The sequence below is a fragment of the Colwellia sp. M166 genome, from assembly GCF_024585285.1.
Classification (GTDB): domain Bacteria; phylum Pseudomonadota; class Gammaproteobacteria; order Enterobacterales; family Alteromonadaceae; genus Cognaticolwellia.
The window spans coordinates 4,152,345-4,210,015 of the sequence record NZ_CP040755.1 but is presented as its reverse complement, the minus strand read 5'-3'; the positions used below and the strand labels follow the sequence as shown (position 1 = coordinate 4,210,015).

41 protein-coding genes and 5 tRNA genes (2 of these 46 cut by a window edge) are annotated in these 57,671 nt (G+C 38.7%); 14 read left to right on the top strand and 32 right to left on the bottom strand.

The features are described from left to right. From FGD67_RS19000 to FGD67_RS18950, 11 genes are all read right to left on the bottom strand, one after another. A protein-coding gene (locus tag FGD67_RS19000) for an efflux RND transporter permease subunit (protein WP_257172608.1) crosses the window boundary here: on the bottom strand, positions 1–297 show its beginning. Its footprint begins 2,865 nt before the window's first position; 297 of the gene's 3,162 nt are visible here — the first part of the coding sequence; it begins with the start codon at positions 295–297; its stop codon lies off the left edge, out of view. Positions 298–316: 19 nt separating this feature from the next. Continuing rightward, on the bottom strand, positions 317–1,552 hold the full coding sequence (locus FGD67_RS18995; protein WP_257172607.1) for an efflux RND transporter periplasmic adaptor subunit: 1,236 nt from the start codon (positions 1,550–1,552) through the stop codon (positions 317–319). Positions 1,553–1,554: 2 nt separating this feature from the next. Beyond that, complete coding sequence (locus FGD67_RS18990; protein WP_257172606.1) at positions 1,555–2,937, bottom strand: TolC family protein; 1,383 nt, start codon at positions 2,935–2,937, stop codon at positions 1,555–1,557. Between the two features lie 36 nt (positions 2,938–2,973). Beyond that, the gene (locus tag FGD67_RS18985; protein ID WP_257172605.1) at positions 2,974–3,942 is read right to left on the bottom strand and encodes a M56 family metallopeptidase; all 969 of its coding nucleotides are present in this window, start codon (positions 3,940–3,942) and stop codon (positions 2,974–2,976) included. After that, complete coding sequence (locus FGD67_RS18980) at positions 3,939–4,328, bottom strand: BlaI/MecI/CopY family transcriptional regulator (RefSeq protein ID WP_257172604.1); 390 nt, start codon at positions 4,326–4,328, stop codon at positions 3,939–3,941. Before FGD67_RS18980 ends, FGD67_RS18985 begins: the two co-directional genes overlap by 4 nt. Positions 4,329–4,416: 88 nt before the next feature. Then, positions 4,417–4,635 (bottom strand): hypothetical protein, encoded by a 219-nt coding sequence (locus FGD67_RS18975; RefSeq protein ID WP_257172603.1) that lies wholly within the window; start codon positions 4,633–4,635, stop codon positions 4,417–4,419. A gap of 30 nt (positions 4,636–4,665) precedes the next feature. After that, a tRNA-Glu gene (locus tag FGD67_RS18970) sits at positions 4,666–4,741 on the bottom strand. 92 nt (positions 4,742–4,833) lie between these two features. After that, positions 4,834–4,909 (bottom strand) — tRNA-Glu (locus FGD67_RS18965). A gap of 135 nt (positions 4,910–5,044) precedes the next feature. Continuing rightward, a tRNA-Glu gene (locus FGD67_RS18960) sits at positions 5,045–5,120 on the bottom strand. A gap of 142 nt (positions 5,121–5,262) precedes the next feature. After that, positions 5,263–5,338: transfer RNA gene (locus FGD67_RS18955), tRNA-Glu, on the bottom strand. Positions 5,339–5,458: 120 nt separating this feature from the next. After that, a tRNA-Ala gene (locus FGD67_RS18950) sits at positions 5,459–5,534 on the bottom strand. A gap of 394 nt (positions 5,535–5,928) precedes the next feature. Between FGD67_RS18950 and yvcK the strand changes: the two genes are divergently transcribed. Further along, entirely contained in the window at positions 5,929–6,858 is a 930-nt protein-coding gene (yvcK, locus tag FGD67_RS18945) for a uridine diphosphate-N-acetylglucosamine-binding protein YvcK (RefSeq protein ID WP_257172602.1), read from the top strand. Positions 6,859–7,000: 142 nt separating this feature from the next. Here yvcK and dcd read toward each other — a convergent pair whose 3' ends face one another. Both dcd and apbC read right to left on the bottom strand, forming a co-directional pair. Beyond that, positions 7,001–7,594: a dCTP deaminase gene (gene dcd / locus FGD67_RS18940; protein WP_257172601.1), complete on the bottom strand. Its 594-nt coding sequence runs from the start codon at positions 7,592–7,594 to the stop codon at positions 7,001–7,003. A gap of 117 nt (positions 7,595–7,711) precedes the next feature. Then, the gene (apbC, locus tag FGD67_RS18935; protein ID WP_257172600.1) at positions 7,712–8,818 is read right to left on the bottom strand and encodes an iron-sulfur cluster carrier protein ApbC; all 1,107 of its coding nucleotides are present in this window, start codon (positions 8,816–8,818) and stop codon (positions 7,712–7,714) included. A gap of 119 nt (positions 8,819–8,937) precedes the next feature. On the opposite strand from apbC, the gene metG reads away from it, so the two are divergent. The 5 genes from metG to FGD67_RS18910 all read left to right on the top strand — a co-directional run bounded on the left by metG (position 8,938) and on the right by FGD67_RS18910 (position 15,684). Continuing rightward, on the top strand, positions 8,938–11,061 hold the full coding sequence (metG, locus tag FGD67_RS18930; RefSeq protein ID WP_257172599.1) for a methionine--tRNA ligase: 2,124 nt from the start codon (positions 8,938–8,940) through the stop codon (positions 11,059–11,061). 240 nt (positions 11,062–11,301) lie between these two features. Beyond that, entirely contained in the window at positions 11,302–13,416 is a 2,115-nt protein-coding gene (locus tag FGD67_RS18925; RefSeq protein ID WP_257172598.1) for a cation:dicarboxylate symporter family transporter, read from the top strand. A gap of 68 nt (positions 13,417–13,484) precedes the next feature. After that, entirely contained in the window at positions 13,485–13,913 is a 429-nt protein-coding gene (gene rcsF, locus FGD67_RS18920) for an Rcs stress response system protein RcsF (protein WP_257172597.1), read from the top strand. After that, the gene (gene tsaA, locus FGD67_RS18915; protein WP_257172596.1) at positions 13,910–14,650 is read left to right on the top strand and encodes a tRNA (N6-threonylcarbamoyladenosine(37)-N6)-methyltransferase TrmO; all 741 of its coding nucleotides are present in this window, start codon (positions 13,910–13,912) and stop codon (positions 14,648–14,650) included. Before rcsF ends, tsaA begins: the two co-directional genes overlap by 4 nt. Positions 14,651–14,760: 110 nt before the next feature. Then, positions 14,761–15,684 carry a DMT family transporter gene (locus FGD67_RS18910; protein WP_257172595.1) on the top strand — a complete coding sequence of 308 codons (924 nt, stop codon included), beginning with the start codon at positions 14,761–14,763 and terminating at the stop codon, positions 15,682–15,684. Between the two features lie 109 nt (positions 15,685–15,793). Here the strand turns inward: FGD67_RS18910 and FGD67_RS18905 are convergent, their stop codons facing one another. Both FGD67_RS18905 and FGD67_RS18900 read right to left on the bottom strand, forming a co-directional pair. Then, the gene (locus FGD67_RS18905; RefSeq protein ID WP_257172594.1) at positions 15,794–17,101 is read right to left on the bottom strand and encodes an amidohydrolase family protein; all 1,308 of its coding nucleotides are present in this window, start codon (positions 17,099–17,101) and stop codon (positions 15,794–15,796) included. 219 nt (positions 17,102–17,320) lie between these two features. Next, on the bottom strand, positions 17,321–17,815 hold the full coding sequence (locus FGD67_RS18900; RefSeq protein WP_257172593.1) for a peptidylprolyl isomerase: 495 nt from the start codon (positions 17,813–17,815) through the stop codon (positions 17,321–17,323). A 436-nt stretch (positions 17,816–18,251) separates the two neighbouring features. Between FGD67_RS18900 and FGD67_RS18895 the strand changes: the two genes are divergently transcribed. After that, positions 18,252–18,560, top strand: coding sequence for a hypothetical protein (locus FGD67_RS18895; protein ID WP_126668386.1), 309 nt, complete (start codon positions 18,252–18,254; stop codon positions 18,558–18,560). Between the two features lie 751 nt (positions 18,561–19,311). On the opposite strand, the gene FGD67_RS18890 is transcribed toward FGD67_RS18895, so the two are convergent. After that, on the bottom strand, positions 19,312–19,815 hold the full coding sequence (locus FGD67_RS18890) for an Lrp/AsnC family transcriptional regulator (protein WP_257172592.1): 504 nt from the start codon (positions 19,813–19,815) through the stop codon (positions 19,312–19,314). Between the two features lie 141 nt (positions 19,816–19,956). Between FGD67_RS18890 and FGD67_RS18885 the strand changes: the two genes are divergently transcribed. Beyond that, positions 19,957–20,484 carry a peptidylprolyl isomerase gene (locus tag FGD67_RS18885; protein ID WP_257172591.1) on the top strand — a complete coding sequence of 176 codons (528 nt, stop codon included), beginning with the start codon at positions 19,957–19,959 and terminating at the stop codon, positions 20,482–20,484. A 44-nt stretch (positions 20,485–20,528) separates the two neighbouring features. On the opposite strand, the gene FGD67_RS18880 is transcribed toward FGD67_RS18885, so the two are convergent. From FGD67_RS18880 to FGD67_RS18860, 5 genes are all read right to left on the bottom strand, one after another. Further along, positions 20,529–21,737, bottom strand: coding sequence for an MFS transporter (locus FGD67_RS18880; protein ID WP_373567800.1), 1,209 nt, complete (start codon positions 21,735–21,737; stop codon positions 20,529–20,531). Continuing rightward, positions 21,734–23,407, bottom strand: coding sequence for a hydantoinase B/oxoprolinase family protein (locus FGD67_RS18875; RefSeq protein WP_257172588.1), 1,674 nt, complete (start codon positions 23,405–23,407; stop codon positions 21,734–21,736). Before FGD67_RS18875 ends, FGD67_RS18880 begins: the two co-directional genes overlap by 4 nt. Positions 23,408–23,463: 56 nt before the next feature. After that, complete coding sequence (locus FGD67_RS18870) at positions 23,464–25,521, bottom strand: hydantoinase/oxoprolinase family protein (protein WP_257172587.1); 2,058 nt, start codon at positions 25,519–25,521, stop codon at positions 23,464–23,466. A gap of 193 nt (positions 25,522–25,714) precedes the next feature. Next, positions 25,715–27,889 carry a TonB-dependent receptor gene (locus FGD67_RS18865; protein WP_257172586.1) on the bottom strand — a complete coding sequence of 725 codons (2,175 nt, stop codon included), beginning with the start codon at positions 27,887–27,889 and terminating at the stop codon, positions 25,715–25,717. 1,229 nt (positions 27,890–29,118) lie between these two features. Further along, a complete protein-coding gene (locus FGD67_RS18860) occupies positions 29,119–30,006 on the bottom strand; it encodes a DMT family transporter (protein WP_257172585.1) in 888 nt (295 codons plus the stop codon). Between the two features lie 267 nt (positions 30,007–30,273). Between FGD67_RS18860 and FGD67_RS18855 the strand changes: the two genes are divergently transcribed. Beyond that, positions 30,274–31,026 carry an MBL fold metallo-hydrolase gene (locus tag FGD67_RS18855; RefSeq protein ID WP_257172584.1) on the top strand — a complete coding sequence of 251 codons (753 nt, stop codon included), beginning with the start codon at positions 30,274–30,276 and terminating at the stop codon, positions 31,024–31,026. A 611-nt stretch (positions 31,027–31,637) separates the two neighbouring features. On the opposite strand, the gene FGD67_RS18850 is transcribed toward FGD67_RS18855, so the two are convergent. After that, positions 31,638–32,084 carry a hypothetical protein gene (locus tag FGD67_RS18850; protein WP_257172583.1) on the bottom strand — a complete coding sequence of 149 codons (447 nt, stop codon included), beginning with the start codon at positions 32,082–32,084 and terminating at the stop codon, positions 31,638–31,640. A gap of 645 nt (positions 32,085–32,729) precedes the next feature. On the opposite strand from FGD67_RS18850, the gene FGD67_RS18845 reads away from it, so the two are divergent. Then, positions 32,730–34,130: a methyl-accepting chemotaxis protein gene (locus FGD67_RS18845; RefSeq protein WP_257172582.1), complete on the top strand. Its 1,401-nt coding sequence runs from the start codon at positions 32,730–32,732 to the stop codon at positions 34,128–34,130. Positions 34,131–34,379: 249 nt separating this feature from the next. On the opposite strand, the gene FGD67_RS18840 is transcribed toward FGD67_RS18845, so the two are convergent. Together FGD67_RS18840 and sbcD are read right to left on the bottom strand one after the other, a co-directional pair. Continuing rightward, positions 34,380–38,324 (bottom strand): AAA family ATPase, encoded by a 3,945-nt coding sequence (locus FGD67_RS18840; protein WP_257172581.1) that lies wholly within the window; start codon positions 38,322–38,324, stop codon positions 34,380–34,382. After that, positions 38,324–39,637, bottom strand: coding sequence for an exonuclease subunit SbcD (sbcD, locus tag FGD67_RS18835; protein WP_257172580.1), 1,314 nt, complete (start codon positions 39,635–39,637; stop codon positions 38,324–38,326). The genes FGD67_RS18840 and sbcD overlap by 1 nt, the downstream gene beginning before the upstream one ends. A 239-nt stretch (positions 39,638–39,876) precedes the next feature. Here sbcD and FGD67_RS18830 point away from each other — a divergent pair, with 239 nt between their 5' ends. From FGD67_RS18830 to FGD67_RS18815, 4 genes are all read left to right on the top strand, one after another. Continuing rightward, positions 39,877–40,245 carry a VOC family protein gene (locus FGD67_RS18830; protein ID WP_257172579.1) on the top strand — a complete coding sequence of 123 codons (369 nt, stop codon included), beginning with the start codon at positions 39,877–39,879 and terminating at the stop codon, positions 40,243–40,245. Between the two features lie 215 nt (positions 40,246–40,460). Further along, positions 40,461–41,852 (top strand): hypothetical protein, encoded by a 1,392-nt coding sequence (locus FGD67_RS18825; protein ID WP_257172578.1) that lies wholly within the window; start codon positions 40,461–40,463, stop codon positions 41,850–41,852. Positions 41,853–41,940: 88 nt separating this feature from the next. Then, the gene (locus tag FGD67_RS18820) at positions 41,941–43,095 is read left to right on the top strand and encodes an imelysin family protein (protein ID WP_257172577.1); all 1,155 of its coding nucleotides are present in this window, start codon (positions 41,941–41,943) and stop codon (positions 43,093–43,095) included. A 127-nt stretch (positions 43,096–43,222) separates the two neighbouring features. Beyond that, positions 43,223–44,866, top strand: coding sequence for a di-heme oxidoredictase family protein (locus tag FGD67_RS18815; protein ID WP_257172576.1), 1,644 nt, complete (start codon positions 43,223–43,225; stop codon positions 44,864–44,866). A gap of 369 nt (positions 44,867–45,235) precedes the next feature. Here FGD67_RS18815 and FGD67_RS18810 read toward each other — a convergent pair whose 3' ends face one another. From FGD67_RS18810 to FGD67_RS18775, 8 genes are all read right to left on the bottom strand, one after another. Then, positions 45,236–45,775 (bottom strand): isochorismatase family protein, encoded by a 540-nt coding sequence (locus FGD67_RS18810; RefSeq protein WP_257172575.1) that lies wholly within the window; start codon positions 45,773–45,775, stop codon positions 45,236–45,238. Between the two features lie 545 nt (positions 45,776–46,320). Next, positions 46,321–46,806, bottom strand: coding sequence for a hypothetical protein (locus FGD67_RS18805; RefSeq protein ID WP_257172574.1), 486 nt, complete (start codon positions 46,804–46,806; stop codon positions 46,321–46,323). A 395-nt stretch (positions 46,807–47,201) separates the two neighbouring features. Continuing rightward, complete coding sequence (locus FGD67_RS18800) at positions 47,202–49,295, bottom strand: hypothetical protein (protein ID WP_257172573.1); 2,094 nt, start codon at positions 49,293–49,295, stop codon at positions 47,202–47,204. Beyond that, positions 49,237–50,562, bottom strand: coding sequence for a hypothetical protein (locus tag FGD67_RS18795; RefSeq protein ID WP_257172571.1), 1,326 nt, complete (start codon positions 50,560–50,562; stop codon positions 49,237–49,239). The genes FGD67_RS18800 and FGD67_RS18795 overlap by 59 nt, the downstream gene beginning before the upstream one ends. A 641-nt stretch (positions 50,563–51,203) precedes the next feature. Continuing rightward, positions 51,204–51,794: a PEP-CTERM sorting domain-containing protein gene (locus FGD67_RS18790; protein ID WP_257172570.1), complete on the bottom strand. Its 591-nt coding sequence runs from the start codon at positions 51,792–51,794 to the stop codon at positions 51,204–51,206. A gap of 406 nt (positions 51,795–52,200) precedes the next feature. Beyond that, on the bottom strand, positions 52,201–54,549 hold the full coding sequence (locus FGD67_RS18785; protein ID WP_257172569.1) for an alkaline phosphatase: 2,349 nt from the start codon (positions 54,547–54,549) through the stop codon (positions 52,201–52,203). 128 nt (positions 54,550–54,677) lie between these two features. Then, positions 54,678–56,294 (bottom strand): FGGY-family carbohydrate kinase, encoded by a 1,617-nt coding sequence (locus FGD67_RS18780; protein WP_257172568.1) that lies wholly within the window; start codon positions 56,292–56,294, stop codon positions 54,678–54,680. Then, on the bottom strand, positions 56,291–57,671 hold the 3' portion of the coding sequence (locus FGD67_RS18775; protein WP_257172567.1) for a glycerol-3-phosphate dehydrogenase/oxidase. It continues 413 nt past the right edge of the window; the window shows 1,381 of its 1,794 coding nt (coding positions 414–1,794); its start codon lies off the right edge, out of view — the gene reads right to left on this strand; the stop codon is at positions 56,291–56,293. The genes FGD67_RS18780 and FGD67_RS18775 overlap by 4 nt, the downstream gene beginning before the upstream one ends.

Here is a 57,671-nt window from a genome sequence, read left to right as displayed (position 1 = left end):
ATCACTAAAAATTGCAGTAACTTGTGATAATCCATAACGCGATATTGATCTCGCACTCACTAAGTTAGGAATGCCAGCTAATGCAGTTTCCAAAGGGTAAGTTACCCGTTGCTCAACTTCAAGAGGTGTATAACCGGGTGCTTCAGTGTTAATCATTACCTGTACGTTAGTAATATCAGGCACTGCATCAATAGGAAGTTTGGTGAAATTCCAAATACCTAATCCTGCTAGCGCTAACACTGCTAACATGATGATTGTGCTTTTTTGAATTGAAAATCTAAGTAAATATTCGAGCATAATTAAACCTTAGTAACCCTTAATGATCGTGTGAAGCGCCAGATTTTTCAATATCGGCTTTGAGGATGTAACTATTTTCTGATACGTATTCTGTGCCTAAAGAAATACCACTTAATACTTCAATTTCTTCACCCACCGCTCGACCTAACTCAAGCATTCTCACTTCATATTCATCACCAACTTTGGCATAAACAACCGTAAAATCACGGAAGCTTTGTAACCCACTGCGCTTAACTGCCATAGCGACATCGTACGAACTAATTTCAATTGCTGCACTGACAAATGAGCCTTCTGAAAATAAAGAATCATGATTATTAACGACTACACGAAACAGCTTAGCCTGATCTTTTCTGACTTTAAGAATGCGACTATCAATTTTGCTGACTTGTTTTTCTTCAACCCCATTTATAGTTAATGTGGTTTTTGCGCCAATACTTACTGTAGACAAGTCCTTAGGGAAAACAGCTAGCTCAGCAATTAATGTTTTATCATTGGTAATTTGCAATAACGAGCGGCCTTTAGATTGTTCTCCTGAGGTCACGTTAACGTTAGTCACTATGCCACTATTAGCCGCATGTATTTTATATGACTGAAGGCTTTCATTGCTTTCTATGGTTAGAAGTAACTGACCTTTTTTGATAGGATCACCCAGTTTTACATATACTTTTTCAACTAGGCCATCAAAGCGAGCATATACATTGCTTGTCGCATCAGCGGGTAGAGTTAACTTGCCATAGACTTCAACAGTTTCATGAAATGTTGACGAACCAACAAAATCAGTAGCAATTTCCATGGCCTTAGCTACGTCATCAGTAATTTTTGTACGGCCTTCAAAATTGTCATATTGCCAGTTAAATGTTTTACCTTGGTATTTGGCTGACAGAGAAACCATAAAAGAATGAGGTTCATAGATGACCATGTCACCACGAAGATATTCGCCTTCTTGATAAAAGTTAATATCATCAATACCATCACCTAATCGAGTAAGCTTTACATTAAGATCTACCTTTGAAGGATCAACAGCTTTACCACCGTCAGTTGCCCAAACGCGAAACTCTGGCGGTACGCCCGTTTCGAAAATAGATAATTCAATAGCAAAATTACCATCACGTAACATCCGGCCTCTATTTGGCCCTTTTTCAGGCTCTGCCTCTGTAACTTTTGGCTCTGATACTGCATAGCTTGGGAAGCTTGTACTTAAACCTACGAAACAGAGTGTGCTCATTAAGGTGATTATTTGAAATATTGTTCTCATGATTATTTCTCGTTACTTTTATTGTTTAAGGAAGCACTAGCGGCTTGATTTATAGCGATAATAGAGGAGCCAGTTAAGCGCTCAATTTCGATGTTATTTAACTGAGCATTTTGATAAGCCGTTATCAAGTCAGACTGTGCATTAAGCAATGCTTGCTGAGTGTTCATCCAGTCGGTGTAACTATACATCCCAATGTTGTAAGCTTTTTCTGCTTCGTTAAATGCTTGCTCTAAAATAGGAATGATATTGTTGGTAACTGCGTAAATGACATGGTGACTGTGCTTCAACTGCTCAATAAGTATATATAACTGACTATTAAGCTTGTGAACTAAAGCAACGGACTCAGTTTCTAATTTATTTTGTGAAGCGGTTAACGCTTTTATTTTCCCTTGATTCTGATTTGTTTCACCAAAGGGGATAGATATCCCAGCTACCAAACCAAAATCATCGGTTGTTTCATATCTACGTAAACCTGCTGAAAATTGCCATAATGGTTTGGTTTCAATTCGGGCAAGCTCTATTTCCGATTGAGCAATGCGCTGCTTAGTGGCAAAAAGACTGACAGAAGGTACTTGTTTAAGTTTATTAAATAGAGCATTAAAATCAGTACTATTACTTAATGGTAAAGACAACAACGAACCAAATACGTCAATACTTTTATGTTGTTGATCATTGGCATTACTGCTGTTTTTTTGCATCCACTGCGCAAATAGTTGGTATTTACTGGCATCGACTTCGTGTGTTAAATCTTCAACCACTAACTCACGTTTAGCTACCTCAGCACTAGCTTTAAGCTTATCGACTATCGACGATTTACCTGCTTTAACTCGCTTGTCGATAGCAGCTAATGATTTATTTGCTTGCGATAAGCTAAATTTTGCTAAGGTCAACCTTTCTTTATTCACCAATACCTGAATAAAATACCGAGCTGTTTGTGCTGCTAAATCTAAAGCTTTCACCTCTTGTTCTATAGCGACAGTAGAGCCATAATTTTTAGCTGTTTGTACTTTTTGCTGCACCAACTCTCCATCTAATAACCAAGATATAGAAAGTGTTGATTGCGTACTTTTAAAACCGCTATGCTCTCCCGTACCTAATGCATCTTCAATAGAAAAACCTACTTGTGGTCTTGATTTAATTCCTGCCTGTTGAGCATAGCCAGAATACATTTGCGTTTGAATAGCAAAAGATTTGAGTTCAGGATGCAGGTTTAATGTTTGCGTAATAGCCTTTCTCAAATCAACAGCACTTAAAGTAGCATCTTGGGCAAATGTCATCGTTGATATAAAGGACACCAGCACTAACAATAGACTTTGACTAGTTACTACAAAAAACCGATTGCCGGTCGGTTTTTTGTAGATGCGTGTATTAAAATAAAGCTTCATTATTGGTACCTTAGAGTAAAATTTTAATTTAGTGTTTTAATGAGTGAACAAAGTTTCAATAGCGTGATGCAGGCTATCTACAGACGTTGTTGAAACTAGAACTAAGAGCAGTATGACGATCGAAACACCTCCTTTAGGAAATGGTTTAAACTTTTTATCATTGAGTAAATGTAGCACTCGCTGTTCAATAGAATGACGGCAAAAATGAACAAATAATTCACTTTTATATTGTGGATGAATGGAATAATTTGCAGCCAACTTAGTAAACTTTATTAGGGTGGTAGCAACATTCTGTGACTGCTGTTGGTTTTTAACAAAGAAAGAATCGGCATCTTGCTCCATAGATAGTGACATCATGGATATTAATAAACTCTTGACATTATTCGTAAAATAAGCAGATAAAAATGAAAACAACCATTTCTTCAATGGATCATAATTACGTACGTGAGCAATTTCATGCTGAATAATTATTTCTAATTCAGCAGCGCTTGTTTTTTCAATAAGGCCCGTAGAAATAAAGCATGATGGATTAAGTAACCCACCAGTGAATGCTGTTGGTATTGGTGATTCAATGATAGTTACTTGTTTGCTCTTTCTTATCCCAAATGCACGTAACACGCTGATTTGGTGGTGATTATGATAAAGAACAACCATTTTTTTTGTAAAGACATATAAACTAAAAGCAACGAAAACAAGCAAACTAAAGCTATGCCAACTAAGGAAATAAAAAATATCAGGGTGGTGCCAATGAGCTAAATCAGTTAGCCAAGAAAGTGCCGAAACATCCTGAAATAATGGGCTAAGAATCAGTGCCGCACTAAAAGCAATAAACCAAGGGGTAAGTACAAACAGCCACAACAATGATTTACGTGTAGATACTGCATAATCCGCTAATTTTCCTTTTATGGACCAAAATACAGTGGAGGAAAATATGCTCGCGACTACAAAGGCTAGTATTCCTATAGTCGATAAGTTATATGTTAATGCCCATTGGTCATAAATCATTTTTCAGAATTCTTCTGTAATTTTTGACGTTGTTGTTCAATCATTAATTCTAACTTATTCAATTGCTGCTCATCTAAATCAGATGAAATTGAAGAAAAAGCGGCAATAACACTATTTTCATCTTCAACAATAAAATCATTCGTTACGTCTTTAATTAACTGGCCTATTAGTTCATGACGTTTAACTTTAGGAAAATACTGAAAGGCATGCCCATTCTTAACTCTGCTGAGTAGATCCTTTTTAAATAAACGATCTAAAGTGCTTTGTATAGTATTTAAAGAGCCACCTCTGTTTTTTTCAAAATGACTATGCACCTGCTTAGCATCAGCAGGCTGGTGTTTCCATAAATATTCTAAAACTTGTTTTTCTAATTCACCGAGTAACATAAATTTCAATCACCATTTTTAAGTGTGCTGATAATGCCACACAAAAAACCGACCATCAATCGGTTTTTAATTGAGATACCTAAAATTTTTATTTTAAATTGCTTTTAAATATTGTGATTACTTGTTCCACTTCATCTTGGCGTTGTTCTGGTAAAATATCTTCAGCGCCTAAATGCCCCCCACTTTGGGGGAGGAAGCGTCTTATACCAAACGGATAAAATATAGGGTCTAATACATTATTATTTTGATAAAATTTAGGCATAAAAAAACCGACATAAGTCGGTTTTTTTATTTCACTTTTAAGCACTGCTTATTTGACTAAAAGTAAAATAATTAGTGGCATCCCTAAGGGGATTCGAACCCCTGTTACCGCCGTGAAAGGGCGGTGTCCTAGGCCTCTAGACGATAGGGACACTAAAACAAAATGATAATAGTTAAATTAACTATCTCATGTTTTGTATCTGATTGTTAAACATTAAAAACATTTATCAATCTAAGTTAATGGTGGCATCCCTAAGGGGATTCGAACCCCTGTTACCGCCGTGAAAGGGCGGTGTCCTAGGCCTCTAGACGATAGGGACACATTAATACCAAATGAAATACTTAATTATAAATTTATCGTAAAAAGCTCTAGCCTAGTGAACTTATGATAATTTCATATATTTCATAGTATGCGTCAAAAACACTTACCATTAACTTGTCTAACTAAAAATGAGTGGCATCCCTAAGGGGATTCGAACCCCTGTTACCGCCGTGAAAGGGCGGTGTCCTAGGCCTCTAGACGATAGGGACACATTATAAACTCGAAACACTTAGTATAATAAAACCGTATAAAGCTCTAGCCTAGTGAACTTATGGTTTAGATATATATTTCTTGTTTGTGTCAAAAACACGAACTCATTTTTTTTACTTCCGTAGAAGTCTTCCGAAGAAGTGGCATCCCTAAGGGGATTCGAACCCCTGTTACCGCCGTGAAAGGGCGGTGTCCTAGGCCTCTAGACGATAGGGACACTAAAACGATAAAACAAAGTATCTAACTTTATTTTTATAATTCGATAACTCAAGAGTTATCCAATTACAATTATCTTTTTATCTATCTTTTAATAATGTTAACACTATTAAATAAATATTGGTGGAGCTATGCGGGATCGAACCGCAGACCTCTTCGCTGCCAGCGAAGCGCTCTCCCAGCTGAGCTATAGCCCCACATAGAAATAAAATAAATGGCCTAATACTTATCTTAATCCTCTTTCTAAAAAGTAATCTAGTTACTCGTTGAAAGCGAGGCGCATTCTAAGCAGCGACCAAGAACCTGTCAACCCTTATTTTTGATAATTGGCTATTTTTTTAAAAGATCTCACTTAACTGATTACTTATAGAACAAGTTGGCTAAATTTTGACTTATCAACTGTTTAGATCATAAAAAAAGTTGATATTGAGCAAATATAAATCTAATGCCAATACCACAGAACTTAATTTAGCAAACATCATTGAATCGCTACTTTATCTAAGCTATTCAATTTAAAACTCTCCCCTACGGCTTTATTTATCGTATAATTAGCGTTATGGTTAAAATTCAATTGAAAAAAATAATTATTATATGCAGCTAAAAAAGCTCAATGTTGTTGCCATTGGTGGTGGGCACGGTCTAGGACGTGTACTTTCTACTCTCTCCTTTTTAGGAAACCAGCTTACCGGCATTGTCACTACTACAGATAACGGTGGCTCAACTGGTCGTTTAAGAAAGCGTAGTAGCTCTATCGCTTGGGGTGACTTACGTAATTGTTTAACTCAATTGGTTGATGAAAAGTCGGTTGGCAGCCAATTATTCGATTTTCGTTTCGATGGTAATGATGAGCTTGGTGGTCATAATCTTGGTAACTTAATTTTATATGGCTTAGGTGAAATACACTCCCGCCCGCTTGATTCTATAAAATTGGTTAGACGCTTATTAAGAGTGAAAACACCGGTACTGCCAATGTCTGAAACACCTACTGATCTGATGGCTTTTTATCCAGAAGGACGTTGTCGAGTCGGTGAGTTATCAGTTGATAAAATGTCGATGATGCCAAAAAGCTTAATGCTAGCGCCATTAGTTAAAGCATTACCTAGCAGTATCGATGCCATTTTAAATGCTGATTTAGTTATTTTAGGTCCGGGTAGCTTTTTAACCAGTGTGATTCCTCCTTTGCTGATACGTGACATTAGTAAAGCCTTAGAGCAAACAAGTGCGCATAGAGTCTTTATTGATAATATTACGGCTGAAAATAGCCCTGCTGCTGATCTGTCATTAGATCAAAAACTTGCTTGGATTGAAGAAAACATCGGTTGCTTGCCGATTGATAGTGCGATATGCCACGATAGCAATGTCACCTCAAAGCGTATCAGTGTTTGTCATCATGAGTTAAGCAGTGATACCGTCAGTCATTATCACAGTCGTGATAAATTAATTTCTGCCTTAAATATCTGTATTTCAAAAGCCAATAATAGCCTCGATGACACGCTTCCAACGGTGGTTAACTCTAACTAAGTTAACTTAGATTGGGTTGAACAAGCGGTAAGCGAAGTTCGAACTTGCATACACGTTAAAAACACAATTTATAAACCACAAAGCCAACATGATTATTGTTGGCTTTGTGGTCATTGACGATCACTAAGTTATTGCTTAAAAATTATTTATGATCTTCATCTTGACTGATACGGCTAGCAACCGCCCCCATCTGACCTTTATACTTAGCATTATCACGCTTGTTGTATGGTCTTACCGCACTTGATGACATAGTTTCAAAGTTAAGCGCCGCAATCGTCATTTTAGGTCTTAATGCTAATGGTAATTTACCGCTATTATAAAACTCTAAAACAATTTGTCCTGACCAGCCTGGATCAATTCTATGGGCAGTAACGTGCACCATTAGTCCTAAACGGGCCAATGATGAGCGACCATCTAACCAACCGACAATATTATCTGGCAAGGTTACAGACTCATAGGTTACAGCTAAAGCTAATTCACCAGGGTGAAGAAAAAACGCTTCGCCATCAGGAATATAAATTTCATCACTCATTACAGAGTTCATGGCTTTTTGCATTTCTTCTTTCGGGCCACTTAAATCAATGTAAGGCGCGGTATGATCTTGAAATACTCTAAATTCATTACCTAGACGGATATCAACACTGACCCCTGAAATCATGCTGCTATCAGGTGTTGGCGAGATTTCAATCTGCCCTTGGCGAATGCTTTCTTCTATATCTTTGTCACACAATCTCATGATTATTCTTCTTAGGCTTAGTTGTTATATCAAACGAATACTTTGATGCTCCGTTTAACATTATCTCGATGAACAGCCTAGTCGTTGCCGTTCATCGGTAAATTATTTGAGGTCTTATCACTCAACCACAATATTTGCTGTGGTTGGGCTACGCATATCTAATTGATAATACAATTGCGCAGCGACTTTGCGCGCTATATTACGATACAGCTGGGCTATTTCTCCAGTGCTATTTTCATTTATTATACAACGACCGGTATCCGCATCTTCTCGTATACGGATATCGAGTGGTAATTGGCCAAGTAACTGGGTATTAGCTTCATGGGCAATACGCTTACCGCCACCATCTCCAAATAAGTGTGAATGATGACCACAATTTTCACACTGGTGATAGCTCATGTTTTCAATAATACCCAGTACCGGTAGTTTTACTTGTTCAAACATCGCCATGCCCTTGATGGCATCGGCTAAAGCAATATCTTGCGGTGTGGTGATCACCAACGCACCGGCAACAGGTACCTGCTGAGCTAAAGTGAGTTGAATATCTCCAGTACCTGGTGGCATATCGACTATCAGATAGTCGAGTTCAGGCCAATCGGTTTCGTTCAGTAATTGTGAAAATGCACGACTCGCCATAGGACCACGCCATACGGTGGCATTAGCATCATCAACTAAAAAGCCAATTGACATCGCACTTAGGTGGTTAACTTCAAGTGGTGTGATCAATTTGCCGTCATTAGATGTTGGCTTTGCGCCTTTCAATCCCAACATAGTGGGGATTGACGGACCATAGATATCAGCATCTAAAATCCCAACATGACAGCCCTCCGCAATAAGACCATAGGCTAAGTTAACGGCAGTTGTTGATTTCCCGACACCGCCCTTACCTGACGATACCGCGATAATATTTTTTATACCCGGTATCTGATGTTGCCTAACGGCTGTAATATGATATTCAGCATCAAGGCTGACCGGTTGTTGCACTAACTCAGTTAATTGTTCAGCAATATCATGCAACTCGCCATCGCAAGGAAAAGGTAACGATAGCTTAATAATAAGGTTTTTTTTCGCCATTTCCATCGTCATAGCTTCGGCAACTACCAACAAGCCTTGGGGAAAAATATCAGAACGATAAGTATCAAGAAAACCTTGGATAGTCTGTTGGTTTTCAACACTCACTTCATTTTTAGAAAATAGTTTTTTAGATAAGAAATTTGATAACATTTTTAAAACGCACTTTTATCCGCTCTTTATGACATAAAGACGATAATTCTTAATGAAAAGTAATGACAAATTCTGTACCATTCCCTGCATAATTACCACCAATAATATGTAAACTTTATATGTCTTTATCAAAGTCATCTGTACCATCTACAGATAAGCGTAAAATTTTAGTTACCTGTGCTCTTCCATATGCCAATGGCTCTATTCATTTAGGCCATTTATTAGAGCATATCCAAACCGATATTTGGGTTCGTTTCCAACGAATGCGTGGTCATGAAACTTATTTTGTTTGTGCTGACGATGCCCACGGCACACCTATCATGCTTAAAGCACAAGAGCTTGGCGTAACACCAGAAGAAATGATCGCGGGTGTGCGTGAAGAGCATATGGCTGATTTTGCTGACTTTCATATAAGCTATGATAATTATCATTCAACGCACAGTGATGAAAATAAAGCTTTTGCTGAAGAAATTTATAATCGTTTACATGCGAAAGGTCACATCAAAACCCGCACAATTTCACAGTTGTACGATCCAGAAAAAGGCATGTTCTTACCTGATCGCTTTGTAAAGGGCACTTGCCCTAAATGTAAAAGCGAAGATCAAAATGGCGATAGCTGTGATAACTGTGGCGAAACCTACTCACCAACTGAAGTGCTAAACCCACGCTCAGTGGTTTCAGGTGCAACCCCCGTTTTACGTGATTCAGAACATTATTTCTTCGATTTGCCCGCTTTTGGCGATATGTTGCAAGAGTGGACACGCAGCGGCTCATTACAAGAAGAAATGGCTAACAAGCTCGCGGAATGGTTCGAGCAAGGTTTAAAACAATGGGATATCAGTCGTGATGCGCCTTATTTTGGTTTTGAAATTCCTAACGCACCCGGCAAATACTTCTACGTTTGGTTAGACGCACCTATCGGTTATATGGGTAGCTTTAAGAATTTATGTGATAGAAAAGGCATTGATTTTGACGCGTTTTGGCAATTAGATTCTAAAGCTGAGCTTTATCACTTTATCGGTAAAGACATTATCTATTTCCATAGTTTATTCTGGCCAGCGATGCTTGAAGGTGCGGGTTATAGAAAACCGACCTCTGTTTATGCTCATGGTTTTGTTACCGTTGATGGCGCTAAAATGTCTAAATCTAAAGGCACCTTTATTAAAGGTCGCACTTATTTAGATCATCTAAATCCAGAATATTTACGTTATTACTATGCAGCAAAACTGACCAATCGTATTGATGATTTAGATTTAAATCTTAAAGATTTTGCTCAACGAGTAAACTCGGATCTTGTTGGTAAAGTAGTGAATATAGCCTCACGTTGTGCAAGCTTTATCACTAAACGTTTTGACGGTATGCTTTCAGCGACCGTTGACAACCAAGCTTTAGCGGATGAAGTAATGGCCGCTGGCGATAGTATCGCAGCACATTACGAGTCGCGTGATTTTGGTCGTGGTATGCGTGAAATAATGGCATTAGCTGACAAAGTTAATGAATACATCGCGATTAAAGAACCTTGGCAGTTAGTTAAAGACGAAACAAAACAACAAGAAGTACAAGATATCTGTTCATTGGGTATTAATATGTTCCGTACCTTGATGATTTATTTAAAACCAGTACTGCCAGTGTTAGCCGATAGCACCGCTGAATTCTTAAATGACCCGTTAATATGGGAAGGCCACAAAACCTTATTAACGGATCATAAAATCAACAAATTTAAAGCCTTATTGCAGCGTGTCGATATGGACAAAGTCAACGCGATGACTGAAGCTTCAAAAGAAAATTTACTGGTTAAAGATGATGACGAAAAACCAACTAAAGCAAAAAAACAGGCTAAGCAGGAAAAAGTTGTTGATAACAGCGCCGCATTAAGTGACCCGTTAGGCAGCGATCCTATCAGCGAAGAAATTCAATTTGATGACTTTGCAAAAATAGATTTGCGTATCGCGAAAATTATCAACGCTGAACATGTTGAAAAAGCAGATAAGTTACTGAAGTTAACCTTAGCACTTGATAGCCAAGAAAATGGTGAAACTCGTCAGGTATTCGCCGGTATCAAGTCAGCTTATCAGCCAGAAGATCTTATTGGTAAAATGACCGTTATGGTCGCAAACTTAGCGCCACGTAAAATGCGCTTTGGTATGTCAGAAGGCATGGTATTAGCTGCAGGCCCAGGTGGTAAAGACTTATGGATACTTAATCCAGATGACGGAGCTCAACCCGGTATGCGCGTTAAATAACAAATACTCAGTTACTTAGTACACTATTAGGCAAACCTTTACATTAAGCAGGGTTTGCCTTTATGTACGGTATGCTGAGATCACATGGATGTGAAAAAGCAGCCATGTACAGGATGTAAGGTATGCTGCGATCACATGGATGTGAAATAGCAGCCATGTACAGGATGTATCTTTTATTCACTTTACTATAATCTGCAAAATAGTAACAACCTAACATTATTCTTATCTGGTATGACAATATTGAAACTTAGCCAAATCCCATTATCGACTCGTATTCTTATTGCTATGGCCATTGGGCTTATCGTTGGTAGTGTTAACGCGCCCTTATATTCGATGGTTAGTCATCTTGCTGATGCCTTTGTTATGCTATTACAAATGACGGCACTGCCTTATATTTCGTTATCGCTTATTGTCGGTATTGGCGGTTTATCTGCCAGTAAGGCAAAATTGGCACTTAAAAGTACCTTAGTGTTGATCATCTTGCTGATGACCTTAATGCTGTGTTTTATATTAATGGCACCGCTGTCCTTTCCCAATTGGCAAACCGCTGAATTTTATAGTGCCAACACCATTAAAGTTAGCCAAGAATTTAACTTAGTTGAATTATTTATTCCGTCAAACCCCTTTAATGCCTTCGCTAACGCCATTATCCCTTCAGTGGTGTTTTTTAGCGTATTTATTGGTATTGGCTTAATGCCAATTAAAAATAAACGTCAATCATTAGCGGTGTTAAATAATTTAAAACAATCCGTTAGCAATATTAGTAGCTTGGTGATGCGTTTTGCCCCTGTCGGTATATTTTGTATCGGTTGGCGAGCCGCATCAACACTTGATGCTTCACAACTTGATGGCTTAATGATCTATGTCGCCAGTTCACTGGTGTTAGTGCTGTTACTTTCTTTTGTTGTCTTTCCTGCCCTGCTAGCTACCATTACCCCTTTTGGTTATCGTGCGATTTTAAAAGCATCGCGCGAAGCGATGATCACCGCATTTGCAACCGGTAGCTTTTTTGTTGTTATTCCGATTATTGTGGAAAAAACTAAGCAACTTATTGCGACACAATATGCGCATATCGACAATGCCGATAAAGTCTCTGAGGTGATTGTACCTATTAGTTACAGCTTACCTGTTGGTGGTAAATTATTATCATTACTCTTTGTTTTATTTGCCGCTTGGTTCTCTGGCGCTTACATCAGTTTTGAAGATTATGTAAAACTTATTGTTATTGGTATTCCACAGTTATTTGGCACCAGTACATTGGCAATGCAAAATCTATTAGAGTTATTTAATGTTTCACACTCTATGTTCGATTTTTTTATTGTTTCTGAAAACTTAGTGGTGGGTCGTTTATCGGCATTGCTCTCGGTGACTTTCGCCAGTTGTTTACCCTTACTGGTTGCCACCAGTATGGCGAAAGCTTTTAGTCTAAAGAAAAAAGCACTGATAAAATATCTCCTGATCATTCCCGCTTTATCCGTATTTGCCTTTATGGCATTAAAGTTTGGTTTTAGTGCTATTAGTTATCAATATCAGGGCTACACTAAATTTATTGAGCGTGACTTTCTCATGGACGAAGTCAAAAGCCATTATTTAGATCAAGCCGCACAAAGTAGTGAAACCACTCAACCCTTTGTAGGTGTACTTACGCGCATTAAGCAACGTGGTTTTATTCGTGTCGGCTATTTTCGTGATGATTTGCCTTACTCATTCCACAACAATGACGGCAAGCTCGTGGGCTTTGATATTGAAATAATGAATCAACTGGCTATTGATTTAAATGTTGATATTGAGTTTGTAAGAATATTTCGTCATCAGGCTAAATCATTATTAGCGTCCGGTTATCTAGACATAACAACGGGTGTGCCGGTTATTCCAGACAATATGGCACAATTCACGCTAACCATGCCATACAGTACGCAAAGTATTGCCATAGTCGTTAAAGATAAACGCCGAGCAGAGTTTACCCAGTGGGATAACATCCTCCAGCGCGACGATCTTATCTTAGGTATCCCTGAAAGCTTTTATTATAAAAAAGCCATTGCTAAAACCTTTACTCATGGCAAGGCTTGGGAAATATCAACACCACGCTTATTTTTTAAAGCAGAGTATGCTCATATTGATGCCATGGTTTTTGGTGCAGCGGCATCATCAGCTTGGACACTACTCAATCCAAGCTATACCGTAGTGGTACCTAAGCCTGAATTAGCGCCGCTTTATATGGCTTTTCCTATTAATAAAAATGATCATGCTTTTGAACTATTTATGCGTAATTGGTTAACAATGAAGCAACAAAGTAAAACGATTGATGAATTATTCGATTATTGGATCAAGGGAAACACCCAACGGATTAACTAATTGTGTAAATTAGCACAGCATTAGTAATGCTTAGAACAAGCTAAACTAACAGTAATGGTAATAAAATAATGCATAAAACTTATAAAAAATCGCTGGTATTAAATAAACGTATAATTCAGCTTACTGTATTGATAACACTGGCAATAACTGGTTGCGCAAAAATAAACCATGTATCAACCAACCTAGACCGTGATAATTTCAAACATTACTTTTCGCCGACAAAAGTAAAAATGGTTGAAAAAGAGCAAGATCTAGCTGGAAAATATAAATTTCTTGGTTTAGTTGAGGGCGAGTCTTGCCAAGAAAAAGCTTATCATGCTGCACCTAATGAAATTGACGCCCGCACAGAAGCAAGACGCAAAGCTTATCAACTTGGTGCAAACGCTATTATTTTTAGCCAATGCGTGATGATAACAGACGATAAGGCTGCAAAATATTGTCTAGCATCAACCGTATGCTATGGCCGCGCATTTAAGGTTGAGCAAGAGAACAAATGATCGACAGTATTAAGGTAAATGTCATTGGCACTGTCGACTCGCCTTATAAAGAAAAGTTCGCTATTCCCCGCCAACCCGGCATTGTCACCGCAGCACAAGGGCAAATACGCCTAACAGGAACGGCCAATAATGCTGAATTGGTCAGAGGTTTAGCGCAGTTTAGCCATATTTGGCTAATATTTGTTTTTCATGGCACCCAAGCACAAGGTTGGAAACCCTTAGTACGCCCACCACGCTTAGGCGGTAATAAAAAGCTCGGCGTATTGGCAACACGCTCAACGTTTAGACCCAATCCTATTGGCATGTCGGTGGTAAAGCTCGACGAAATAGAGCTACAAGCCGAGCATCAAGGCTCGCAGGTTATTTTGCATATAAGTGAATTTGATTTACTTGATGGCACCCCGATAGTCGATATTAAGCCTTATGTTCCCTATGCCGATATTATTGCTGATGCCCAAGGCGGATATGCCCATCAGCAACCAACGAATGACCTTAGCATCATATTTACTGCAGCTGCAGTAACAGTTATTGATGAATATTCATCATCATACCCAAAACTACGTCAACTCATTGAGCAGGTACTAAGCCAAGACCCTCGCCCGGCTTATAAACAAAAACATGCTGACAATAAAATCTACGGTATGAGCTTGTATGAATTTAATATTCAGTGGCAATTCGATGGTAGCCATACCATTAGGGTCATCTCTGTTGAAATAAACAAGCCTTCACCTGTTTGATCTCCGCTGAGATTATTTATATCAATCGTCCGATTATCGCGAGTACAGATAACGTTAAACGCTAAACTGCTAGCAAAGCTCATCAATATCAGCATTCACAAGAGAAGCGATTGAATACCTTTAACCTTAAAAACTATAAAGCCACGATAGAATTACTACTGTTAGCGAGCATTTGGGGTGCTTCATTCATGTTTATGCGCATTGGCGCACCTGAATTTGGTCCGATATTGTTCACTACATTGCGTGCTAGCATTGGCGCTATATTCTTGTTTAGCTGCTTAGTTTTATTTAAACAAACCAAAGCACTCAATGGACGTTGGCGAAGGATATTTGTTGTCGGGGCATTAAATACCGCAATACCTTTTGCTCTTTTTGGTTATGCCACACTAACGTTAACCGCAGGAACAACTTCAGTATTGAACGCAACAACACCTATGTTTGGTGCTATCGTGGCATATTTCTGGTTAAAAGATAAATTAACACCAAGCGCGACATTAGGACTCTTTATTGGTTTTTTAGGGGTATATTTACTGGTATCTGAAAATGGGCACTTTGACAGTAATAACAGTGCATTTTTTAATGATAAGGATGTGGTATTGCCAACGTTAGCGGCAATGTTAGCTGCACTTTGTTACGGTATTTCAGCAAATTATACCAAAAAATATTTAACCGATATCAAGCCATTAGCTTTAGCTGCCGGCAGTCAAATTACGGCTAGTGCCATACTGTTACCAATGAGCTTATTTTTTATCCCTGAAACATTACCCAGTGCAAAAGCCATTGGCTCGGTGATACTTATTGGCGTTATTTGTACCGGTGTTGCCTATATTATATTTTTTCGTCTTATCGCTGAATTAGGCCCCGCAAAAGCTATATCTGTTACCTATTTAATTCCAGTTTTTGGCATTTTATGGGGAACATTATTTTTAGATGAAACAATCAGTTTAATGATGCTGTGCGGCGGTGCTGTGATCTTACTCGGAGTGGCATTAGCCACAGGTGTATTAGGCAGAAAATCAACGCCATTAAAGTAAATCCCCATATTCTGTACTTGAGTAAAAGCTAAAGAGTACGGGGAAATAATTTAAGGCTATTATCAACAGCCTTAAATTACACTTATCAAAAAAACTTTACTTATTTTAGCTATTTTTGCTTAACAACTTCCCCTGATTTCATCACAAAATCAACATCAAGTAGTTCATCAATATCGTTTAACGGGCTACCGTGCATAGCAATAACATCAGCTACTTTACCCACCTCTAGAGTGCCGACACTTTTTGTTCGGCCAATTAAGTCAGCGCCATTGATAGTAGCCGAGACTAAAATATCTTGTGGCGACATACCAGCAGCTAACATTAATTGTGCTTCTCTAGCATTATAACCATGCTTTGAAACACCGCTGTCGGTTCCGTAGGCTATTTTGACCCCTGCTTTATAGGCACGTTTAAAGCTTTCGATCATATCGCCCCCCACACGAATAGCTTTAGCGCTAATTGCAGGTGACATAAAATCAGAGGTTTTTGCCATATTAACCACGGTATCACCCGCCATTAAGGTGGGTACTAAATAAGCACCGCTTTTTTTGAATAATTTAATGCTTTCTTTATCGGCATAGCTACCATGCTCAATGCTATCAACTCCGGCGCGCAATGCGGCATTAATACCCGCTGCGGCATGGGCATGGCTCGCTACTTTACGACCAAGTGCATGGGCAGTATCAACAACTTCTTTAATTTCATCATCAGCCATTTGCTGACCAGTACCTGTATCAGTATCTGATAATACGCCACCGGTAGAGGTAATTTTGATCACATCAGCACCAAACTTAATAGCGTGTCGTGTTGCTCGTCGACAGTCATACGGTCCATCACAAACGGTTTTTGCGGTATGCAGTTCCATTAGGTCAGGCGCCATACCATCAACATCACCATGTCCGCCAGTAACCGCGACACTTGAACCGGCAGCAATAATCGTTGGTCCAGTTACCCAACCCCGTTTAACACCATCACGTAGGGCGAACACTTGCTCTGCACTACTGCCTAAATCGCGTACTGTGGTAAAACCCGCCATTAAGGTTTTTTTAGCAAAATAAGCGCTTTTCATTAACGTATCGGCATCAGATAAATTAACCATTTCACTATCATTATTTGGCCCTAATTCACCTTGCAAATGCACATGCATATCCATCAGCCCTGACATCACAAAACTCGATGACAAATCAATAAGTTTAGCGTCATCAGCAAATGTATTAGCGGCAATAAAGCCAGATTTAACCGCCGACACTTTACCATCAGTGATCACTAAGGTTTGATTTTTTAACGGCGCTTGACCCGCAATAACCAATAACTCTCCGGCATGAATAACTGAAGTTTCAGCCCATACTGATTGAGACAACACTGAACTTACGACTAACGCTATGGTGGTGACAGTTGACTTTAATGATGTAAACATATTATCGACCTTATTGTTATTTTAATGACCTAAATGTATAACTCACCATAACAGTACGATAAAGGAATAAGAAAGTGAATGCGATAAACAGAAAGTTTATTCAGCTAAACAACCATAAAAACAAATGAACTGAAAAGCATAAATCAACAAAAATCACTATTTTCTGGAGATAAAAAACCGGCATAGCGCCGGTTTAATAGAGAAAGTGCAATGACTTGCTTAGTGGTGATGACCACCAACACCGTGGGCGTGACCATGCTCAACTTCTTCTGCCGTTGCAGCACGTACATCAGTAACTTCGATATCAAAAGTTAAAACTTTACCGGCTAGTGGCGGGTTAATGTCAACGGTGATCATGAATTTACCGGCTTTAACAACAGTCACTTGACGTTGACCACCTTCAGTATTCACGACGGCAGTCATGCCTGCTTTCCATTTTGCGCTTGGTGTTGGCAAACCTTGTAAATGTTTTACTGGCACTCGCTGAATCGCATCTTCTTTGCGCTCACCGTAAGCATCTTCAGGTTGTAACGTCACCGAAAACTTTTCGCCAGTTTCTTTACCCGCTAAAGCGTTTTCTAAACCGACCAGCATATTTTTATAACCATGCAGGTAAGCTAGCGGATCGCCAGCATGTGAGTTTTCAAGCTCAACGCCTGCTTCATCTTTAAGTGTGTAGTGAAACTGAACAACGGTTTTATCGGTAATTTTCATTTTATTTCCATACTGTATTGGGTTACTCACCATAAAATGGCGAATATATTTTTTTGGAGTTTAGCAAAATACTGATACACCTACCACAGACAATTGAGGCCTAGTGCAAGTTCTGTATGAGGTCGTAACGCGAACGCCGCATTTATATCAGTGCTTAGTGCTAAACCTAAACCGGCGACTTGTGCAATATAAAATATTTGTAGTCAAATTAACTGACTAGCAATGATAAGTAAAATGGAGTGAGATCAATAACCCGCGGTTTTTCATCTTGGTAGATTGTTTTATATGCTCCATCTGCAAAGGATAAATAGGCAGCTAATTCCTGAAACACCATGTTAAACATTAACTCCCTTTCAATGTTGTTGCCTGCCTATAAGCTTGCGTATAATGCCCCCTATTCCGGCTGAATTTTTAGCCGCTAACTTGGATTTTAATAATGAAGAAACTCTCCGCTGTACAAATAAAGCAGCAAGCACTTGTACTTAATATTGCCAACAAACTAGAAGAACAAGGCCGCGCTGAACTTTCTGGTATGCTGCAATGCTGGTTTGACGTTGAATATCACTTATTTCCAAGTTCACTACTGCTGTGCTTTCAGTTCGAAAACGAGCAAGCTTTAGAGACTGCAAAACCAGATTTATTAAAATGGCAAAAACGCTTGAGCGGAGCAATGCTTAAAAAAGGCGTTATTTTAAAAAATATGCGCAAACATTTAGTGTTTACATTAGAAGCACCAGACGAATAAAGCATGAGGAGGAATTTCTGTTCTTACTGTGATTAACGTTTAGTACTAACGCTCACGCACCAATTAAGCTATGCACTTACAACCGCATATAGCATAGAAAGAAATGTAGTTTCTCTTCTATCCCCCCTCAACGATGTTCATAGTTTTTGCCTGAGCACTTATCTTCACTACATAAAAAAATACGCCTGATACGGCGTTGAATGCCTTGCTGATAAGGCGTATCTGCTAAACTGATTTATTGCTTTCTGGGTGTTGTCATCGCGTACCTAACATAAAAGAGAAAGGGAGCATTTGAGCTTAGTCCACTGACTAGGCTTGTTCAATTTAGGAAGGTCATGCTAATTTTAAAAGAAATAGGCTTTATGATTATAAAATAAACTTCATCTTTACGATAAACCAGCTCAAAGATAATGTTGTAAAGTTGATGATGAAATTAGCAGATAGTGAATTATATGATGCGATCATAAACAAGATATCAAAGTGTTTAAGTATTATTCGCCCAGACCAAAAGTTTGTGCAAAAAGGCCATAGAAGCGAGCAAAATAAGTATCTATTAAACGATAAACGGCCTTAAATTAATGGCATTGAGCCACTATTGCTGAAATTAATGAATTCCAAATAAGTTGGATTTTGAAATGAAAGAAGATAACGGGAAATAATCAGTAATAAATGAATCGAAAACGTCAATTTTACAGTTTTCCTGAAATATTTTTTACTGGCAAGTTCTTATGCCATTTTTTATAAATGGCATTTAATCTTCTGGTATTTTCCACTCTAAAATATCAAGTGGATAGCCACCAAACCATTTGGCTGTATCTAATACAAAGTGGCTGGTGATTTTTTCAATACCTAAAGTATCTTGCATCATATCATTACAAACGCGATTAAAATCTTCAATCGTAGAGGACATCATAAAAGCAATATAATCAATACCGCCGTTAACTTTCATACAATCAACCACTTCGATATATTTTTTAATACCTTTTTCAAATACGCTACAATGTTGATAAGTATTACTTTTTAACGTGAAATGCGCATAAGCTTTTACATTAACGCATAATTTATCTACATCGGTCACCATGGCATAGCTAATAATAAATCCAGCGTCCTCTAATGATTTCACACGTTGTAAGCAGGCACTGGGGGATAAGCCTATAATTTCAGATAAATCATTATTACTAATACGCGCATTGCTTTGCAGCTCAGTTAAAATACGTCGATTCATTCTGTCTAACTTAATATGCTTTTTTGCCATTTTGTACCAACCTGAGGTTTGTAAAACGATTTAAAATAAATAGAAAATTCTGTTTTAGTATCAGAGTACTAAATTATATTTGTTGTAGATACATCATAATATAACTTGAACTTCATTAAGCCTATTAACATTGGAATTATTATGAAATCTTATCCTAGCGTTTTAATTAAAACCACTTTAGGAAATATTACTGTTAAATTATTTTTAAAAGAAGCACCTATTACAGTGACTAACTTTTTACATTATGTAGATAATAATTTATTTGACGATAGTAGCATTTTCAGAATAGTTAATGATAAAAATGCAAACCAGGCTGAAGATGCTAATGCAGCAATAAACGTTGTTCAAGCAGGTTTACCTCCAGAGCACCTTAACTTGCTACCCGGTGTTGCACATGAAACGACAAAAGATACCGGTATTTTGCATGTAGACGGCACAATATCTATGGCTAGATTTGAACCCGGCAGCGCCGATGGAAGCTTCTTTTTCTGTATCAAGGATCAACCTGAACTCAATTTTGGCGGCAAACGCTATGATGACGGATTAGGCTTTGCTGCTTTTGGTCAAATCATTCAAGGTAGAGATGTACTTGAGCAAATTTTTCAAAAAGCTGAAAAACAAGAATACTTAGAAAACGAAATTTCTATCACGTCTATTACCCGTTGTTAGCAATAAATTATCATATAAAGTTGGTTATCATAGGTAAAGGTTAATCAACTCTTTTTAAAGCGTGCTAGTGGTAATATCACAATAAAGCATAAACTAAACAGCAGCGATCCCATTATAATTACATCAGTGTAGCCTACCCCTTTAACTAACGTTGAAGCTAAAATTGGCCCTAAAATATACCCCACGCCAACCACTGTTTGAGCCGCACTTATATATTTACCTGAATGGTCTACATCTGAAATAACCGCAAATAAGCGGGCACCTGCGATGCTCCAGAAGAAACTAAATATACACATAGCCACAAGGTATCGCATATCCGTTAATCCACTGTTTAATACCCATATTGATAAGGTCATCACGACTATTGAAATAAACAATAAACCAATATTTTTACCGATATCGCCTATTAACGCAAAAAACAACGCGCCTGCAAGCCCAGCGATCATAGCTAAAGACAGTGCTTGAGATACAAAAGATAATGTTAAGCCTGAACTTGTACCCATAATCGATACATAGGTCCATACTCCACCAATGCTCATATAAAAGAACAGTAAACTTAGCAAACCTAAATTGAGTAACTTGTTAGTTTGTTTAGATGGTTTAGATTGATCTGTAACCACACCTTGTGCCGATTTATAATCATCACTTTTACGTGGTAGCAGCTTTATAACGATAAGAGGAAAGATATAAAATACGGCCATAGCAACAAAAACGCCACTCAATGACATCGAGTCATAAATAATGGGGACAAGTACTAAGCCAATGGCCTGCACAACAACAATGGCTGCAGTATAAAAACCAAACCATCGATTAGGGTTACTGGTCATGCCAATAGCACTAATACCCACAGCAACAATTATTCCTTCGCCCAACCCCGTTAAACTTCGAATAATACAAAGTAATAAAAAGTCAGTTACTAAGGCTGAAATTAAATTGCCAAGTACGGTAATGACAACCCCAGCAATTAAGGCTTTTCTAAAGTTAACTCTTTTAATGAAGATAGAAAAAACGAAAGTAGCTATTACCAAACCGATTGAGTCTGTAGAAGCTAACCAACCGATTTGTTGCTCAGTTAACGCTAAACTAATGCCAACAACTTCTAAATACACAGGTAAAAATAATAAAACTAAGTAGCCAATAGGTGCAGTAGCTAAACCGCTGAGACCATATTTTAAATCTGAATTAGACGTTGTATGGTGCATTAAAAATCCTTTATTTTCTAAGTAAGTAGCTGATGATAAAAGTAAAATCAAATACCATATATCGATTGAGCATCGCGCTCAGAAATAAAGCCATTTTTTATATCGGCTAATACTTTCGCTTTAGGTCGCTTGTTTGGATTACCCCAGCCACCACCATTACCAGTAACTAACCTGATTAAATCACCTTTTTTCAAAGGATAACGACTTGTTCTACTAAAGCGAGTTTTTTCATTACCTTGGTCATCAAAAACTTGAACATAATTACATGAACCTTCTTCACCTTCATTAATGCCCCAAGGGTTTGTGATACCTCTACCAAAAAAACTAGAAATATCAGCATCGTCTGAAAGTATTCGATAATCAAGCACGACACCATTACCCCCTCTAAATTCACCCGCTCCGGCTGTATTATTACTAAAAGCATATTGCTCCACCATAACGCCGTATCGTGCCTCTGTAATTTCCACAGGTATATTGCTAGTTTCGCCATTACCAACACAAAATTGACCTGACTCACCATCTTTACCAACAGCCGCCCCCCAGCCACCAACTAATGGCTCAACCAACAAGTAATGCTCGCCTGTTTCAGGTATTTGACCAGATAAATTCATCGTACATACTGAGCCAAACTGCCCTGCAGTAACTACCCCCGGTAAAACAGGTGCTAATGCTTTGCGTACCACATCAGCAGCACAAACCATAGATTCAAAATAAGCAGATACGGGTGCAGGACGCTTTGCTGTTAATAATGTACCTTCGGGGCATATAACTTGTAATCGGCGAAAGCAGCCGTCAGTTGCTGGCGCATCAGGTTGAACAATACCCATAAAAACTTCTCTTGCCGCAGAAATTAATACTCCCATGGTGCAATTAATAGGTCCAGGCGCTTGGTCAGACGAGCCGGTATAATCTAGAACAAAAGCTTGATCGGTAATCGTAACTTTTACTTTGACTTTAAACGGCCCATTGCCCATGCCATCTTCATCAATAATATCTTCGGCTTCAAAAACCCCTTTAGGTAAGGTTTTAAATTTTTCTAACACCATTAAGTCGCCATGTTCGAGTAACTTGTCTATCGCTGTTAAGGTAACGTCTTTGCTGTATTTTTTTATCACAGACAAAAAGCGTTGTTCACCTACTTTTAAAGAAGCTGCACAGGCTTGTAAATCACCTAAAGTCATTTCTGGTAAGCGAACATTCACCTCGATTAAATCTAGTAGCGCTTGGTTCGCAATACCTTTTTCAAATACTTTAATACCAGGGAACTGCAAACCTTCTTGATAAATTTCAGTAGCATCAGCACTGTAACTGCCGGGATCTTTACCGCCAATTTCAGTCCAATGTGCTTTGTTAGCCGTCCAAGCGACAAGTTCTTCTTCAAAAAATACCGGACGGATCATACAAACATCAGACAAATGAGTGCCGCCCCCCGCATAAGGGTCATTTAAAATAAAAACATCATCTGGATAAATATTATCGCGGTCAAATTTAGCAATAATATTTTGCACGCCCGCATCCAATGTGCCAATAAAACCTGGGATGCCATTTCCTTGAGAAATCAGTAAACCCTTAGCATCTGTAACACCGATACCATAATCTAGTGACTCATAAATAATTGGGCTTTTACTGCTTCTTTTTAAAGCTAAAAACATTTCTTCGCCAATGGCTACTAAAGCATTTTTAATAATTTCTATAGTAAATATATCGACTTTTTTATTCATAATTTTTTACTCAACTTATTTAATTCATTCAATTTATTCAGATTAATATCAATTCATTAATCACGAAGATAAATATGAATGCCACCGAAATCATCAATCTCAACTCGATTCTCAGGTAAAACCACAGTAGTTGTAGTGCTCTCTTCAATAATCGCAGGCCCTTTAAATTTCATGCCTGGTTGTAATTTTTCACGATTATAAATAGCAGCAGTTACCAGAGTATCACTATCAAAATCCACAGTGCGCTTGCCGATTAAAGCTTCATCTGCACTCTCCGTTGTACTTGCTGGTAATTTCTCAAGCTTTGCTTTATCTAAAAGCCCAAAAGAAACTAAGTGAATATTAACAATTTCAATTGCGGAGCCGTCTAACCTAAAAGTATATTCTTGGTGATGGGTTTGATGAAAGCGCTCTGAAAGTTCACCAATAAATTCGATTTCTTCAAGCTCAGTACTAGGTACATGAATTTTAACCGTATGTTCTTGTCCGCTATAGCGAGCATCGACATACATCTCATGCTTAACTTTGCTTTGGTCAATACCATCATTTTTATAATCAAGTGCTGCTTTTTCAATAACATGCTCAAAAGCTGAAATTACGGCGTTTTTACTTTTATCCGTTAACGTAAATCTATGGGTTTGAATATAATCTCTGCGTAAGTCGATCATCAACATCCCCCAAGCGGAGAAAACGCCTGCAAATGGAGGAATAATAACTTTACGCGCATTTAACTCTTTACCTAAGGCGGTTGCATGTAGCGCTCCACCTCCGCCAAAGGCCATTAAAGAGAAATCACGCGGGTCGTAACCACGATTTACCGAGATCAATTTAAGTGCATTTACCATATTAGAGTTAGCAATGTTGAGGACACCATGTGCAACATCCATGGCGTTAACATTAAGCTGGTCAGCCAAGGTTTTAAAAGCAGCTTCTACCGCGTTAAGATCGGGTTGAATTTCTCCACCTGCAAAGTTTTCGCTGTTAATTCGACCGGTAATTAAATTAGCATCCGTTGTTGTTGGCGCACTGCCGCCTCGCCCATAAGCAACAGGACCAGGAGTAGAGCCCGCGCTTTGCGGACCAACATGTAAACTATTGGCTGCATCGATCCAAGCGATACTGCCACCACCATTACCAATTTCAACAATATCGATTACGGGTGTTTTTATTGGGTATCCAGCCTTTTTCGCCGTTTTTTCTAATACATATTCTGTGGTGATACGTGTTTCACCATTATGAATTAATGAACATTTAGCGGTTGTACCACCAATATCCAATGCCATAATATTGCCATCGCCAATAACTTCGCCGTAAGCCGCAGCCCCAAGAATACCGCCAACAGGGCCCGACTCAACTAATGTTATTGGGTTGTCACGTGCAGACTTTAAGGTGGCAATGCCGCCATTAGACTGCATAATAAATGGGTCGGTTTTTAAGCCATTCGCCAGTAATTTCTTTTTCAATTTATCTAAATACTGCTGCGCCGGAGGCAAAACATAGGCTGATAATACCGTAGTGCTCGTTCGTTCATATTCGCGCCATTCGGCTGATATTTCATGTGAAGAAATAACATTAATTTCTGGCCATAAATTTTTCAGTGCCGCCACCAGTTTAATTTCATGTTCTGGATTTAAGTAAGCATGCAAAAAACAAACACCAATAGCTTCAACCTGTTGCGATTTAAAGTAGGCGACTAACTCAGGTAAGTGTTCTAAGTTAATAGGTGTAACAACATTACCTTTGTAATCAAGACGTTCTTCTATTTCTAAACGTAAATGGCGCTCAACAAAAGGATTAGGTTTTTGATAAGTATTATTGAAAATATCAGGCGTATTACCTCGGGCAATTTCTAAAACATCACGAAAGCCTTTTGTAGTGATCAAACCCGTTTTAACACCTTTTCGCTCGGTAATAGCGTTGATAACAACAGTCGAGCCATGAGCAAAAAAATCTACATCTGACAAATTAATATCTGCTTTTATAGCTGCATTGACTACGCCCTGTTCAAAATTTGGCGGCGTTGTATCACTTTTAACAGCTTTAACATTACCTTCATCAATATATACAAGGTCGGTGAACGTTCCACCAACATCTGTTGCGACTCTTACTGTCATAATTTGCACCTTACTTAAAAAGGTTAATTGAAAAAAAGTTTAAATTAACCTTATCTAGTTCGATATTCATAACCGAACTAGACATATAAATTTAAAAGAAAAATAGTCAGTACTTGATAATGAAATTACCACCAAGCACCGTTTGAGTAGCTACCTAATATGTAAGCAGCTAAATCTGGAGAGCTTTGCTCTTTTAGAAGTTATAACGCGCCTGCACACCCACTTGTCGTGGCTGATTTCGCATACGAATTAACGGGTTAAATAAGAATACGGTTTCTGGAGAAGCTTCATCAGTTAAGTTAGATGCAAATAATGAAACAGACCACTGTTCATTTTCAACAGCAATATTGGCATTTAAATAGGTATGAGTATCTGATTCACCGGTATCTTCATTGAAAATATCGAATGAACGCGGGCCAAGCGTATTAAATGCAAGACGGGTTTTTAGCATATAATCACCAAATAACTCTCTAGAGTAATCGATAGAGCCATTAAGGTTAAAGTCTGACACATAAGGCATGGTGCCACCTTCGGTCGCCGCTAAATCTCTGCCAGAAAGAATGTCGACACCTCGGTTTTTGGTAATTTCGTTATCAATTAAACCTAGACCAAAATTAATGCTTAAATTGTCTGTAATGGCGGCCGACATTTCTAACTCAAAACCATCAATCGATACTTTATCAATGTTCAAATTTTCAAGCGTGAATGTCTCGGGGTTTAAGCGGGTAAATTGAGCATCTTGTTGTTCAATATGGAACAGCGCCATGTTTAACCAAACTTTGCCGTCAAGCCACGTTGTTTTAATGCCTAGCTCGACAGTGTCTGATACTTCTTGATCATAGTTTCTAATAACAGACGGAGAATACTCATTGAATCCGCCAGATCTAAAACCTTTCGAATACGTTGTATAAAGTAAGTGGTCTTCAGTCATTTGCCAAGCAATTGAAGCTTTAGGTTGTAATTGGCTGAAGGTTTCGTTCGCTTTAGAAGCGTTAGGGGCTCTTTCATCAAATGCATCTCGCTCTTCAGAGTCATAACGTAATGCTAATGTTAGTTCTAAGTCATCTTTAATGTCATAGTTTGTTTGACCGAAAATCGCATACGCAGTGCTTTCTTGAATAGTTTTTTCACCTTCAAAGACTAACGAAGGATCTTGAGCAATATTCTCTTTTACATCTTGGTAAGTTACTCGCTCTGTAGGTGTTAAATCCCATACTTGATCATAAGATACTTCTCTATCTTTGCTTTCATAGTATGCGCCAAGCGCCCAACGAAAACGTTCTTCACCTGAAGATGTAAAGCGAGTTTCAAAACTCGTAGAGTCTTCCTCTATTGGATTTATTTGGGTAATAGGAAAGAAAAAATTGTCTTCACTGGCATCTTGATGAGTAAAGTCACCATCAGAGAAAAACATAATGTCTGAATCATTCGCTGATGCAATAAATACCAAGTCACCATAATCAGTTTCATGCTCAACTTTAGCTGAGACAGACCAAAGTTCAGACTCATCAAGCCCTACAGCATTAGCACCCGGTTTGATTGAAAAATTTTCCAGCTCATCTTTCGTCACAAATGCCATGTAATTACTCCCTTGAGTTTTCTTAGAGTAATTGCCGTGTAAAGTCAGGGTGGTGTAATCAGTTAAATAAAATTCAAGCATGCCTTGTGTGCCAAAAGCATCATCAACATAATCAACTTCTTCATTCAAAAAAGAATTATCAATTAAACCGTCAAAATCTTGATAGTTTGCTGAAAACCTAAAATAGGCTTTATCTTCAACAATTGGTCCACTGACGGCGACATTCACTTTTCTGTCATTACCTTGGGCGATTGATGCTTGTACACTTCCTTCAATTTCATCAGATGCTTGTTTAGTCACAATATTTATTGCACCGCCAATAGCATTTTTACCATACAAGGCACCTTGTGGACCTCTTAGTACTTCAATTCTTTCAATGTCGTGTAAGCCTTGGTTAATGAACTCTAAATTTGGCACCGTAATGCCATCAACCACGTAAGCTATAGGGGCTTCACCAACTTGTGGTGTTATCAGGCCACGCACCGTAACAAAATTGAGGCCTGAGCGGAAATTTGTTGATACATTTAAATTTGGGGTTAGCGCCGAAAAATCTTTAATAGAGGTTATGCGCGCAGCCTTTATATCTTCGTCACTAAAAACGGTAACAGAGTCTGGAATTTGTTGAAGTGTTTCTGTGCGTCCTCGGGCAGTCACAACAATTCTTTCAACGTCTTCTACATTATTATTTGTACTCTGTGCTTCTTCAGCAAATACGCTAGTACTTCCCGATATGGCAATGAATACAGCTAAGGTAACTTTCTTTGGAATAAACTGCTTGAATAGTGACATATAACTTCCCTCAAAATTAAGTGTTGGGCACTTTTTTTATATTTTTATAAGTACCAGTTATGTTTAACACTTTTAATATTACGTAATGACAAAAATAAAATTGACTCTAAAACGCTCAAAAAACGCAATATCTTTTGTATTTACAATCTAAAACTGCATATTTAACACTAAGCATTGTAACTTATTGAAAAAGGCTATTGTCCTTCTGGAAATATGGCTTATGGATGTTAATTCTGATCAATTTCAAAAGTTAAAAATGAATCACAGTGCCTTCGTCGCCACTTCTAGCCAAGCGCTATTGGTAGCATTGTCTAATACAGAAATGTGGCTATAAACCATTTGGTGATAATTATTCGACCAGTCATGTCACAATCAATGAGCATTGCTTTATCAATTAATTTTCGATCGAAAAGAACAAAAATTAACATTTCAAACAGTACAATTTTTAGTGCTGAACAATATACAATGCACACGAAGAAACAACTAAACACACTACATCTATACCTGTATTCAATGAGGGGCTTAATTTATACAAGCATGAGAATAATGATATACCCATGAAAAACATCAGCTTAACCACAGAGTAAAAAATAGTTCTTGAAGCCCTACATGATGCCAGTTGTGATGGTCGTATCGAATTAAGGCGGTATAACTTGCTCCAAAGGCTGGCCAACAGCGATGATTACTCAAGCATGATGATTTCATGAAATGAGTATTGTTTGACATAGTGAAGATTTTGTAACTAAAGATAAGTTAGCCCAGGAAAATGGCGACTCCCGCTCTATTTGAGTCAGATACAACCAGATGAAGTAGTTGCTCATATTATGCTAAACACTTATCGCTATTGTTATGAAGTCATTGAGTACATATAGAAAACACATGAAATTCGTTCTTCTATATCAGGTTTGAATAAATGGCTGCATCAACACCACTTTGGCTACAAGTATCCCAAAGGTGTCCCACATAAGTTCAATGGGTTGTCATCACGTACCTGACCTAAAAGATTTGAGCTTAGCACACAGACTAAGCTTGAGCGGTTTAGAATGGGTGCCCTGTTAATTCACTGTTAATTCACTGTTAATTCACTGTTAATTCATGATGAAATAAAAGTAAATATTAAACCTGAACGGCTTATCCAGCGTTCTAACACTTTAGACCGAAGCTTAAACAGAAATTTAAGCAATAATTAAAAAGATTCAAATCAAGGTGCCACTTTCTCTATAATGTTATCAAGCCCACACTAACAAAATTACGACACTGGCAACGATCAGCGCCATTCCTACATATTCGATAGCTGATATTTTCTCTTTGAAAATACGATAAGTGATAAACAAAGTAATAAAAAACTCTACCTGGCCTAATGCTTTAACATAAGCTGCGTTTTGAAAACTTGCCGCAGTAAACCAACCAATTGAGCCTAAAACACTTGTAACGCCAACAAACAAGCATAAGCGCCATTGTCTCAACATAACTTGTATTTGCTGTTTATCTTGCAAATAAACATAGACAACAGAAAATAGTGTTTGCACAGTGATCATAAAAGTTAACGTAACTGCAGCACTCAATAATAAATCGGTGTTAAGTGCTAAGCTCGACTGACGAATAAGCAATGTTGTTACCGCTAAACCTAAGCCAGCAGCTAAACCAAAACCAGCGCCTGGGTTTTGAAAAACATCTTTATAAGTAAACTTAACTTTAGAAACTAGCAAAACACCGACGACACCAATAACGACTGAAATCCAGCCTAAGGCAGTCAAACTCGCTGAAAAAAGCAAAGCGCCTAATACAGCCACTTGAATCGCTTCTGTTTTAGCTAAGCTGGTCGCCACTGCAAAATTTCGATATTTAAACGCGGCCACTAAACATACGGTACCAATAATTTGCATCACACAGGCAATCATTGCGTATTGTATGAATGTAGTATTAAGAGCCGGCATCGACAGCTGACGGTAATCTAACATCCACCATAAATATAGCCATGCAAAAGGCAGAGCATAAATGTAGCGAACGCCCGTGGTTGCCATGGCATTTAAATGTTGCGTTAGTTGCTTTTGCCCAGCGGTACGAATGGCTTGCATCAAAGCGGCAAGTAATGTGAAATAAATCCAAATTTCCACGTAAGATCCAAGTATCAATACATTTGTGGTCACGATTGTATGGCTTGGCATTTTTAAAAACCATAGATTAAATTATATATCTACTATCAACACTCCTAATGCTCTCTTTCTACCTATCAACTTTACCTCTCCACCTTCGACAGCTTAACCAAACTTTAGTCCAACTGAGAATACATCAAGCTTAAACATTAATAACTGGTCTAATCTGTTGAGCTTTCGGCAAGAACAAGGTAGCTTAAAGATCACATCATTACCTTAGTATTTTTTATGCTCAAATTACATAGCTTGAAAGGTTATATTCAGAACATTTATTTAGCCGAATACAACGATAAGTTTTTATTACTTGATGGCTGTTGCCGCGCTGACATTCCGCTTTTAGAGAACTTTATCGGCAATGAACTAAAACGCTCAATGTCTGAATTAGCCTTAATTGTTGTGACGCATATGCACCCGGATCACGCAGGTGCCGCACAAGCATTACGTAAAAAATATGGCTGTAAAATAGCCGCCGCCAATGTTGCCGGGCAATGGTATTCAGGAATTGACGGTAAGTTAATGCACTTAACCGATATGCTACTGACGTTGTGGGTGGCAAGTCGCAAGAAAAAGCCGAAGAAATTTATCTATTATTCAAGTGTATTAACGCCTGATTATTATCTTACTGATCAGCAGTTTTTACCCGGGTTTGATGATTGGCAGGTGCATTTTTCGCAAGGACATACTGACCGAGATATTTCTTTACATCATCTAGCCAGTGAACAAATTTATGTTGCCGATTTAATGGTAAAAGTCAGGGATGCCTTTATTCCGCCTTACCCCGTTTTTTATCCAAATCGCTATCATCAGTCACTGATAAATATTAAGGCTTTGAATGTAAAGTATATACTTTTAGCACATGGCGCTAAAGTGAAATTAACTGAAGTACAATGGCAACACTTGATAGCACTAGCACCAACCAAACCGGTTACGCATTGGCGTTCAGTAAAAACAAAACTGAAACGAGTGTTATTAAACAAATAATCTAAACTCGGGTTAAATAAGCTTAGGAAGGTAATGCAAGCTGCAAAGCATGCTGGTCATGCTTTGCAGGGGAGCATTTTAGCTCTGATAAATCCAAGCTAAAAATGACTTTGAATCATTTACGTTAATAAATTGGATAAATTTTGTGCCTTGCTGATCGGTCACTGAAACATTGTTTTTGTTAACAGAAATTGATCGAACTGGCGATGCGATCGAATAGATCGTACCTTGGTATGTATATGACATAATAAACTCTTTTAATGTGCGTAAAAACGCATGAACAAAAGCTATATTATTGTGTAGTGGAACTTTTTTATTTGAAAAATAACAACTTTTTACGAGATAACGCTCGAAAAATCAGACAATAATCTAAGCTTAATAAATTAAGTGATGACTAACTGTGAAAGGGAAAGGCAAACACGATTTTATAAATAATCGGCTAAATAAACTAGATGGGAATAATTAACGTCGCCACTATAGGGTTAATTTCATAGGAAGTAAACACTTAAATAGCAATTTAAGTGTTTATATTAATTTAGTTGAGTAAAACTTTTCCTGACAAGCACTCAAATTATGCTGTATTTTCATTATAATAACTTGCTGAGCGGTAACTAAGTTAGCGTTTTTAACCAAGCAATTGCATCGGTTTCATTATCAAATGTCTCACTTTTTTGTTCACCCCTAGAAGGGCTGTACATATTGATAATATCCAAGGTGATCATAGAGTTAATGACCATTGCTTTAGCAAGTAGATTCTGACTGTTTAGCCATTTATTATAATCTTCAAGCTCTTTATATGCTTCTGGAGTTCCACCCATCAACTCCAATAGATTGATTAAAATGGAAAAGTTTTGCCCATCAAGTTGAGTAATAATTTGTTTTATACCGTCGGTATATTCCTGGGCACCATACTCATTAAAAGCACCTTTAAGTTTTGCAATGATAATATTTTCATTCTGCAGGAAGATAGATACTTCCCCATGCGCGATTACCATATCTACTTCTCGTCTGACATCGGTATTTAAATTTAACCTTAGCATATTCCAAATTATTAACATAAAAATTTGATAGCGATAATTTACAGATTAAGCTCTAGGCTTAAATCAAACTATATCGAATAGTTGACGTATTGTTACTGAAAAAACGATATTAGTTACCACCAACGCATAAAGTTCAGGTATCGCGTGCCAAGCGAAGGTTAACATCCCTATAATACTATTACGTATTCTTCCCATTTTTGCTTAAGCTAGCTTCCCTCTTCCTCTTTTTACAGACAATTTTTAATTAGCATTAGCACTAAAGTGTTAATACTTTCTATTTAATACTTATTGTCGATTGTGAAACTTTACTTTATTAGCGATATTAACTACATAGGTCAAAAAACTATCTATAGATACCGATCAAAATAAAGGCGGATATGATTAATTCAGTCGCCTAGCTAAACTTAAAGCTAGCGTTGTTAACCACCATTTGGCTAGCTTGACTTTGCCTTTATTCTACGGCCTTGTGTAAACCATAGCTCTCACTGTCGGGGGTTGCTCATAAAGTGGCAAAATAATTATTATTCATCTTCTTATCAAGTAAATTTTGGAGTATTACTTATTAATATTTTCTCTAATTTTAGTATTAAGTTCCGATTAATCGCTATGTCGACTATTTTAGTCAGTATTGTGCTCATAGCTAAAGGAGCTTATGATTATAAAATGGTAAAGTCGTCCATATTAGCTGAAGCCAATAAAAGCATTTTTTTAGTGTCCGAAAGATTAAAACTGAACTTACCGGCTGCGATATGGATGGACTTATCAGAACAAATAATCAAAATAGGATCTTCTGAATTACAAAGCCCTTATGTTTACGGTATTGAAATTAAAACACTCGATGGTGAAGTTAAATATGCCAAACATACTCAAGGAATAAAGGGCGCAGAGATAAAGCACCCGCTGGTTTATAATGAATACGAAGAAGAAAGTATTGTCGGTGACATTGTCATTAGCATTGACCAACAAGAAATTAATACCAAAATGCAGGCAGCGTTAATACAAATAATTATCGGTGTAGTATTAGTAGACGTTTTACTTGTACTTATCTTGTTCATACTTACCCGTGTCATTGTCACAAATCCATTAAACAAAGTTATTCTCGCAGTAACCGATATTGCCCATGGAGATGGCGATTTAACAAAAAGGTTAGCCATACATACTCATGATGAGATGGGCACGTTAGCGGATCAAATTAATCATTTTTTTGATAAAACACAGGCCATGATTAAAACCATTATCACGACAACAGAAGTCATAAGTGATACTTCAAGTGCGGTAAAGTCAGACGTTAGTAAAGCTAATGCCTTGTTTGAACAGCAATATATTGAAATAGACATGCTGGCAACTGCGATTACTGAAATGGCAGCCAGTACCAAAGACATCTCTTTAACCTCTCAACAATCATCACAATCATCATTTGAGGCAAAAGAGCAGGCTAATGAAGTTGGCCTGGTAGTCAACAAATCGATGTCATCGGTTAATGAGCTTTCTTCTGATTTAGAAAATGCCAGTCAAGTGATCAGTGTGCTAGCTATAACCGTTGATAAAATGGTCAGTGTTATTGATGTTATTAAAGCTATCGCAGAGCAAACAAACTTATTAGCGTTGAATGCTGCTATTGAGGCGGCACGAGCTGGCGAGCAAGGGCGTGGCTTTGCGGTGGTTGCCGATGAAGTTAGAGCACTAGCAAGTCGAACTCAGCAAAGCACTGAAGAAATCAGCCAAATGATCGCTGAATTACAACAAGGCACTATATCGGCAGTACAAGTTGTACAAAACAGTAAAGGTAAAGGCGAAGAAACTACCGCAATGATGCTGCATTCAGTTGAATTTATTGCAAAGATCATTTCCGCAAGTGATGATATTAATAATACATCTTTACAGATTTCTACAAGCGTACAAGAGCAAAGCAATGTTACTGCTTCTTTAGACGTTAATATCAATGGTATTGTTAGTAATGGTCAAGAAAGCAATCAGCTGATAAATCAAATCAAAGTTAAAGCGAGTCAGTTAGATGACCATGTTAATAATCTACAAATGTTAACGAACCAATTTGAAGTGTAAATGCAATTAATTTAAGAAGCAGTGATATGTTTTTTAAAAATATCACTGCTTCTAATAAAGATTCCCCTTTAAACGCAATAAGAATAACTATTGCTTACACGTTAAGGGTTAGGTTAATTTTTTATGCAGAAAATAAGTTCAGCGATGCTATTTTTTATCCGCTCATGAAAAGGCTATACCCGTGAGGCATCAAAATGCAGTTTCATGGGTATATACTGTGAACTAACTCACCAAATACAACCTAGCGAACTATTTAGCATGATAACGATAACAGTCTGCTAATTCACTGACACCAAGACCGCTTTGTTTTTTAACTTCTATTTGTACATCAATACGTTTTTTCAAGGCATCAACATGACTGATCACGCCAATCATTTTGCCGCTAGCATTTAAAGAATCCAGCGCTGATAAGGCGGTTTCTAGGGTGTCGTTATCTAAAGTACCAAAACCTTCATCCAAAAATAGTGAATCGATACTGGTTTTCGCACTGACCAAATCAGATAACGCTAGAGCTAATGCTAAACTGACTAAAAAGCTTTCACCGCCTGATAAAGTTTTAGTATCTCGCACACTATCGGCTTGCCAAGTATCAAGTACTTCTAAGGCTAAATTATCTGACTGTTGACGCTGTAATTGATAGCGGCCATGTAAACGATTAAGTTGTTGGTTGGCCAGATAGACTAAATGTGACAACGTTAAGCCTTGGGCGAAGCGTCTAAACTTAGCTCCATCTTTAGCGCCAATTAAGCCATTAAGATGCGAAAGATCGTCTAGTTCGGCTTGTTGTTTAACAATGTCAGCTAGCACACTTTTTTGCTCTTCACGTTGCTGTTGATCTTGGCTTACTTGCTGACTTAACTGCCCTTGACGAACCTGTAACTGTTTTAATATTTGTGTGCAAATCGCGGCTTTATTATCAAAAGCGGTAATGTCTAGCTGATCATCTATCTCAACACGCTGTGTGAACAATAAATCTTTCAGTATTTCATCATGACTCTCGACGACATTGCTCTCATCACTTTGCAGTCCATCAACCAATTGATTGCTTTGTTCTTGTAACTGCGCTTTATCTTGCCCAAGTTGTAATAATTGTTGCTGCGCTTGCTGCAATTGCGCCTTGGCTTGTTGCACTTGCTGTTCAATCGTTTGTTGTATTTCTTTTAAAGCTTTACGTTGCTCTAAGGTTAATAACGCAGCTTTAAAGTCAGCTTCGGTTGCGAACTCACTGTCAGCGAGTTGCGTTTGCCAAACTTGATTAGCGGACTGTTGTTGTGGCGTTAGACGATTGATCGCATCAACATTGCCATGTAGTTTACCTGCGACATTTTGTTGTAAGCTTTTCTGCTCGTTAAGTACATTTTGATGCCCAAGCAATGTTTGTTCTTGCGCTTGTTGTTGTTGCTTTAATTGTTGACGCACTTGCTGAACATCTTGCTCGGCAAATAAGCTATGGCGTTTAACTTTTTCTTCATTAAGTTGCTGCTCTAACGCGCTCAACTCTGTTTTCAAGTTTTGTTCAGAGGCGTTTAACTGCTCAACTTTGTTATCGATTATTGCCCGTTGTTGCTGTAATTGCTGTAGTTGTTCATTATCAATGCTGACCGCACTTAATGCCGTTTGATAAGCACGACTTTGCTGCTCAAGCTCATTTATCCATGTTTGCTGCAATTCTACTAAAGCATTAAATTGTTCTTGTGCAGCATCAGTTTGTGTTGCATCTACATCGGTTTGATTAAAAACAGTAAAACAATCAGGCAAAGTCAGATGACTCGCTTGCACCAAGGTGCTTAACTTTTGCCATGCTTGCGATATTTGCGTTAATTTAAGTGTCAGACTTTGCTTGTTTTGCTCAGCTTGTTGTTGAAACTGCTTAAGTTGTAGCGTTTGATTTTGGCGCTGATTAGACAACGTTAACAGCTGTTTTTCTTGCCCGGTCAGCAATGTTACCTGCTGTTGCTGAGCCTGCTTTAATTGCTGTAGTTGGCTATTGGCATTATTGAGTTGTTCAAAATGTTGTTGACGAGCCTGAATATGCGCTTCTATTTGCGCAAATTCAGATAGCTCAACATCAAGCGCTAATAACGTGCGTTGTGCAAGCCATTGCTGCGCTAAATATTGTTGTTCTTGTTGTTTTACGGCTTGGTTTTCGCCAACAAAATTAAGCTTTTCTTTTAAGCGGTCTTGCGCAGACGATAAGGTTTTTCCTTGCTGTTCAAGTTGTTCTAAGGCCAAGGTTAATTGTTTTAGTCGACTTTGTTGTTCATTTTCAGCACCGCTGTTAGCACTAAGCACCTGATAATCACCAATAGCAGGATGTTGCTGCGAGCCACATAACGGACAAGCTTGGTCCGTTTTTAAGTTTGCTCTATGTTCACTTAACGACATAATGGTTTTTTGTTGTTCAACAATTAATTGCACATCAGTCAATTGCACTTTTTGCTGTTTATATTGTGCTCTTAATGGCTGTAATTGCTCGACTATGCTGACTAATTGCTGATTATCGTCATTCAGCGTTTTATCAATATCTTGTAATTCTGTAGCTAACGTTTGATAACGTCTGGCATTTTGCATCACTTGCGCTTGTTCGGTAACCATTGACTGCATATTATGCAACTGCTGATTAAGCGCTTGTTCATTTTGACATTGATGTTGTGCTAATAACTGACTTATTGCGTTTTCTTTCGCCGTAAGCAGTACTTGTTGCTGTTTAAATTCAGCGTCAAGCGTGGAAAATTGTTGTTCATCTTCAGCCATGGCATGAGTTAATGCTTCAGCTTGCTTTTGTAGCGTTGCATCTTGCGCCTGTAACTCAAAACTCAATTGTTTCTCATTAACCATTTGCGCGTGCATATTACGCCATAATGGTAAATGCTCAGGCAATGGTGCCAAGTGCTCTTGCTGCCCGATAAATGCTTTGGCTTGGTCAATTTTTTCTTGCTGAATTTGCTGTTGATTCAACAGCTGTTCGGCTTCTTTTTTTGCTTGTTGCGCGACTTCACTCGCGTTTGTTAAGCGACTAATTTGTTGACCTTGTTGTTCGGTGAGTTGAGAAATTTTGCTATCTAGTGGCAACACTTGTTCAACAATTAATTGCTCTGTCGCTTGTTGCTCTTTGACAAGTACATCATGAGTTAATGAAAACTCCGCTAGTGTTTGCTCTGCAACACTAACCTGCTCGGCACTTTGTTTCGCATCTTGCTCAAGAACTTTAGCCTGCTCATTAAGCTCAGTAAGCTGTTGATTCAAATGACTGAGCTGTTGATACTCAGCACGTAAATTCTCAGCAGGCTCTGACAATGCTAAAGCGTGTAATTGAGCCTCATGCTCGCAATGCAGTTGTTGCGCAGTTTGCTCTTGTTGCTCGGCGTGTAATTTTTGCTTATTGGCTTGCTGAACATTCACTAACCAATGTCGAATATGCTGCCAATGCGTTATCTGCGCTTCGAATGGCTGTTGTTGTGCGCTAACTTTTTCTAGTTCGCTATCAATAGCTTGTTGCTGCTCAGGCGTTAGTAACTGCAGGCCTGAGTTTTTCGCTTGTAGTAGCTTTAATTCGTTACTTGCGTCTTTGTGTTGTTCAAATACGGCTTTGGAAATATCACCATAAATTTCACTACCGGTCAGCTCTTCTAATAAATCGGCGCGTTCATTCGCCGGAGCATTTAAAAATGCCGCAAACTCTCCTTGCGATAACATCATCGACTTTCTAAAACGAGAAAAATCTAAGCCAGTGATCCGAGCAATTTCATTTCGAATATCAGAAACTTTAGTGGCAATTACGTCCGCTTCTCCTGCGGATTTTTCATCCATACTCTCAAGGCTAACGTCACCGTTCGCCTTTATTTTCGCTAATTCAGCGGTTGGCTTTTGTAAATTACCGTCAACACTGTTTTTGGCACGACGCTGGCTCCAAAAAGCACGATACGCTTGACCTTTCACCTCAAATTCAACTTCGGCCAAACAGCTCGTAGTATGGCGAGTCATTAACTGATTTTGTTTATCCGAAATCGTTAAACGTGGCGTTTGATGATACAAGGCTAAACACATAGCATCGAGTATGGTCGTTTTACCGGCACCGGTCGGGCCAACAATGGCAAATAACGCACTGGTGTCGAAAGGCGATTGGGTGAAATCTATTTTCCAATGACCTTTTAGGGAATTAATGTTTTCAAAGCGTAATGATAATATTTTCATTATTTCTGCTCCGTTTTGGTATCAGAGCTATTATCTATGATGCTATTTAGTTCTGGAGAATGCGCAGCAGAGCTGGCAAGTTGGGTTTGCTCGGCAATATCGAGATATAAACTATTTAAACGCGTTCTGCGCTGTTGTTGCTCATCACTTTGCCAAGACTCTAGCTCCATGCGAGCATCGAAAACATCTTGTACGCTCAATTCACTTAAGGTGATTTTTTTCTCGTGACTGGGCATTTCTAAACGAGATTTTTTACTGCGTCTGACTAATAAAACCTCTACCGGTAACTCTGCAATTATTTGCTCAATGCGTACACTTAAATCTTGTAAATATTCTGCACTTTCAATTTCTATATCGAGCCAGATATTCTCTTTTCGCTCACTATGGTTGGCTTCGACAACGGCCATAATATTGTCAGTTAATGTTTCTAGTTGAGTTTTAACCATCGCCAAGGCTTGAAAACACGGCACAGGACATAATTCAACATCGCTAAGTTCACCATTTTTAAACTCAGCAATAACAATACTCTTTTCGGTTTTCGCTTCGTCAAAACTTAAAGCAATCGGTGAGCCGCTATAGCGAATATGTTCGCTCTTAGTCACTTTTTGTGGTCGGTGAATATGGCCTAAAGCAATATAGTCGGCTGCTGGAAACTCACTGGCAGGAAAGGCTTCTAAAGTACCAATGTAAATATCACGTACTGACTCGCTAAGCGATGCACCAATGGTGGTTAAATGTCCGGTGGCAATAATCGATAAGCGCGTATCTTCAGCTTGATTTTCAACTGACAAAGTCTGTGCTTGGCTAAATAATGTTTGATAATGGCCGGTGATCGCTTGTTGCAACGAACGTTGTTTTTCACTCGCTGATTGCCCAGCATAACTTTTGACAATATCGCGCGGTCGAATAAAAGGAATCGCGCAGATCACCGCTTGCTGCTCGGTTTTCAGGCTATTTAGCACAAATACTTGCTCGGCCATATTATCACTGACCGCAGAAATAACGCGAGTAGAAAGCTGCTGAAGTAAATTCTGCGACTCTGACAACATAGCAACCGAGTCATGATTACCTGCTAACACCACTAATTGGCAATTGGCCTGATGTAACTTAGCGATGAAATCAAAATACATTTCACGGGCATAACTTGGTGGTGTGCCCGTATCGAAAATATCACCGGCGACAATAATCGCGTCAATCTGCTGACTTTGCGACTGCTCAATAAGCCAATTCAAGAATTGTTGGTGTTCAGGCGCACGACTTTTGCCGTAAAAATGTTGGCCTAAGTGCCAGTCAGAAGTGTGGATAATTCGCATAATGTACGTGCACGCCAAAGTCATAAAAATCAAAGTGATTATTCTACCGACTCTACGGCGAGCTTACTACTAGGCAGCTCAGAAAGCTTAGAAATATAGCTATCTAAAATCATCAACTATACTGCCAATATATAAAAAATATCTTCATGAATGCATATTTATATCAAGTCTATTAAGTTTCACTGAGTGGGAAGAAACTTAGTCGAATGGGTATTAAATTAACAACAGAGGAACCTACTATGGAAAATCAAATTGTTTGGGTGGATATCCCGGTGATAGATTTAACCCGCGCCATTGAGTTTTATGGCGCTTTACTTAACGGTGAAATTAAAAAAGAAGAATTTGAGCATTTTACCTTTGGCATATTACCGCACGCAGAAACCAATGTTTCCGGTTGTTTAGTGCCCTCACCTCCAGAGCAAATATTTACCTCAGGTCCGCTGATTTATTTTAATGTTAATGGTCGACTGGACGATGCGATAAAGCAATCGGAAATGCACGGCGGCCGTTTGGTTGAAGAAAAACTATCTATGGGGGGTCATGGTTTTCGCGCCATAATTCATGACTCTGAAGGTAACCGCATTGCGCTTCATAGCAATACACCTTAACTTAAAATTGATTATTCAAGCTATCAGTAAAAACTCACTTGCAATTTCTGATAGCTGACCACGTCAAACTCACAACTCCCCCAGCTTGTTGTTAAATATTTTTATTAAGACACTTAATTAAATGCAAATGAGTACAATTATCATTTGCATGAGAGAGGAATTCTAATTACACTTAAATACAAAGACAACTCATTATCATTACACTTTAGGTTTTTATGAAAAAATTCACCATGGTAACGCTATTTTTTGTCAGTGCAGTAGCATTAGCAGACGAAAACAAAAGCATCACGCCCAACGCAGAAGATTACTTAGCACAACAACAAAAAATTACTGAAATTGAACAGCAGTTAATGGCTTTAAAAGCACAATCAGCAACAATGCTAGCAGCACAAAAATTAGCTAACACTGAATCAACAACCGAAAAAGTCCTGAAAAATCAGCCATTGCAAGCCAATAAAAACTGGCAAATAAAGTCTTACGGTAGTGTCAGATATAAAAACGAAGAAATATTTAGAAATACCCAAGATTTAGATCCAACCCGACGTGCTAGTACCGATCTTGAGAGAGTCGTGCTTGAATTAAGTTACGATTTTACGCCGCAATGGCAGGTGGAATTAGAGCTTGAATATGAACATGGCGGTACCGGTGTCACGCTCGAATACGATGGCTTCGAAGAGTTTGGCGAATTTGAAAGTGAAATAGAAGCTGGTGGTGAAGTTGTGGTTGAAAAGCTACAAGTTCGTTATCAAGCAAATAAACATCTAGCCGTAAAAATGGGCCGAATTTTTGTCCCTGTCGGCTTAGGCACTGATTTACACCAGCCTCATCAATATATGACTGCTGAACGTCATTGGAGTGAGGCAAGCATAATCCCACAAACGTGGAATGAAACGGGTGTTAACGTTATTGCTAATTGGCAGGACTTTACTGCACAAGCACTATTAACAACCGGATTAAACTCAGAATATTTCAGAACATATCAGTGGGTTGCTACTGGGCATCAAAAACGCTTTGAGCAAGTAAACGCTGATGACTTAGCGTTTACTCTTCGTTTCGATTACGGTGATGTAAAAAAAGATAACGGCGTAGGCGTTAGTTATTACACCAGTAATACAACAGGCAATCGTAATAACCAAAACAATATTACTGGTGACGGAAATTTACAAATCTTTGGCCTACACGGCGCATGGAGCATAGGTAACTGGGTAGCACGAGGACAATATTTATTTGGCCAATTGGACGACAGTGAAGCAATCACCCTTGCCAATAAAACCACACCAGGGTTAAAGCCTGGCAACTTCTCACAAGTAGGCAGTGAATCAGAATCAGCTTTCGTGGAATTAGGCTACAACGCACAAGAATTATTCGGTTTGTCATCGCCGCTGCGTATTTTTGGTGCTTTTGATTACGCTAATCCGATCAAAAAAGTCGCAAATGGCATAGCAACACCTCGCTTTGATAAACAAGAGCTATCGCTAGGTATTAATTACTTCCCTATTCCTGAACTCGTATTGAAAGTGCAAGTTGCCGAACAGCAATATGCCCAAGATAATATTGATAACACTCGTTCGGTGGCACTATCTTTAGGCTATTTCTTTAGTATTTAAGCACGCCTTATAGCTAGAAATTAACATAAAAAATCAAATAAAAACAACAGCAAAAATAATGTATTAAACTTTTAAACAGGACTTAACTATGTATTTAAAAAAATCTCTCTTAGCAGCAACCTTATCGGCAATAATCTTATCAGCTTGTGGTGGTGGTTCATCTTCAAAAGCGGTAATAGAAACGCCAGTCGTTGATACGGGCTTCTCATTTACCGCAACTGAAATGATCACCAATTTAACCAATGACGTGATAGTTAACGGTTACTTATCGTTAAGCACTAAGGCTGACAATTTCCATTTAGCAGCGTTAACTTTAATTAATAACCCTACAGAAGAAAATTTAGCTGCAGCCCAACAAACTTGGCGTGATGTTCGAATTCCTTGGGAGCAAGGTGAAGCACATATATTTGGCCCTGTAGATGCGCTTTCAATTGATCCACATTTAGATACTTGGCCATTAAATACCAGCGATTTACAAGCCTTATTGGCGTCTCAGTCTGGCTTTACTGCTGAGCAAGTTAAGTTATTCAATGATGACGTTCAAGGCTTTCACACCATGGAGTTTTTATTATTTGGTGATGGTGTAGCAGACAATGAAAAAAACATCAGCGAAATGACCGCACTAGAACGTGAATACTTAAGCGCTACCGCAGAAGTATTTACCGAATATGCCAAGTCATTGGCTGATGCTTGGACCGTATCTTATGATCCAAGTGACAGCAATTCACCAGCCTACAAAGATTTACTTTTAACGCCAAACAATGATGTTTATGCATCTGAGCTGGGCGTAGTAGAAGAGTTAATCAATGGCATGATCGGCATAATTGATGAAGTAGGTAATGGTAAAATAGCCGAACCTTTTGGTACTAACTTAACAGCAACAGATACTTCATTAGTCGAGTCACAATATAGCTGGAACTCGTTGGCCGATTTTTCTGACAATATACAAGGCGTACAAAACGTTTATCGTGGCGAATTTGTTAATGGCGCAGATAAACAAGGTCTTATCGACTTTGTTAACGCGGCAGACTCTGAGTTAGCAAGTAAAATTGATGGTCAAATCAATGACGCTATCACAGCGATCAAAGCAATTGCTGGCGATAATAACCTACCCTTTAGACAAGCAATTAATGACGCAGACGCTCGTATTCGAATTCAAAGCGCGATTGACTCGCTATCACTAGTTCAAGCTTCATTTGAAGCTGATGTTTTACCACTGTTGTCACAATGGAAACAAAGCTAAAAAACATTATTCAATAACTGACCATAATTTTTACTGAGGTTTATTCTCTCTATAACTTCAGTAAAGCTTTCAAGTGCATGGACGCACGTATTTATTGGTTTATTGCACTCAATAAAAGTTAATACTAATGACAAAAATTAATCATAAAACAACAACACAACGACCGAGATTGTTACTAAGGCATTTTGCGTTAGTACTGAGCATTTCACTTACGGCTTGTGGCGGCGACAGTGCTAAAAGTACTGAAACACTACCAACAACTCCTGAAACTGTCTACCCTGATTATGCTCTAGCGCTGTTATTAGGGGGTAATGCTACCGCGGAGAATGCCAGTGATTCAGGTCATGGCTTTTCAACACCTATCCCCACTTTGACCGAAGAAGAGTTAACTCGTCACCTTATTGGCGATACCCACTTTGAAACGTCATTTACCACAGCCCCTAATAATGCCCACCCTGAACTCGATGGTTTAGGACCTGTATTCAACAATCAAGATTGTAACTCATGCCATCAACGTGATGGACGTCCGGCCACATTATCAGTGCCAGACCAAGAACAACGACTGCTTTTAGGCGCTAATGCGGGAATATTCTTACGCATTAGCCTTGAAGATGGTCAGTGTGATGCACCTTCAACAGAAAACAGCTATTGTAAAAACACGCCGGTTGATGACTTTGGCACACAATTATTTCACCGTGGCGTACTTAAAGCTCGTGATGATTGGCAAGTAAACCCTTTTGTAGGCCAAGCAAATGTTTTCTTATCATACGACTATCAGATTGAAACTTATGCTGACGGCGAAACAGTCACCTTGAAAAAGCCAATATTTGATATTGAAGCACCTTATGATGTCAGCCTAGAAAATAGCTTAAACAGTATTTTGTTACAAAGTAATGTCCGTTATAGTCCAAGAAACGGTATGCCCATTTTTGGTTTAGGTTTACTAGAGTTAATCGCAGAAGACGATATATTAGCGTTAGTAGATGAAAATGACGCTGATCAAAATGGTATTTCTGGTCGTGCCAACTGGGTTTTTGACGCGGTAAAAGATCAAGCCGGCGAACAACCGCCAGTATCTTTAGGACGATTTGGCTGGAAAGCCAGTACACCTAGCGTTAGAGTTCAGTCGTTAGGGGCATTACGTGGCGATATGGGAATAACTAATCCGTTATTTCCTGAAGAAAGCATTGCCAATACGGCAATGCATGAAAGCTACTTAACACGTACAGGCTTTGTTGATACTGGGGTTGATGAGTCAGGCCAAACCGAAGCTTCGGCAAGCTTTGCTGATGACGTAGTTTTTTACGCAGAAACCTTAGCAGTACCAGCACGACGTAATATTGATAATGAAGACGTACTCAACGGTGCTTTGTTATTTCAACAAGTCAACTGCACCGGCTGTCACACCCCTCAATTTATCACCCAAACCGGTGCTGTTTTTATCGGGGGGCGAGCAGCACCCGAGGCAATAAAAGGACAAACAATTTACCCCTTCACTGATATGTTGCTTCATGACATGGGGGAAGACTTAGCCGATAATCGACGTGACTTTATGGCTACAGGTAATGAGTGGAAAACCCGCCCATTATGGGGTATAGGCTTAACTAAAACAGTGAACCCTGCAGCCGGTTTTCTACACGATGGTAGGGCTGATAATATTGAAGAGGCAATTTTATGGCACGGCGGTGAAGCACAAAGCAGTAAAGCTGATTTTATGGCTTTAACTAAAACAGAACGTGCATCACTGGTGGCTTTTGTTATGTCGCTATAAATTAAGATTATCAACAGAAAAAGCGCTGTTCATTACCATAATCGACAGCGCTAACTTAACAAGCAGATAATACTCGTGCTCTGAGCAATACATTTTACCATTCTAAATATTCTAGGCATTCACCTGTCCTTAATAGTCATTAAAACAATAAATTCCTGCTCATGTTACATGCCCTACCACGTTATAGTTAAATAGCAATCTCATGACAAATCATAAAATAAAAAAAACAAGCTATCTAGAAAAACCAAAGAGCAGTAATTGTTTTTTATCACCGCTAGGGCTCGCGTATTTATGGTAATTAAAGACTTAAAATAGCGCGAAATAATTCAACATCTCGAGCATTTTCAGTTGAGGAGTTAAAAGTGTGAACTAGCGAATTAAGCGCAGTATTGCTTTAAATTCAGCAGATCTACAATCTGCCACTAGCTCATACAGGCACATTTCTAAGCCCGTAATATCAATAGCTTTATTCATCAATCGACTTATACCAAGTTGCTTATTGGCCAAGGTGCGGGAAGATACACAATCACTAACTAACTGTACGTTATAACCACGTTCCGACAAGCCGAGTGCTGTTTGATATGCACAAATATGCGCTTCAATACCACAAACTAGCCATGTATCAACGTTTTCAGCTTTAACCGCAGCAATAAAATTAGCCTCTTCGCAGCCATTAAATGTAAATTTAGTGATTGGGCTAATACTGCTTAACAGCGAGTTTATTTCATTAACAGTGCCACCAAGCTTTTCGGGATTTTGCTCAAGACAAATAATGGGTAACTTTAGTGCTTGCGCTCCCTTGATCAGCTTTTCACAATTCGCAATTAACACCTCGCTATCATAAACTAAGCTAGCGAGCTTTCCCTGAATATCCACCACAATAAGACCCGTATTTTTTTTATTTAACATGCTATAGCTCCTGAAACTGAATTAACGCCCTCTTTAAACTTTTTCCACAAAGACGACCTAATTTAGACGTGAATTTATCTTAATAAATAATCCAACTTGCCACCATAGAAGTCATAGATACTTTAAAATAAAGTATCAGTAAAAACTAACACTTCACTTTATTATCCATTGCTCTACTATGTATAAACAAAATCAGGATAAATTAAGACCATACATTTTCACTTATTATGAAAGGATCTATAATCCATTCGCTCTTATAGTGCAAAACCAATTCGTCACTCACATGACTTTAATCAATTGGTTTTACCTTTACCTGGTGTCATCAATATACGTGTGGGCAGCTTCAATGGTAAGGCTGTGCCTAGTGAATGTGTTGTAGTAAAAGCTAATGAAGAACACTTGTTGCCTCTAAACCTTTTAAATTTCACTGAGTGGGAAGAAACTTAGGAAAATTGGTATAATTCAGCTGTTATTATAGAACAGTGGCCAAATTAACTATGCTACTATGGGGTAACTGAATTTAGATGACTAGGTCATATAGAGGTTTAGCGTATTGTGAATCTGTAATGAACTATTGCTGGTGGATAATCCCTAGCAAACAGGTTGTTTGAAAAATTTCCATGCCGTACGGCAAACACATATGTACCATTACCGCGCACTGTGACTGATTCAGAGGCTTTAACAATCTCCTCATTTACCAAGTAAGCTCCTTTTAGCCCTTTAAGATTAGCTATGTAAATATTTCTTTCGTATTCCTTTAAAGGCGCTATGAAAAAATCTACTGGCTGACCATTCAAAGATACAATATCGACTGAAACCTGTTTACTGCCATTTACATTAAAGGTAATGCGACGATGCTCTTTTTCTCCAACACTCACTTCTTTTTCCGTGGTTTGCCCTACTGGTCGTTGAGAAGAGCCTCCACCACCATTAAGTGGAACATCTTTAAACACAAAAATAAGCAAGCCGGCAATAATCCAAGGCCACCAGCTATTCCAAAAACCAGAGCCAGACTTTTGTGGAGCAGACATAATAATTCCTCCAGTAGGAATATTGGGCTAGTTGACTACAGATGAACATTAATAAAAAATTAACGTAAACTTGTTGTTCAAGTGGCTTATACATCTATGAAGCTAGCCTAGGATCTATTAATTGATTCATGGTTACCTGAATGTTAGCGAAACTCCTTTGATGGATATCTCCGTATTAGGGCCAGCTCTTTTTAGAATAAGTTGAATATAGTAAAGTTCCTTTTATCTTACGATCGAGTAATAACTATAGTTTAGGTAGGTATTTAATCAAATTTAGTTATTATTTGATGCCTCCTTGATAAGCTTTAAAAACGTCCATCCAGTCCTATCGGCAAGCCGCAGTGAGCTGATACCCGATATGAATGGCCTGGTCAAAATCACTCTCTCTAAATACATCAGAACGTCTCTGGTTGTTTCCCATAAATCGCAGCGTAATTTTTAGTCGCTTCATAGTAAGATTTCATTCGAGTTTCCAACTGTAGGACAACGGGATCATTACAAGCATACTTTTTCATTGTTTGATTTAATCCGGCAATGTATTTGGCTGTAACAAAAGCTGTAGTTTTTAAGTTCCCAAGTTTTTCCGAATCTTTAATCACTTTTATATAATTACCTGACATAAAACCAATTTCATTCATTATTGGTATCCATTCCGGATTAACGTAATAGCTGTAATGGTTTGTTCTGGTTTTTTCAGCCCGAAAAACCCATCCTTGTTTTTTTGTTGTCACATCGACTTTGAATTCATACTTTTTTGCTGATGGCTTGACACATTGACGATATATATCCTGATATTGCGTATTATAAAACGAGATCGCATCCCAAATAGCTGAGGCCGTGTTTTGGCGGCTATTAATTTTCATAAAGGACGAATACAAACGATCAATAATAAAGGCTTGTTCAAAGTCATTATAATAAATGGCACTCCAGTATTCACATTGTGACAAACCTTGAAAAGGAGACACTCCTGCTTTTTTGTCACAGTACTTTCTCAGCTCGCCCGAAGGAAACTGATTGGGACGCAAAGACCAGTAATTATAGTACTGCATATCCTCAAACTGAATGACTATTTTTTCATTTACGGTAAGTTCGCCATTAGTTGATTTCGATTTAATCGCTCTTGAACAAGCATTTTCTTTGGATCTTGAGTTGGAAGGATTAATCGATGCCAAAATGCCGTTTGCAGATTTTTGGGACGATTGGTAAACGTAATATATCCTTATTTGTTGATCCGTAGTTAACGAACAATAATCATTTTCACCTAAAAATGTTGCTGCAACAGATTTATAGGCATTTAATAATACTCCGTAAGTAACAGGAGCATAAATCGTCGAACTTAATATTGCACTTCTATCAATATCAGGAAAAGGCAAAGTGGTCTCTACAAACAAGGCGACTTGAGGTTTATATTTCTCTCGATACCACTTCTTTTTGAATGCAAACCAGTCAGGTGACCAATCTTCTTGATACATGAGGAATTGGCCATCTTCGTTTTTAAGTTCAGCAACATGGACACTTTCATACAACTCGATTGCTTGTTCGTTTATAAACACCCCCATTTTAAGTGATTTTTTATCTCTTACAAACTGCTCTTTGGCGCATAATCGTTGTAAGAACTGCACATGGATCAAGTTTTCTAGTGGTGCTGATGCACTCTTACTCTCTTTTACATTGTAATAATGAAAATACTCATATTGATGAGGCCAAAAGCTACTATAAAACTGACTGAAATCAGGGGGAGTTTGCGCGTTACACTCAGAGAAAATTAACAGTTCAAACAATTGTGACCTGTTCTTAGCCGACACTAACTCAGAATAAGGTGGCACCTGATCAGTTTGTCCATTTGGTACATAGCGAATAGCGCCTTCTTTCATCTCAGCATACAATACCTCTGCCGATACATCCTTACTAATAGCGCTGAGCATATCTCTATATAATGGGCTCTGTTTAACCATAGTGATAGCTTGATCATATGTAAACTCGTGATACGCTTCTTTAGTCGTTAATTTTAAGATATCTTGACGACTAACATTAGGGTTGGTTATTAAATGAGCAAACTCGTATTTAATAATATCACCTCGAGTAGGCTTACTTATGCCCGTGAGTGCCTCTCGCCCTTGATTTCTTCTTCCCCACCCCCCAACAGAGGTAATCCCTTTCGTGCGAAATTCTTCGTCACTTTTTTGTCTTTGCCGTTGTTTTTTTTGTTGCTTTAAACTTGCAATATTATTGCTTTTTTGTTCTGTTGTAGATATCGCACTTTTTTTGTTTGTTGCCTTTTGAGACGCTCGTGATGTGTTTCGTGCCAGAGCTTTAGTTTGCATGTCAGATTGAGTTAGCGTTTTCTCATTAAACTCTGAAACGCGAGTTTTCTTATAAGCAGCCCAGCTTGGTAGCCATTTTTCTTCGCTTATCCAAGGGCTAGTTGGATTAATTAATATAGGTGTCAGCCAGAGCTTGTAACTCTGCACGATTAGTTGTTTGCGCATATTGTGAATTTAAGCTTCCCGCTAGCTGCTCATAACAGAAGCGGTGAAGATAAACAGGACTAAGCTTTTGTTCCAATGGGGCAGGTTTAAAAAGCACTTTCAGATTCCAGTCCATTGGTTGGTTATACGTACGTAAGTAGTCTATATCGCACTGGGAATTGAGGGCTTCATAGAGCTCTTTTTGCCTTCCAACCAGGCCAAGCTCTTGTACTTTATCCTGCCACTGTTGCCTTTGACTGCTGTAACTGCTTTCTTTACTAATCAAATCCGAAAGTGAACTGGATATTTGTTTCACACTATATGGTATCCCCTGGACTTTTTCCGCTAGGGATTGATAATCAGGCATTGACTTAATAACACTTATGGCCTGAGAAAAACTATAGGTATTAAGTGCGTTGGCACCGGTCACACTTGCAAATTGCTCTGCCTGTTTTACCTCTGGAGTCGGTTCTTCTAAAGCTAAATCTAAACTTAAGGCCGGTTTAGGCGGCCAAACGCCTTTTTTAATCAGCCCAACAAATTCCACTAACGCCAAATAAGATTTGGGCTGTTGCGCCTCTGATAACTGTCTGTATATATTCCCGCAGGAAGAATTTAGATCTATTTCAATAGTTTGCAACAAATTATAGGTATTGCGCACTTCATCTGCGGCACTGATGTTTTTGGGAGCTTGCTTGATGGTAACAAGCATTTCTTCAACTTCGGTTTTTTTACTTTGACACATATCAGAACATAGCTTCTTCATCATATCACCGTCTTGATTCTGACAGTGTTGACTTAGATCGTCATATAAGGCCGGGATTTTGTCACTGTCAACTTGCCCATTGGCAGCATAAATATTGGTATCGATACTCACCTGCTGAGCTACAGCTTTACCTGGTGAAATCTTGGATTTTGCCAGAGCTTGTTGCCCATAATGGGCCATTTTCAATTTAAACAACTCAGTGCTCAGCGTTGCTTGTAAAGCCCCCACTTGTTTAAACAGGGGCGAGTTACGACCATCGTCATTTGCGGCCATGGCGGTCACGCAATTCATGACAGCATTCTCACCCTCACCACTTATGCCGGAGAAAGTTTTAGCTTGTTTAAATTGCTCAGCAGAGGCTGTGCAAATTTTTGTGCACTCGGAGGTGGAAAACATACTGTTGTCACACACTTTAGCTGCATCTTCGAGTTTACTTATGTAGGGTGATAAATCAGTATCTGTTGTTACGGCGAAAACGGGATTTAGTGATCCAACCAGTAAGATTATAAGTAGTGCCTTCATGATCTCTTCCTGTAGAACAATAAGTTCTATCAGAGTATAGGATGAATAAAAAACCTGTCAAAGTCGATTTGAACGGGTTTGAAAGGTTGTTTCTTCTCATTTTATAAGGGCAAGAACGTACATTAAAGACCCGCTTAACGGTAGAAATGAGCTCTGGCTATGTAAAAACTCATAACCAGCTGCCATTTGGATATTATTTTTGTGCTGCTGTAAATGATAGCGACGATTACAAGAACTTGAGTTTTTTACGTTTGCTAACGTGATGGGCAATACTGTCTAGCGTTTGTCATTTTTTCAGAAAAGCGAACTGGACTGTATCCCTTTAAAAATTAACTATAAAGAAAACTAACATCAATCATTAAACGTAGTCACACTTAGCTCCATTTTTACTTTTACTTTTACTTTTACTAAAAATAAAGTAAGGCTCACAAGATTGAAGTTGTCGGTTAAATTTTGAAACATAAGAGCAAAAACGATTTTATTAACGACAAATCATTTAGTTAACTTGCTATTCAAAACTGCAAGATAAAAATGATAGCCGCTTCAAGCAAAGATTATAGATATAAAAAAAGCACTATAAAAATATAGTGCTTAAGATAACAGCGGCATGAATCACCGCAGGAAAATAAACTTACAATAAGTTATGAAGCTTTTTTATTACGACTAAAACCAAAAGACATTAATCCTAGACCAAGTAAAACTAAAGTACCCGGTTCAGGTACTTGGCTTGGCGCCGGAGAAGTTATCGTTGAAGAAAAGCTTTTTAATGTTTTTGCATTATTCACTAGGCCTTGAGTAGAGAAAAACCACTCGGTTTCTGTCGTCGTAAAATCGACATGTGAAACATCACCAATAATGTAAACTCCTGTTGAGCCACCAACTTTACCATTACTGCGAACTGAAGTCCCGGTAAAAGTAAAGCCTTCTACTTCCCATAAAATATTACCAACGATGTCACTTAAAGTCAGTGGGGTTTTAACAGTAAATACTGTATCGTTATCGAAATAACTCAGGTAATCGCCCGTGATAATCTGAGGTCGCAAACCAAAATTGTTAAGCGAAAAGTCTATTTCGATTACTTCCCCTGAAGAGTTTAAAGTGGTTTCACCGATTCCAAACACATCAAAACTACCATTAATTCCATTTATTAATGTTGCGTTGGCTGACATAGATAACGTCATTGATAAACTAACACAAAGTAATATTACTGTAGTGAATACTTTCTTTAACATGGTACATCCTTATTTCTAATACAAAGGCAATAATTCAAATAAAATGGAGTTTAAGAACTTAAGATATATTACTTATAAATTAGTCATCTATAACAACTACCACGCTACAAGCAAAAATAAGGCCAATATCACAAGCCATTGTTTATCAAAAGAAAAATAAACCAGCAATATTTAACTACTTACAATGTGTTAAATATACGGACGCTCAAAAATTAAACAAACGATTGATTTTTAAACAGTTTATTTAACTAAGATTGCTAAGCACTAAAATCATTACGCTATTTACTGCGTTAATTTCTGCACTATTTACTGCCTTAATTACTTGCTGATATTTGCTTTAATTAGTTAGATCAAAAAAAGTTCGCAGGTGCGAACTTTTTATTTATTTTTATGAAAAACTAAAAGGCTATAGCTGTGTTAACACCCCGTCGTTGACTTTAAATTGATATAGGCGAACTTTTGAGAGAAAGCTTTCAGCATCGTGATAGTAGTTACGAGTCACCGTATCCATGTTATGAAATTCACTACCCGTGTTATGAAAGCTAACTAATACCTGCTCGGCATCAACTTCAACAATAGCAACGCCATGTTCCCACATCCGAGAAAATACCATGTCATCAGTTATATCATCACGTTTGGTCGCACTGCGCACTAGCGGATCAAAGTAGAACGGTAAATCGCTAAGTGCTTCAGGCACATCACCCAATTGTGAGAATATTTGCTGCATACCATTTTCTAAAAATGAACCGAACGTACCTGACGATACCGATGAAGTCGTAAAGTTAAATGATCGCTTACCCGTTACGTTATTCGCTTTATGCTCAGTAACATAACTACTGTGTACGTCTCCGCCTAAACTGATCACGCCAAATTGGCTCATAACATTATCAACAAACGAGGATTTAAATTGTGGAAAACCATCCCATTGGTCAGCTTCTAAGTAAAAACGTTGTTTTAACGCCGCAGGAATAGCATCAGAATTCAGTACCTCTTCCAGTAAGCTTAAGCCACTGTCCGCTCGACTCGCTGATAAGTCAAAAATCAGCGGTGAAAACGACACTGAACTGCCTAACATTTTCCAAGTACTGTTTGACGTAGCGAAGGTTTGTCCAAGCCATGCCGTTTGCGCCGCGTCAAAACCACTTTGTACTGACCTGCCTTGTAAATTAGCCACATACTCTAAATAACCAGCGTAAATGTCATAGGTGTCTTTCACCACAAGATAACGGCTACCAATAAAGTTAAATAGCGAGGTTTTACCCATAGTATAAAAAGCGAGTCCCTGTGCAACGCCCGTTTCAGTTAATGCTGGTAACATTTGGATCGGATGATCATTCGGTAAGCTTGCTTGTGCAGTGCTCAATACTTGGTTCAGATAACTGGTGGTTAAATTACCTTGTATCGCGGCGACCGCACGTTGCTGCGCTTTTGCTAAAGCTTGTGTTTCTGTCATTTCAACTCGTGCAAGTAACTCTTGCATGTAGAGGCCGGTAAAAATTTCTAAAAATGTTGCTTTATATGGCGCAAAAGCTGCGTCATCTATATTCACATACGGTGACATTTGGCTCACAATGCCATCAACCTGTGCTTGTGCCATGCCGGTGCCTAACAAAAAGCCACTTAAGGTTGCTTGGTCCATCGCAACGGTCGCTGGAAAAGCATCTTCAGGTAAAATATGATCAGGGCGATTAGTACGAAAATCTGTCATGGCTAGATGTAGATGTTGACCAAATTGAAAGTCACGATAAATACGGGTATTCGGGAATAGGTGTTCATCACTTATAGCTAATGTACCTGCCGCTAATTCGGCTGCGCTATGCACTTGTTCGTGATCAATAGGCATATATTCAAAATAAGCCATTTCTGAATTTTTCTTACGCTGGGTTTGTTGTTCATCACCGGCGCCATCAAGGTAAGTAGCCCTATCACTCCAGCTATCGTCAGAAAACTCATGATCATCCCATATCGCTATCATCGGAAAACGCTCATGGACACGTTGCAATAATTCATCTGTGCGGTAAGTTTTATAAAGCTGACGATAGTTATCTAAGCTGTTCGCCGCTTGGCTTTTGTTATCGCCGACACCTAAAGTTAACACACCCTCTTGGTCAGTAAACTCAATGCTACGGGCGCCACCTGCTGACTGGAATAACGCATCACCGGTAGTTTCATAAATATAATCACCTAAATGCACCACGAAATCTAAATCGTCATTATCAAGTAGTGACAAGTAGTTATTAAAATAACGACCGATATAATCCTGACATGAAACATAGGCAAACTTTACTTTGCTGTCACTATCAATTGCCGCAGCAGTTTTTGTTCGGCCGGTGCGACTGGCATAGTTTTTACCGCCGTTTTGATAAATAAAGCGATAATAGTAATGTTGCCCTGCTTCGAGTTCAGTTACCCGAATTTTTAAACAATGATCAGAGGCAGCTAAGGCATCAAAGCTTTCTTCAACTACTAAATTTGCAAACGCTTCATCATTGGCCACTTGTAATATAAGTGAAGTATCAGTACCTGAGCCATCATCAACACGGGTCCATAATATAACGGAGTCGGCTTTAGGGTCACCAGATACCACAGACTGTGGAAAATATTGACTGCCATCTAAAATACTCGGTTCAACTGGCTCAGGTGTTACCACAGCAGTTTTTTTATCTGAACCACCACAACCGACTAAGCTTGAGGTCACGACAACGCCAGCACTTACCGCTAGGGTTTTGATAAATTTTCGACGGGTGTAAATCATATTAAGCTCCTTCCTACTGATATTTAATTGTTGTTATAATTTTTACGATCAATTTCAATACTTATGACATGCTAAATTTAATTTATGACAATTTATCAATGCCTGACAAATTAACCTGCTTGTTGTTATTATTCTGGGTAACTGGTTATTTTTTTAATGTTTTGGTAAATGGGTTTCAGTTGCCGATACATTTTTCGATAAACCTGCTGATACAATTTGTTATACAACTGAACATTGGCTTGATTAGGTAAAAACGTTTGCTCGATACGAGTCATCGCCGTTGTTGCTTGTTGATAATTGGCAAAATAGCCCTGCCCGACCGCGGCATTAATCGCCGCACCTAAACCTGAGGTTTCAAAAGTATGTGGACGATGTGCGGGTAAATTAAAAATGTCAGCGGTCAGTTGTAAAGCAGCATCAGACTGTGAGCCACCACCGGAGACAATTAAGCGGGTAATTTTACATTTTTGGCGTTTTTCTAAACTTTCTTTACCTTCTCGTAAGGCATACGCTAGCCCTTCTAAAATAGAGCGGTAAATATGGGCGCGAGTATGGACATCACCAAAGCCAATAATCGCGCCTTTTGCTTCAAGGTTTTTTAAACCCGGCGACCAATAAGGTTGTAACATCAGTCCCATCGAGCCTGGCGGCACTTGCGCAACAAGTTGATCAAATAAACTCTCAGCACTAACCCCTAACACTTGCGCTTTATCTATTTCATTTTGGCCAAATTCTTGTTTGAACCAATTGACCATCCAAAAGCCGCGATAGATCATCACCTCACTATTAAAATTGTCAGGTATAGCCGAAGGATAAGGAGGAATAAATGCTTGCGGCTCAACATAGTTAACATTATTGGTATTTATGGTCGCGGTAGTACCATAACTTAAACTCGCCGTTTCAGGACTAATGCAACCTGAGCCCAGCACTTCACACGCTTTATCAGACGCTGAGGCGATTAAACTTGTGCCTGCCGCTATACCGGTATGTTTGGCAGCGGCGGCGGTGATCTCACCAAGTTTTTCGCCTGGTTTAACTAACGTTGGCAGCATTGACCTTTTCACCGGTAAGGCATGCCATTTCCAATCCCAAGCGTTGGCCCACGCTTGCTTTTTGTAATCAAAAGGCAGATAGCCAACAATACTGCCAATTGAGTCTTTAAACTGGCCAGTTAATTTATGGGTAAAAAAGCCAGATAATAACAAAAACTTATCGGTTTTTTGCCAAACTTCTGGCTGATACTGTTGCAACCAATTCGCTTGTGCTTTACGGCGAAAATAATCGACAACTTTACCTTGACCTATCAATGAAAATGCCACCCGCCAGTACCAAGGCATAGCTTTAGTGGGTTGAGATAAGCGTTGGTCTAACCAAAGAATGGCCGGGCGTAGCGCTTGAGCATTTTTATCTAAATTAATTACCGTACCACGCTGTGTGGTAATGGTAACCGCGGTGACTTTTTCACGGTAACCATTTTCAATCACCTCGCTTTGCTGCCAAAGTTGTTGACAACATTCACCTAACATTTGCCAAAAATAATCAACATTTTGTTCGGCCCAACCGGGATTTTCAGAAAAGTAGGCTTCAAGTTCAATTCGGCTTTTAGCCACCAAACTTCCTTGTAAATCAAATAACAAGGCACGAACACTTTGCGTGCCGTTATCTATGGTTAAAATCAAATCATCACGAGAATTACTGTTCTGATTTACTGTTGAAGCGCTTATTGTTGAGCGGGTATTTTTCATAAACTGCCTTGCTCTGCTTTAATTTCACACGCAGGCAAACTATAGGACTGTTGCCATAAGGATAGGTATCGAGTTATTTCTGCTTGCCATTTTGCTTCATTCCACGATAAATAAGGAGAGCAAAGCGCTTTAATTTGCGGTATTTGCTCACGTGCACCTTCGGGTAAAACATTACCAAGCCGAGTACGTCGCAACAGTAAATCATCAAGATGTTGTACTTGTTCAAAGCGCACTGACCAAATCAATTCGGCCCATAAATGTCGACTATAGCGTATTGGAGAACAGTGTGTTTTTTCACTGGCATTAACAAATGCCTGACTAAACTCGCCATAACAGGCTTGTATTTGCTGCTGCACATGCGCTTGAATGGATGACGATAAAGCCCACGAAAATTGAGATAATATCGGTTGCTGGCCCGCAATTTCAAGCGTTTTAGTTAGTGTTACTTTTTGCCGATTATTGTTGGTTGCCAAATGCTGGCAAGCCTTATTTAATACTTGCTCGGCAATCAATCTAAAGGTAGTTAACTTACCGCCGGTTACGGTAATCACGCCTTGATGTTGCTCAATATGATGCTCTCGTTTTTCTTTTGACGGGTCGAGCGAAGCGCCTGTGCTGGTAACGGGGCGAACACCAGCGAAGGTGGAAATAATGTCGTTTTGAGTAATATTAGCATCGGGGAATTGCTGTTTAACTGTCGCCAGTAAATAATCAAATTCTTCTTGGCTAATTTTAGCTTCAAACGACATATCCTCTTGGTGCTCAACGTCAGTGGTGCCAATAATAGTGACATTCTGCCAAGGATAGATTTGCACCGGCCTTTTATCGATTGGATGCTGAACAGAAATAACACTGGCGACAGGTAAACGCCAATTCGCTATCACCAAGTGACTGCCACGTAGCGGTCGCATGCAAAAACGAGTGTTTTTAGCTTGTTGCCCAGTGCTTTTACTTAGCCCCGATGAGCGTTCACCGGTATCTAATACATCCTTTTTTGATACATTGGTTTTTAATAGCTTAGACCAAGCGCCACAAGCATTTACCACCACGTTGGCATTGAGTGTTATCGCTTGTTCACTTTCTTCCAACTCAACGGTAATTTGATTATTTTTAGCACCAACAGCAAGGTTAGTCACTTTGGCATAATTGAGGGCTTGTCCAGCCAAATGTAATGACTCTTGGAGCAATCGTTGCACTAGTCGAGCGTCTTCGGTTAAGGCGTCGAAAAATTGCGTGCCGCCGAGTAAGTCAGTTTCTGCAACTTTTGGCGCCAATGCCAAGTACGAAGATTTTGGCCAAAACTTATGTTGCTTTGCACCGGCGATAAAATCATAACAAGACAGCAAGGTGTTAAATGTCCTAGGGCCCGGAAAGACT

Coding starts and splice junctions, on each gene's coding strand:
- FGD67_RS18995 (WP_257172607.1), bottom strand. CDS start 1,552: ATGAGAACAATATTTCAAATAATCACCTTAATGAGCACACTCTGTTTC.
- FGD67_RS18990 (WP_257172606.1), bottom strand. CDS start 2,937: ATGAAGCTTTATTTTAATACACGCATCTACAAAAAACCGACCGGCAAT.
- FGD67_RS18985 (WP_257172605.1), bottom strand. CDS start 3,942: ATGATTTATGACCAATGGGCATTAACATATAACTTATCGACTATAGGA.
- FGD67_RS18980 (WP_257172604.1), bottom strand. CDS start 4,328: ATGTTACTCGGTGAATTAGAAAAACAAGTTTTAGAATATTTATGGAAA.
- yvcK (WP_257172602.1), top strand. CDS start 5,929: ATGCAGCTAAAAAAGCTCAATGTTGTTGCCATTGGTGGTGGGCACGGT.
- dcd (WP_257172601.1), bottom strand. CDS start 7,594: ATGAGATTGTGTGACAAAGATATAGAAGAAAGCATTCGCCAAGGGCAG.
- apbC (WP_257172600.1), bottom strand. CDS start 8,818: ATGTTATCAAATTTCTTATCTAAAAAACTATTTTCTAAAAATGAAGTG.
- metG (WP_257172599.1), top strand. CDS start 8,938: ATGTCTTTATCAAAGTCATCTGTACCATCTACAGATAAGCGTAAAATT.
- rcsF (WP_257172597.1), top strand. CDS start 13,485: ATGCATAAAACTTATAAAAAATCGCTGGTATTAAATAAACGTATAATT.
- tsaA (WP_257172596.1), top strand. CDS start 13,910: ATGATCGACAGTATTAAGGTAAATGTCATTGGCACTGTCGACTCGCCT.
- FGD67_RS18905 (WP_257172594.1), bottom strand. CDS start 17,101: ATGTTTACATCATTAAAGTCAACTGTCACCACCATAGCGTTAGTCGTA.
- FGD67_RS18900 (WP_257172593.1), bottom strand. CDS start 17,815: ATGAAAATTACCGATAAAACCGTTGTTCAGTTTCACTACACACTTAAA.
- FGD67_RS18895 (WP_126668386.1), top strand. CDS start 18,252: ATGAAGAAACTCTCCGCTGTACAAATAAAGCAGCAAGCACTTGTACTT.
- FGD67_RS18890 (WP_257172592.1), bottom strand. CDS start 19,815: ATGGCAAAAAAGCATATTAAGTTAGACAGAATGAATCGACGTATTTTA.
- FGD67_RS18885 (WP_257172591.1), top strand. CDS start 19,957: ATGAAATCTTATCCTAGCGTTTTAATTAAAACCACTTTAGGAAATATT.
- FGD67_RS18875 (WP_257172588.1), bottom strand. CDS start 23,407: ATGAATAAAAAAGTCGATATATTTACTATAGAAATTATTAAAAATGCT.
- FGD67_RS18870 (WP_257172587.1), bottom strand. CDS start 25,521: ATGACAGTAAGAGTCGCAACAGATGTTGGTGGAACGTTCACCGACCTT.
- FGD67_RS18865 (WP_257172586.1), bottom strand. CDS start 27,889: ATGTCACTATTCAAGCAGTTTATTCCAAAGAAAGTTACCTTAGCTGTA.
- FGD67_RS18855 (WP_257172584.1), top strand. CDS start 30,274: ATGCTCAAATTACATAGCTTGAAAGGTTATATTCAGAACATTTATTTA.
- FGD67_RS18850 (WP_257172583.1), bottom strand. CDS start 32,084: ATGTTAATAATTTGGAATATGCTAAGGTTAAATTTAAATACCGATGTC.
- FGD67_RS18845 (WP_257172582.1), top strand. CDS start 32,730: ATGGTAAAGTCGTCCATATTAGCTGAAGCCAATAAAAGCATTTTTTTA.
- FGD67_RS18840 (WP_257172581.1), bottom strand. CDS start 38,324: ATGAAAATATTATCATTACGCTTTGAAAACATTAATTCCCTAAAAGGT.
- sbcD (WP_257172580.1), bottom strand. CDS start 39,637: ATGCGAATTATCCACACTTCTGACTGGCACTTAGGCCAACATTTTTAC.
- FGD67_RS18830 (WP_257172579.1), top strand. CDS start 39,877: ATGGAAAATCAAATTGTTTGGGTGGATATCCCGGTGATAGATTTAACC.
- FGD67_RS18825 (WP_257172578.1), top strand. CDS start 40,461: ATGAAAAAATTCACCATGGTAACGCTATTTTTTGTCAGTGCAGTAGCA.
- FGD67_RS18820 (WP_257172577.1), top strand. CDS start 41,941: ATGTATTTAAAAAAATCTCTCTTAGCAGCAACCTTATCGGCAATAATC.
- FGD67_RS18815 (WP_257172576.1), top strand. CDS start 43,223: ATGACAAAAATTAATCATAAAACAACAACACAACGACCGAGATTGTTA.
- FGD67_RS18810 (WP_257172575.1), bottom strand. CDS start 45,775: ATGTTAAATAAAAAAAATACGGGTCTTATTGTGGTGGATATTCAGGGA.
- FGD67_RS18805 (WP_257172574.1), bottom strand. CDS start 46,806: ATGTCTGCTCCACAAAAGTCTGGCTCTGGTTTTTGGAATAGCTGGTGG.
- FGD67_RS18800 (WP_257172573.1), bottom strand. CDS start 49,295: ATGCGCAAACAACTAATCGTGCAGAGTTACAAGCTCTGGCTGACACCT.
- FGD67_RS18795 (WP_257172571.1), bottom strand. CDS start 50,562: ATGAAGGCACTACTTATAATCTTACTGGTTGGATCACTAAATCCCGTT.
- FGD67_RS18790 (WP_257172570.1), bottom strand. CDS start 51,794: ATGTTAAAGAAAGTATTCACTACAGTAATATTACTTTGTGTTAGTTTA.
- FGD67_RS18785 (WP_257172569.1), bottom strand. CDS start 54,549: ATGATTTACACCCGTCGAAAATTTATCAAAACCCTAGCGGTAAGTGCT.
- FGD67_RS18780 (WP_257172568.1), bottom strand. CDS start 56,294: ATGAAAAATACCCGCTCAACAATAAGCGCTTCAACAGTAAATCAGAAC.